Origin of the sequence: Holdemania massiliensis AP2, from assembly GCF_000327285.1 — a bacterium.
Taxonomy (GTDB): Bacteria; Bacillota_I; Bacilli_A; order Erysipelotrichales; family Erysipelotrichaceae; genus Holdemania; species Holdemania massiliensis.
Genome location: NZ_HE998571.1, coordinates 57,672 through 115,342, shown reverse-complemented (window position 1 = coordinate 115,342; position 57,671 = coordinate 57,672). Strand labels below are relative to the sequence as shown.

General features: G+C 44.3%; 52 protein-coding genes and 1 pseudogene (1 of these 53 only partly in view). 35 read left to right on the top strand and 18 right to left on the bottom strand.

What is annotated here, in order from left to right:
• Positions 1–78: 78 nt before the first annotated feature.
• Positions 79–474, bottom strand: a complete 396-nt coding sequence (locus BN162_RS16195; protein ID WP_020226179.1) for a hypothetical protein — start codon at positions 472–474, stop codon at positions 79–81.
• Between the two features lie 109 nt (positions 475–583).
• Entirely contained in the window at positions 584–916 is a 333-nt protein-coding gene (locus BN162_RS18690) for a hypothetical protein (RefSeq protein ID WP_147612210.1), read from the bottom strand.
• A gap of 285 nt (positions 917–1,201) precedes the next feature.
• Here BN162_RS18690 and BN162_RS16190 point away from each other — a divergent pair, with 285 nt between their 5' ends.
• The 5 genes from BN162_RS16190 to BN162_RS16170 all read left to right on the top strand — a co-directional run bounded on the left by BN162_RS16190 (position 1,202) and on the right by BN162_RS16170 (position 4,822).
• Entirely contained in the window at positions 1,202–1,441 is a 240-nt protein-coding gene (locus BN162_RS16190) for a helix-turn-helix domain-containing protein (protein ID WP_020226176.1), read from the top strand.
• Positions 1,442–1,443: 2 nt separating this feature from the next.
• Entirely contained in the window at positions 1,444–1,776 is a 333-nt protein-coding gene (locus BN162_RS16185) for a hypothetical protein (RefSeq protein WP_020226175.1), read from the top strand.
• Between the two features lie 292 nt (positions 1,777–2,068).
• Positions 2,069–2,383: a TIGR04076 family protein gene (locus tag BN162_RS16180; RefSeq protein WP_020226174.1), complete on the top strand. Its 315-nt coding sequence runs from the start codon at positions 2,069–2,071 to the stop codon at positions 2,381–2,383.
• Positions 2,384–2,412: 29 nt separating this feature from the next.
• Entirely contained in the window at positions 2,413–3,267 is an 855-nt protein-coding gene (locus BN162_RS16175) for a MerR family transcriptional regulator (protein ID WP_167540031.1), read from the top strand.
• Positions 3,268–3,355: 88 nt separating this feature from the next.
• Positions 3,356–4,822: an FAD-dependent oxidoreductase gene (locus BN162_RS16170; RefSeq protein WP_020226172.1), complete on the top strand. Its 1,467-nt coding sequence runs from the start codon at positions 3,356–3,358 to the stop codon at positions 4,820–4,822.
• A gap of 79 nt (positions 4,823–4,901) precedes the next feature.
• On the opposite strand, the gene BN162_RS16165 is transcribed toward BN162_RS16170, so the two are convergent.
• The gene (locus BN162_RS16165) at positions 4,902–5,675 is read right to left on the bottom strand and encodes an AraC family transcriptional regulator (RefSeq protein ID WP_020226171.1); all 774 of its coding nucleotides are present in this window, start codon (positions 5,673–5,675) and stop codon (positions 4,902–4,904) included.
• Between the two features lie 109 nt (positions 5,676–5,784).
• On the opposite strand from BN162_RS16165, the gene BN162_RS16160 reads away from it, so the two are divergent.
• On the top strand, positions 5,785–6,957 hold the full coding sequence (locus BN162_RS16160; protein ID WP_020226170.1) for a glycoside hydrolase family 88 protein: 1,173 nt from the start codon (positions 5,785–5,787) through the stop codon (positions 6,955–6,957).
• 10 nt (positions 6,958–6,967) lie between these two features.
• The gene (locus BN162_RS16155; protein ID WP_020226169.1) at positions 6,968–8,995 is read left to right on the top strand and encodes an alginate lyase family protein; all 2,028 of its coding nucleotides are present in this window, start codon (positions 6,968–6,970) and stop codon (positions 8,993–8,995) included.
• A gap of 93 nt (positions 8,996–9,088) precedes the next feature.
• Here the strand turns inward: BN162_RS16155 and BN162_RS16150 are convergent, their stop codons facing one another.
• Complete coding sequence (locus BN162_RS16150) at positions 9,089–9,667, bottom strand: hypothetical protein (protein WP_020226168.1); 579 nt, start codon at positions 9,665–9,667, stop codon at positions 9,089–9,091.
• A 350-nt stretch (positions 9,668–10,017) separates the two neighbouring features.
• On the opposite strand from BN162_RS16150, the gene BN162_RS16145 reads away from it, so the two are divergent.
• Positions 10,018–11,217, top strand: a complete 1,200-nt coding sequence (locus tag BN162_RS16145; RefSeq protein ID WP_020226167.1) for an ATP-binding protein — start codon at positions 10,018–10,020, stop codon at positions 11,215–11,217.
• 197 nt (positions 11,218–11,414) lie between these two features.
• Here BN162_RS16145 and BN162_RS16140 read toward each other — a convergent pair whose 3' ends face one another.
• Genes BN162_RS16140 through BN162_RS16125 form a run of 4 tightly spaced genes read right to left on the bottom strand, consistent with a single transcriptional unit; the run spans position 11,415 to position 14,769 of the window.
• Complete coding sequence (locus tag BN162_RS16140) at positions 11,415–12,857, bottom strand: glycoside hydrolase family 1 protein (RefSeq protein ID WP_020226166.1); 1,443 nt, start codon at positions 12,855–12,857, stop codon at positions 11,415–11,417.
• Positions 12,850–13,173, bottom strand: a complete 324-nt coding sequence (locus BN162_RS16135) for a PTS sugar transporter subunit IIA (RefSeq protein WP_020226165.1) — start codon at positions 13,171–13,173, stop codon at positions 12,850–12,852. The genes BN162_RS16140 and BN162_RS16135 overlap by 8 nt, the downstream gene beginning before the upstream one ends.
• Positions 13,160–14,443 carry a PTS sugar transporter subunit IIC gene (locus tag BN162_RS16130; RefSeq protein WP_020226164.1) on the bottom strand — a complete coding sequence of 428 codons (1,284 nt, stop codon included), beginning with the start codon at positions 14,441–14,443 and terminating at the stop codon, positions 13,160–13,162. Before BN162_RS16130 ends, BN162_RS16135 begins: the two co-directional genes overlap by 14 nt.
• Positions 14,440–14,769 carry a PTS sugar transporter subunit IIB gene (locus BN162_RS16125; protein WP_020226163.1) on the bottom strand — a complete coding sequence of 110 codons (330 nt, stop codon included), beginning with the start codon at positions 14,767–14,769 and terminating at the stop codon, positions 14,440–14,442. The genes BN162_RS16130 and BN162_RS16125 overlap by 4 nt, the downstream gene beginning before the upstream one ends.
• Before the next feature lie 226 nt (positions 14,770–14,995).
• Between BN162_RS16125 and BN162_RS16120 the strand changes: the two genes are divergently transcribed.
• The 3 genes from BN162_RS16120 (at position 14,996) to BN162_RS16110 (ending at position 18,936) form a co-directional block, all read left to right on the top strand.
• Entirely contained in the window at positions 14,996–16,918 is a 1,923-nt protein-coding gene (locus BN162_RS16120; protein WP_020226162.1) for a BglG family transcription antiterminator, read from the top strand.
• A gap of 340 nt (positions 16,919–17,258) precedes the next feature.
• Positions 17,259–18,356 (top strand): ATP-binding protein, encoded by a 1,098-nt coding sequence (locus BN162_RS16115; protein WP_020226161.1) that lies wholly within the window; start codon positions 17,259–17,261, stop codon positions 18,354–18,356.
• Entirely contained in the window at positions 18,349–18,936 is a 588-nt protein-coding gene (locus tag BN162_RS16110; RefSeq protein WP_208854772.1) for a hypothetical protein, read from the top strand. Before BN162_RS16115 ends, BN162_RS16110 begins: the two co-directional genes overlap by 8 nt.
• 219 nt (positions 18,937–19,155) lie before the next feature.
• On the opposite strand, the gene BN162_RS16105 is transcribed toward BN162_RS16110, so the two are convergent.
• The gene (locus tag BN162_RS16105) at positions 19,156–19,614 is read right to left on the bottom strand and encodes a hypothetical protein (RefSeq protein WP_020226160.1); all 459 of its coding nucleotides are present in this window, start codon (positions 19,612–19,614) and stop codon (positions 19,156–19,158) included.
• Between the two features lie 310 nt (positions 19,615–19,924).
• Between BN162_RS16105 and BN162_RS16095 the strand changes: the two genes are divergently transcribed.
• Positions 19,925–20,329 carry a hypothetical protein gene (locus tag BN162_RS16095; protein ID WP_020226158.1) on the top strand — a complete coding sequence of 135 codons (405 nt, stop codon included), beginning with the start codon at positions 19,925–19,927 and terminating at the stop codon, positions 20,327–20,329.
• A 133-nt stretch (positions 20,330–20,462) separates the two neighbouring features.
• Positions 20,463–21,743 carry a hypothetical protein gene (locus BN162_RS16090; RefSeq protein ID WP_020226157.1) on the top strand — a complete coding sequence of 427 codons (1,281 nt, stop codon included), beginning with the start codon at positions 20,463–20,465 and terminating at the stop codon, positions 21,741–21,743.
• Between the two features lie 171 nt (positions 21,744–21,914).
• Here BN162_RS16090 and BN162_RS16085 read toward each other — a convergent pair whose 3' ends face one another.
• Together BN162_RS16085 and BN162_RS16080 are read right to left on the bottom strand one after the other, a co-directional pair.
• Positions 21,915–22,529 carry a hypothetical protein gene (locus BN162_RS16085; protein ID WP_020226156.1) on the bottom strand — a complete coding sequence of 205 codons (615 nt, stop codon included), beginning with the start codon at positions 22,527–22,529 and terminating at the stop codon, positions 21,915–21,917.
• A 155-nt stretch (positions 22,530–22,684) separates the two neighbouring features.
• On the bottom strand, positions 22,685–23,560 hold the full coding sequence (locus tag BN162_RS16080) for a Cof-type HAD-IIB family hydrolase (protein WP_020226155.1): 876 nt from the start codon (positions 23,558–23,560) through the stop codon (positions 22,685–22,687).
• Positions 23,561–23,596: 36 nt separating this feature from the next.
• On the opposite strand from BN162_RS16080, the gene BN162_RS16075 reads away from it, so the two are divergent.
• The 8 genes from BN162_RS16075 to BN162_RS16040 all read left to right on the top strand — a co-directional run bounded on the left by BN162_RS16075 (position 23,597) and on the right by BN162_RS16040 (position 32,047).
• Positions 23,597–23,788 (top strand): hypothetical protein, encoded by a 192-nt coding sequence (locus BN162_RS16075; RefSeq protein WP_020226154.1) that lies wholly within the window; start codon positions 23,597–23,599, stop codon positions 23,786–23,788.
• Between the two features lie 45 nt (positions 23,789–23,833).
• Complete coding sequence (rsmG, locus tag BN162_RS16070; RefSeq protein ID WP_020226153.1) at positions 23,834–24,535, top strand: 16S rRNA (guanine(527)-N(7))-methyltransferase RsmG; 702 nt, start codon at positions 23,834–23,836, stop codon at positions 24,533–24,535.
• Positions 24,536–24,547: 12 nt separating this feature from the next.
• Positions 24,548–25,321, top strand: coding sequence for a nucleoid occlusion protein (gene noc / locus BN162_RS16065; protein ID WP_020226152.1), 774 nt, complete (start codon positions 24,548–24,550; stop codon positions 25,319–25,321).
• Between the two features lie 14 nt (positions 25,322–25,335).
• The gene (locus tag BN162_RS16060) at positions 25,336–26,130 is read left to right on the top strand and encodes a ParA family protein (protein ID WP_020226151.1); all 795 of its coding nucleotides are present in this window, start codon (positions 25,336–25,338) and stop codon (positions 26,128–26,130) included.
• Positions 26,117–26,992 carry a ParB/RepB/Spo0J family partition protein gene (locus tag BN162_RS16055; protein ID WP_020226150.1) on the top strand — a complete coding sequence of 292 codons (876 nt, stop codon included), beginning with the start codon at positions 26,117–26,119 and terminating at the stop codon, positions 26,990–26,992. Before BN162_RS16060 ends, BN162_RS16055 begins: the two co-directional genes overlap by 14 nt.
• Positions 26,993–27,374: 382 nt before the next feature.
• Positions 27,375–29,849, top strand: a complete 2,475-nt coding sequence (locus BN162_RS16050) for an RHS repeat protein (protein WP_147612209.1) — start codon at positions 27,375–27,377, stop codon at positions 29,847–29,849.
• Entirely contained in the window at positions 29,846–30,868 is a 1,023-nt protein-coding gene (locus BN162_RS16045; RefSeq protein WP_020226148.1) for a hypothetical protein, read from the top strand. The genes BN162_RS16050 and BN162_RS16045 overlap by 4 nt, the downstream gene beginning before the upstream one ends.
• 75 nt (positions 30,869–30,943) lie before the next feature.
• Entirely contained in the window at positions 30,944–32,047 is a 1,104-nt protein-coding gene (locus tag BN162_RS16040; protein ID WP_020226147.1) for a hypothetical protein, read from the top strand.
• A gap of 406 nt (positions 32,048–32,453) precedes the next feature.
• Here the strand turns inward: BN162_RS16040 and BN162_RS18165 are convergent, their stop codons facing one another.
• Complete coding sequence (locus tag BN162_RS18165) at positions 32,454–33,929, bottom strand: polysaccharide deacetylase family protein (RefSeq protein WP_020226145.1); 1,476 nt, start codon at positions 33,927–33,929, stop codon at positions 32,454–32,456.
• A 242-nt stretch (positions 33,930–34,171) separates the two neighbouring features.
• On the opposite strand from BN162_RS18165, the gene tdh reads away from it, so the two are divergent.
• From tdh to BN162_RS15980, 10 genes are all read left to right on the top strand, one after another.
• A complete protein-coding gene (gene tdh, locus BN162_RS16025) occupies positions 34,172–35,236 on the top strand; it encodes an L-threonine 3-dehydrogenase (RefSeq protein ID WP_020226143.1) in 1,065 nt (354 codons plus the stop codon).
• Entirely contained in the window at positions 35,237–36,430 is a 1,194-nt protein-coding gene (locus BN162_RS16020; RefSeq protein ID WP_020226142.1) for a glycine C-acetyltransferase, read from the top strand. It begins immediately after the preceding gene.
• 226 nt (positions 36,431–36,656) lie between these two features.
• Entirely contained in the window at positions 36,657–38,381 is a 1,725-nt protein-coding gene (locus BN162_RS16015) for an FAD-binding protein (RefSeq protein ID WP_020226141.1), read from the top strand.
• Between the two features lie 676 nt (positions 38,382–39,057).
• Positions 39,058–39,561, top strand: coding sequence for a GNAT family N-acetyltransferase (locus BN162_RS16010; RefSeq protein ID WP_020226140.1), 504 nt, complete (start codon positions 39,058–39,060; stop codon positions 39,559–39,561).
• Positions 39,562–39,623: 62 nt separating this feature from the next.
• Positions 39,624–40,295, top strand: a complete 672-nt coding sequence (locus tag BN162_RS16005; RefSeq protein ID WP_020226139.1) for a LytR/AlgR family response regulator transcription factor — start codon at positions 39,624–39,626, stop codon at positions 40,293–40,295.
• The gene (locus BN162_RS16000) at positions 40,292–41,278 is read left to right on the top strand and encodes a sensor histidine kinase (protein WP_020226138.1); all 987 of its coding nucleotides are present in this window, start codon (positions 40,292–40,294) and stop codon (positions 41,276–41,278) included. Before BN162_RS16005 ends, BN162_RS16000 begins: the two co-directional genes overlap by 4 nt.
• Before the next feature lie 104 nt (positions 41,279–41,382).
• The gene (locus BN162_RS15995; RefSeq protein WP_020226137.1) at positions 41,383–43,206 is read left to right on the top strand and encodes an ABC transporter ATP-binding protein; all 1,824 of its coding nucleotides are present in this window, start codon (positions 41,383–41,385) and stop codon (positions 43,204–43,206) included.
• Entirely contained in the window at positions 43,166–45,010 is a 1,845-nt protein-coding gene (locus BN162_RS15990) for an ABC transporter ATP-binding protein (RefSeq protein WP_167540030.1), read from the top strand. The genes BN162_RS15995 and BN162_RS15990 overlap by 41 nt, the downstream gene beginning before the upstream one ends.
• 194 nt (positions 45,011–45,204) lie before the next feature.
• Positions 45,205–46,401, top strand: a complete 1,197-nt coding sequence (locus tag BN162_RS15985; protein ID WP_020226135.1) for a hypothetical protein — start codon at positions 45,205–45,207, stop codon at positions 46,399–46,401.
• Between the two features lie 102 nt (positions 46,402–46,503).
• Positions 46,504–47,583: a hypothetical protein gene (locus BN162_RS15980; protein ID WP_147612208.1), complete on the top strand. Its 1,080-nt coding sequence runs from the start codon at positions 46,504–46,506 to the stop codon at positions 47,581–47,583.
• 158 nt (positions 47,584–47,741) lie between these two features.
• Here the strand turns inward: BN162_RS15980 and BN162_RS15975 are convergent, their stop codons facing one another.
• The gene (locus BN162_RS15975; RefSeq protein WP_020226133.1) at positions 47,742–48,620 is read right to left on the bottom strand and encodes a VIT1/CCC1 transporter family protein; all 879 of its coding nucleotides are present in this window, start codon (positions 48,618–48,620) and stop codon (positions 47,742–47,744) included.
• Between the two features lie 169 nt (positions 48,621–48,789).
• The gene (locus BN162_RS15970) at positions 48,790–49,611 is read right to left on the bottom strand and encodes a histidinol-phosphatase (protein ID WP_020226132.1); all 822 of its coding nucleotides are present in this window, start codon (positions 49,609–49,611) and stop codon (positions 48,790–48,792) included.
• A gap of 324 nt (positions 49,612–49,935) precedes the next feature.
• Between BN162_RS15970 and BN162_RS15965 the strand changes: the two are divergent.
• Positions 49,936–51,392 (top strand): annotated as a pseudogene (locus tag BN162_RS15965) (sodium-dependent transporter).
• A 142-nt stretch (positions 51,393–51,534) separates the two neighbouring features.
• Here BN162_RS15965 and BN162_RS15960 read toward each other — a convergent pair.
• The 4 genes from BN162_RS15960 to BN162_RS15945 form a co-directional block, all read right to left on the bottom strand.
• Complete coding sequence (locus tag BN162_RS15960; RefSeq protein WP_020226129.1) at positions 51,535–51,840, bottom strand: RpnC/YadD family protein; 306 nt, start codon at positions 51,838–51,840, stop codon at positions 51,535–51,537.
• Positions 51,827–52,180 (bottom strand): hypothetical protein, encoded by a 354-nt coding sequence (locus tag BN162_RS15955; protein ID WP_020226128.1) that lies wholly within the window; start codon positions 52,178–52,180, stop codon positions 51,827–51,829. The genes BN162_RS15960 and BN162_RS15955 overlap by 14 nt, the downstream gene beginning before the upstream one ends.
• The gene (locus BN162_RS15950) at positions 52,167–53,171 is read right to left on the bottom strand and encodes an Rpn family recombination-promoting nuclease/putative transposase (protein ID WP_020226127.1); all 1,005 of its coding nucleotides are present in this window, start codon (positions 53,169–53,171) and stop codon (positions 52,167–52,169) included. Before BN162_RS15950 ends, BN162_RS15955 begins: the two co-directional genes overlap by 14 nt.
• A 184-nt stretch (positions 53,172–53,355) precedes the next feature.
• Complete coding sequence (locus BN162_RS15945; protein ID WP_020226126.1) at positions 53,356–54,780, bottom strand: DEAD/DEAH box helicase; 1,425 nt, start codon at positions 54,778–54,780, stop codon at positions 53,356–53,358.
• A gap of 289 nt (positions 54,781–55,069) precedes the next feature.
• Here BN162_RS15945 and BN162_RS15940 point away from each other — a divergent pair, with 289 nt between their 5' ends.
• The 3 genes from BN162_RS15940 to BN162_RS15930 form a co-directional block, all read left to right on the top strand.
• Complete coding sequence (locus BN162_RS15940; RefSeq protein WP_020226125.1) at positions 55,070–55,684, top strand: hypothetical protein; 615 nt, start codon at positions 55,070–55,072, stop codon at positions 55,682–55,684.
• A 95-nt stretch (positions 55,685–55,779) separates the two neighbouring features.
• Positions 55,780–56,586, top strand: a complete 807-nt coding sequence (locus BN162_RS15935) for a MerR family transcriptional regulator (protein WP_020226124.1) — start codon at positions 55,780–55,782, stop codon at positions 56,584–56,586.
• Between the two features lie 71 nt (positions 56,587–56,657).
• Positions 56,658–57,671 carry the 5' portion of an FAD-dependent oxidoreductase gene (locus tag BN162_RS15930; RefSeq protein ID WP_020226123.1) on the top strand. The gene runs 636 nt beyond the window's last position, so 1,014 of the gene's 1,650 nt are visible here — the first part of the coding sequence; its start codon is at positions 56,658–56,660; its stop codon lies beyond the right edge, outside the window.

Genomic DNA, 57,671 nt, shown 5'->3' with positions numbered 1-57,671 from the left:
CCATTAAAAAAGCGAACTGCATCGTTCGCCTGTTGAAACAGAAGCTTCTTCGTCAAATGGAGTGGATCAAAGATCGGTTTATGCCTGTTGGCGGTAAATCATCCGGATGATCGGCGCATTGTTTTTCAGAGATTTTAGCATCGCCAGGAAAGTTTCAATCGGATCTTTGAGCTGTTCGCTGGTTAATTGATCGGCCACTTCAATCGAAGTTTCAATTCCCGCTTCGCTTTCTTCCTGAATCATCGCTTCGAGAATTTCCTGAACCTGATCGTTGATTTCCTGAAGCAGATCGAAGGCCAAGATAAACATCCCCGGGCAGGGTTTTTGATTTTTGAAAAACGCATGTAGCAGGCTGTTTTCCGTTCCCGCCCAGGCTTCATCAATGCGCCGCTGCAAATCTTCTATGACATCATCAACTGTAACCTGATTGTCCTGAGCCAGTTGTTCCAGTAAGGCTTGAGTTCTTTCCATCATCCTGATCTCTCTTTCTAGGGTATTGACTTATTTTCTCCGATCTAATAAATTCCGATAATAGACCGCTTTGGAATCATTATTCCGGCGGCTGAAAAAATCATATATCAATTCAGTAATGAACTTGGCGGATAAATAAACCTCGCATTGAATTGCGTTCTTTTCTAAAAGATAGCGTGTTTCTCGAATTTTCATCTGTTTTTTTACTTAAAACAGGATAGATGAAAGCGGCAAGCAGATATTGAAATATTAGCTCGGATTCCATGATCACCGTTTCCAACTCTGACAAAACTGAGAAGAGCCGCCCTGCCTGTTTCTTATCAATAGAAATAAGTTTTGCCAAAATGTGAATCAGGAGTTTCCTGCCGTTTAAAAAGACAATCTTTCCTTTTTCATTCCTCCTGCTGACCCTGCTGAAGGGCTTCAACAATTTGATCCCAGTCAAATCCCAAAGCTGTTAAGAGGATGAAGTAGTCGGAAACCAGACAATCTTGCCCCTGTTCCAAAGCAATTAATTCATTAACCGAGATTTCAGTGACCGTAGAAAGCATTTCTAACGATATGTTTTTTTTGTACGAACCTGGTGAATGAATGAACCTACGTTAAGCATTCCTTTATTTACCATAATTAGAACATAACCCCCAATTTCAATTCTATCACGCGTCTGGGTATAATAAAAGCGGAATTGGATGTTATTGACTATTTTGTGTTGATACAAAGGATACATTAAATGAAATTGAATGAAGCGGTTTTTAAACGGATTGACGAGCTATGCAAAAAAAGAAACTGGTCCATATACAAGCTGTCCAAGATCAGTGGCGTCAACAAGAATGTGTTCTACAATTATAAACGAGAGCCGGACAAGTACCTGACGCTGCACACCTGCTGTAAGATCCTTGCTGCGTTTGATATGTCGTTCGCCGAATTCTTTGATAGTGATCTGTTTGATGATTTAGACAAAGGAGTATAGAGATGAAATGTAGCGAAGCCCTGCGCAAGCGGATTGATGAACTGTGTAAGAAGTATAATTTGACCTATAGCTCATTAAGCAATAAAGCCTGCGGCAACAGCACAATTTCTTCCTTTATGTCTAAACCGCAGGAAACGTTATACCTTCCGACGATCTATTGTATCTGTCTGACATTGGATATTTCAATCAAGGAATTCTTTGATTCACCCTGTTTTGATCAAATCGATGAAATCCTAGAGACACGGCGAAAAATTTTAATGGATGAGAATCAGGAAAAATCAAGAAAAAAGAAGAAAGGAAAGGGGAAAAAAGAAGATCCCGATTCAAAAGAATAAGCAAAAGAATCCAACTTGAATCAATGAAATGAGAAGCGAACTGGCCCCTCGAAGTAAAGGTCAGTTTTTTTTGGACTGCATATTTAGAAAAAGAGATCTTTTTCCAATTGATATGGGAAAGTGAACAGATCACACGGGCCCGGAAATGAAGGCAAAAGCTTAAGAACTTAAAATTGTTTAAAAAAGGAACAAGGAGGAAACAGAAAAGGGGACCGGCATCCGGCCGAAAAGATTTCGCAGGAAGGACTTGGCCGCTTTATGCTAAAATAAAGACAAGAAGCAGGAGGGTGCTATGAAAAAATGTCGAATTACTGTGATGAAGATCACGCAGCATCGGGATTTAATGGAGCGTTTTGAAAATCCGATGGAAAACGCCTGCGGAATGAAAGAAGGGCAGGTGTTCATCACGAATGGCTGGGAGAAACCGGAAGGATTTTGTGACAGTGCCTGGGGCAGCCTTTCCGCCTTTGTCATGGCGCTGGCCTGCGGTGGGGAAGATCTTTACAAAGGATGGATGAAAAATCCCAAATCCGCTATGATTTCCTGTAATGACGGATTCCGGCCGGTCAGCTTCTATATTGAAGCCCTGTCGGAAGAGGCGGAATGAACATGGATGAACAGAGGAAAGAAATCTCAATGAAAAACAGAATTCGGGCAGATCAGGAAAAGACACGCAATTTTCATCAGTATACTGTCGGGGAAATGGCATCCCTTTTGTCCATGAGTGCGCCGACGATTCGTTTTTACGACAGTCAGGGAGCAGTGGTGCCGCATCGGGATCAGGAAAATCAATACCGCAGATATACCGTTGTGGATGGCAATTATCTGATCAAAATGAAGGAATTGAAGAATATCGGCGCTTCGTTGCAGGAGTCTGTCCAGCTTTTGAATAACGTGGATTTCAAGGAGTATTGCGAAGGCTTCCGAAAGCTTGAAGAAGCCGAGGAAAAACGCCTGGAACGCCAGCGTCTTCTGTTGAATGGTTTTCGGCAGAAAATCCAGCTGCTGGAAAGCCTAGATAGTGAATTGAACAGGATCACCATTCAGCGCCGTCCAGCAGTGTGGCGGATGGATCATCAGATCGAGGATCATTTTCTGACTGGTGAAAAAACAAAGGCGGCACGAACGGAGTGGACCGATTGGATGCCGGCTGCCGATCTGTCATTTTTATTCTCTAAAGACGACTCTGACCATCATCTGCATTGGGGCTTTGCGATGGAAGCCGAAATGGCGGAAAGCTTAGGCCTGGACCGTCAGGACAGCGTCTATTATCCGGCCGCATCCTGTGTTCACATGATCTTCCGGATTGAGGATCAAGTCTTTTTGCATTACGAAAACCTTCAACCCGCTTTCAGCTATTTAAAAAAACACGCTTTTGTTTTGGCCGGAGATATTTTAGGCCGAAGCATAGCGCGGGTTATGGGCGAAAATAACACAATCAATCATTACTATGACGTCTGGATTCCTATTCAGGATGAGGAAATGGAATAGAAATAAGACTTGACCTTCAAGCTTGTATAACGCTTATACTTTGTCCAACGATACACAAGTTAATCGTATCGAAGGGAGGAAATGTGTTATGCGTTTTGGAAAAAAGAGTTTTATCCTGCTTCTGAGTGCGCTGTTGATGGCATCCACCGGCTGCTCAACCGCACCGCAGAATCAGGACGCCCAGCCAACGGCGGAACCGACCGCAAAGACAGAAGTGAAAACAACGGCTGATGTTTTGGTTATCGGTGCTGGATTGTCCGGACTTTCAGCTTCAGTCCGTGCTGCCCAACAGGGGGCAGAGGTCATTGTCCTTGAAAAGATGGCGTATGCTGGAGGCAACTGTATTCTTTCCACCGGAATTTTACAAGCTGCCGGTTCACGGCTGCAGGCCCAGGCAGGAATTGAAGATTCCCCAGAGCAATATGCCAAGGATATGGCGCAGGGAGCCAGTGCGGATCGGGATCCGATTCAAATGAACCTGGTCAGCCAGCTTTCCGGGCAAACCCTGGATTGGCTGATGGACAACGGCGTTGAATTTTCAGAGAAGGTGACCCAGGGGGTGGGCAGTACAGCCTACCGGGCGCACCAGTCCATGCCGGATGCAAACGAGCTGGTTTCCGGTTTGGTGGAAGCGGCTGAAAAGCAGGGTGTAGAGATTCAATATGAAAGTCCGGTGCAGTCGCTGCGGACGAATGATCAGGGCGAAGTGATTGGCGTGGTTGTTGATCAAAAGGGCACGCCAGTCGAATATACGGCGAAGTCAGTGATCATTGCCAGCGGCGGATTCGGCGGCAGTCCGGAAATGCTTTCCCGGTATTGGGGCGATGAATATGCCAAAATGAGCTATGCCGGCAGTCCGGGAACAACCGGCGAGATGATTGAGGAAGCCGCGCGGTTGGGAGCGAAGCTGACAGATATGGACAAAGCAGCGTATGGTTCTGCCACGGTGGATGTCAAAAAGAACATGCTGATCACGGCGATGGTCCTTTCCGGCGGAGCGATCCTGACCGATTCCACAGGTCATCGTTTCTGCAATGAAACCGGCGATCCTTTTGATACGTCAAGAAGTGTTGTGGAAACCGGAGAACCGTTTGTCTATGAAATTTTTGATCAAACCGTGGCAGAGAATGTCTATAAAGTTTCTGTTTATCAAAGCATGGGGATTGTAGAACAAGCCGATACCCTGGAAGAATTGGCAGAAAAGGTTGGACTGCCGACGGAAGCGCTGACGGCCACCGTTGAAAAATACAATGCCGCGGTGGAAAGCCAGGAAGATGAACTGGGACGGACGATTTTCACTAACAAGATGGAAACCGCGCCTTATTACTGCATTCAGGTTGCAGCCGGCGGGGTTATGACCTTCGGTGGTCTGACACTCGATGAACAGTGCCGTGTATTAAAAGAAGACGGGACGGCGATTGCCGGACTATACAGTGCCGGGGAAGCCACCGGCGGATACCGCGCTTATGGTTATGTCTGCGGCGATGCTAATGCGCATGCCGCGGTAACCGGAAAAGTAGCCGGAGAATCGGCCGCGGCGTACGTGAAACAGTAAGTCATCGTTTTCAAGCGTTCATGAATTAAAAAAGATCCGCAGGACTTTCTAATCCAGAAAGGGAGGGGCGGATCTTTTCTTATTGCGAAGAATGCTGACCGGCATGCCGGCGCTGATAAGCTTTAGGCGACAAACCCTGAATTTCTTTGAACAATTTGGAAAAGTAAAATAAATCGTCAAATCCGGCCTGCCAGGCAGCTTCACTGACGGAAATATCGGGCTCGCTCAACAGCTGCGCCGCTTTGCGGATCTGCAGCGTGCGCCAGTAGCGCAGTGCGCTCATGCCCGTTTCCTGTTTGAACAACGCACCGCAGTACACGACGTTCAGGCCGCTGACCCAGGCTAGATCCTCCATGGTGATGGATTGGGTCAGGTGCGATTCAATGTAGTTTTTCATCTGCCGGACATGCGGATTCTCCTGCTGCGCCCAGGCAGTCTGATACAGCTCATCTAAAATCTGATAAAATACCGACTTGCAATGCAAGCGCGATAACGGTTTATCCGTCAGCCAATGACGATTAAAATCCTGAAATAACGGCAGATAGAAATCCAGCCGATCCAGGGTCAGGACACGCTGAGGCAAAGCCGGCAGCGGCTGATCGCTGTAAAAATCAAAAGACTGCAGTGTGAGCGGGACTTCCGGCAGCCGATGCGCTTCCCGCAGACTTCCGGCAGGAATTAAAAGGACCTGGTTCTCCCTTAAAAGCAACTCCTGATCATCAATTTTATAGCAGGCTTTTCCCTTTAATATGAACACAAGGTTGTTGTAGTCGATGCGATCGCGCTTCACTCCCCATTCTAAAGTACATTCACGCTGAATCGCATAACGGAATGCGACGCTGAAATCTTCCATTTTCCGTTCCTCTTTCTTTAATTTATACAAAAAAACCTTAACCTTCCTATTTATCATAGCGAAAAATGATGATAAACTCAAGGAAGAAGAGAAAGAGAGGATCTCGGACATGGATCGTATTCAATTTTTAGAGAAACCCCAGGCGACACACGAAGAAATGATCGCCGCGCTGGACCGTGCCTGCACCCAGGTAGAAAAGAACCTGCCGGAATTTACCTATCAATATCAATCCGCAAGCAGTACGGATTTATTCTATCAGCCGATTATCAACAAGGACTGGACTAACGGCTTCTGGACAGGTGAAATCTGGCTGGCCTATGAACATACAAAGAAAAATATCTTTAAGTATGCCGCGCTGATTCAGGTTGAGGATTTCTACAAGCGGATTCATGAGGAATTCAGTGTTGATCATCATGACCTCGGTTTTCTGTATTCACTCTCCTGCGTCGCCGGCTGGAAATTAACCGGGGATGAAACCGCAAAGCAGGCGGCAATTCTGGCGGCAGAAAAACTGATCACCCGATTTCAGGAAAAAGGCGAATTCATTCAGGCTTGGGGAGAGATGGGGGACAAGGGCAGCTATCGGCTGATTATCGACTGTTTGCTGAACCTGCCGTTATTATATTGGGCCAGTGAAGTCACCGGCGATCCGAAATTTGCGGACATCGCACATCGGCATATCCGCACGGCGATGAAATGTGTTGTGCGTGAAGATTATTCAACGATCCACACCTACTTCTTTGATCCGGAAACGGGTTTGCCGCTTAAAGGTGTGACTCATCAGGGTAATCGGGATAATTCAGCCTGGGCGCGCGGACAGGCCTGGGGCGTTTATGGAACGATTCTGAGCTATCAATATACCCAGGATCCGGAATATCTTGAATTGTTCCGGCACATCAGTGATTACTACCTGCGGCATCTGCCGGAAGATCTGATTCCATTCTGGGATTTTGATTTTACTGACGGAAGCAGTGAACCGCGCGATTCTTCTTCGGCAGCGATTGTGATCTGCGGCTTCTTGGAAGCGGCCAAGGTACTGGAGCCGGAAGAGGCGCAATACTATACAAAGCTGGCCCGTCAGATGATGAAATCGCTGATCGACAATTACGAGGTCAAGGACTGGAATTCATCCAACGGCATTCTGCTTCACAGCACGTATAACCGGCATACGCCGACCAATACCTGCCGCAATAAAGGCGTGGATGAATGCTGCAGCTGGGGCGACTATTATTATATGGAAGCTCTGACACGAATGGTCACGGACTGGAACCGGTACTGGTAAGGAGCAAGCCATGAAAAAAAACGAATTTTTTGCCCAGAACAAGCATTTCTTTGTTGAGGACGTTGAAGCGGTAAAGCAGTATGTGCTGACTCATTGCCCGCAGTCGGAGATTGCCAAAATCGTCGAACGCGCGGATGAAGCCTGCGCCCAGAGCTTCCGTTTTGATCTGCGCTGGGATATGGAATACACGGAAATTCCAGTTGTCTTTGACAAGGAAATCAACTGGCTGCATCAGCCTGCGGATGATCCGGAATGGATCTTTGCGTTTAACCGTCATCATTTCTGGATTACCCTGGGTCAGGCCTATGTCCTGACGGGCGATGAAAAGTATGCCGAAGCGTTTGTCAGACAGTGCAAGAGCTGGATCTGTCAGATCAATCTGCGGGATCCGGATTGTGCCAACGCCTGCCGGACATTGGAAACCGGAATTCGGATGAATCTGTGGATTAAGGCTTTCTGTCTGTTCCGCAATAGTCCGACGCTGACCGACAGCTTCTGCAGCCTGTTTGAAGAATCAATGATTGAGCAGGAAAAGTTCATCGCCGAAGTCTGGAACAGCACAAAAATCATTTCCAACTGGGGTGTTTTGGAAAACCATGGTTTATTCACGGCAGCATTGTTGATGCCGGAGCATCCGTTCAGCGCAGCGATGCTTCAGGAGTCGCTGCATCGGTTGGATCTGCAGCTGCAGCGCCAGGTTTACCCGGACGGCGTACATTGGGAGCAGTCGACAATGTATCACAATGAAGTGGCGCAGGACTTCCTGGAAGTAAAGATCCTGGCAGATCGCAATCACATCGAATTGCCTGAGGGATACAATGAACGGCTGGCGAAGATGATCGAATTCTGCGTTGAACACAAAAAGCCGGATGGGATTGAAATGGCGATGGGCGACAGCGATGACATAGATGTCCGCGATATTATTACCAAAGCGGCGTACAGCTTTAACAATCCGCAGTGGAAAGCGGCTGGTTATACGGAATTTGATTTTGACTGTGTGTTTGATTTAGGGGCAGAAGCCGCTGCGGCTTATGCGGCGATGTCGGCTCTTCCTTCTGGCCGGCGGATTGTCGTTTTCCCGGACAGCGGTCATATTTTCTGGCACAGCAGCGATACCGAAGATCAAACCTGGCTGCATTTCACCAATGGAGTTCATGGCGGCGGACATGCGCATGAAGACAAACTGCATGTCGATCTGTTCTATCGCGGTGAAGATATCGTGCGCGACAGCGGCCGGCTGACCTATGTGGACAAGCCGGAACGATTTGAGTTTAAAGGTCCGAAGGCGCACAATGTCATCGAGCTGGATGATCAGCCTTCGATTCTATGCAAGCGTTCGTGGGGATATCACAAGCTTTCTTGGTCTCTCAATACGCAGGCCAGTGAAAGCTGCGGCTTCCGTCTGGCCCAGGGAGCCGCGCTTGGCTATATGGATCTGGAAACCGGAAGTGCAGTGCTCAGCCGAAAAGTCGTCTGGCTGCGCGAAGACCTGATTTTAGTCCATGATGAAATTTATGCCAATCCGAAAGACACGCATAAAATTGTGCAGCGCTGGCATTTTTCGCCTGCTGCGGAAGTGACATTGAAAGGACAGACTACGGCATTGAGTCTGAATCACAGCGATTGTGAAGTTCTGACTTTGGCGGACAACGCGCAAGTACGGCTGACAGATACCCGGCTGTCGCTGCATTACAATACGACGACGCCGTCGAAAATGCTGGAAACAGAGCTGAATGCATCGGGCTTCGCTTCGATCACAACGATTTTCTCACTCAATCCTAAAGGAGAAAAAGCGCCGTGTTTTGCGGTCAATGCGCCGGTCAGCTTAGTCAGCCGGCAGGATCGTCCTTTTGCGAAAAAGGTTGCGGAAGGCTGGGTTATCCAAAAAGGGGCAGATCAGTTTACGGTTATGATCGCTCATGAAGATTATATGGGACCTTCTGACGCTGTGCTGGTCAACGAACGACAGGGAATGGGCCATGTCATCGTCTGGTCAGGAATGGATAAGGAACAGTGGGGGACAACTCTGGCATTCTAAACAAAAAAGCTCTTCATGTCTGGGATTCAATTTCCGCATGAGGAGCTTTTTATGTTGTAACGAATGAAGCAATGAACGTTTCCCGGGAAATAATCAGGAAGCCAGCTGCGCGAACGTCTTTTCCGCGGCAGGCAAAATGGAGTCGGTTAAACTGTCCGCAAACTCGATGGTTATCTCAACTTCGCTGCTGCGCATCTGCCAGACGCGCTGAACGGATGAATTGGATGAGTCAGGATCGGAAACCGATTGAACAAACTGAACCCAGACGGCGGTTTCAGTTTCTCGGAGGGTTTCACCTTCCTGCATATAAAAGAAGGATAATCCGCAGTGATTGTTGATCGGATGCTCATTGACATAAAAACGGGCAGTTTCGCCCGACTCCGTCGGCAGCTGATAGCTTGTATAGCTGGCTGTGATTTTGGAAGGTGTCGTTATGATGGGAATCATTTTTTCTGTCCAAAATTGCGTTTCAAGGATCTTCATGGAAGCATCAGATTGAAACTGACGATGAAGATCCAGAAAAAGAAACGGCGATGAATCGGTCTTCAGCCAAAGACAGGCTGGTTTTTCCTGACTGTCAACAAGTTGGATATGCCAGCGGCGATATCCCAGATAACCAGAAAGAAGAAGCAGAAGTGAAAGGATAAGATATAAAATTTTGTGTTTTCGCATAAAAGTTCTCTCTTTCAAGTTCAGTGAACTTTATAAATAAGTTTAAATTGCAGAAGGGAAACTCGATGGCTCAAGCAGTCTGACCCGTTCCAGAAGCCAGGATGTTGCTTATTACTACATTCATCTTATCAGTGAACAGGCAAATAAGGAAGAACGGAATAGATCAGATCTTATCAGTTTTCTCTAATCTCTGTTGAAATCATTAGACTCTAAAGCGATTAAAATTAACTAAAATAAGGGAAGCCAATATGGTGAAAAACTCAGTATTGAAAAAGTATTTAAGGTTAGACCTGAAAAAATGTTATAAATCTAGGAGTATTTTGGTATTATATTAGAAAGGAAGTGATACTGTGATAGACAGACCTGAATATATCAATGCAGTCAAACCCTTTATGGGTAAACCATTAGTTAAAATTCTGGCAGGAATCCGCCGCTCGGGGAAATCGACAATATTTGAAATGCTTAAATTGGAAATGTTAAAGCGAAAGATTCCAGAAGATGCGATTATCCATAAACGATATACGGAAATGGATATTCCGCAAAATATTACGGCAAAACAAATGTTTGAGGAACTCAAAGCAGCTATGGAGGGGAAAGATCATTGTGTTCTTCTGTTGGATGAAATTCAGGAGGTTCGGGATTGGGAGAAAGCGGTTAACGCTTTATTAGAAGGAACCGACGCTGATATTTATGTGACAGGGTCCAATTCAAAACTCATGTCCAGTGAGATATCAACTTATCTGACAGGACGCTATGTATTGATTCCAGTCTATCCTTTATCTTTTAAGGAATACCTTACATTTAAAAATAAAAGTACTTTATCTCAGAATGAATTGTTGGGAGAATATATCCGCTTTGGTGGTTTTCCAATTGTGGCTTTAGGTGACTATGAAGCTTCTTCAGCCTATCAGATCGTAGAAGACATATATCATACAGTTATTTCTCGGGATATTGTAAAGCGGCACCGTATTAATAAACAAGATCTTTTTGATCGAGTTGTAAAATTCATCATTGAAAATATGGGGAAAACATTCTCAGCCAACTCGATTTCCCAGTTTTTAAAAAGCGAGCATCGTAAAGTTTCAGTGGAGTCAATCTATAATTATATTCGATGGCTGGAACAAGCTTTTATCATCTATCCTTGTCAACGCTATGATCTTCAAGGAAAAAGCGTTTTGAAAACGCAAGAAAAATATTATCTTGCGGATTGTTCCTTAAAATATGCACTGCTTGGATATAATCGCAAAATGCTGGATGGCGTCTTAGAAAATATTGTTTTCTTGGAGCTTAAACGAAGAGGCTATGATGTGTTTGTTGGTAAAAATGGAACAAAAGAAATTGATTTTATTGCGCTCCGCCGCGATGAAAAAGTTTATGTTCAGGTCTGCGTACAACTTCCGGAAAATTCTGATCGTGAAATAGGAAATTTAATGGAGATACGGGATCACTATCCGAAATTTGTAGTCACCATGAATCCTTTGGATACAGGGATCGAAAATGGAATTCGAATTGTTCATTTGAAAGATTTTTTATTAGAAGACATAAAGTAGAGAACAGAGAATCAAGCGGCATTTCGATGGAATACCCATTGATCAGTTAAGGAAATGAAATCGAGCTGAAATAAAGCTTTTTCTCTGCGCATACAAAGAATTAAAAATCGCTTAAATTTTGAAAAAAGAAGATCGGAATTCGATCTTCTTTTAACTATATCTGCTTATGATAAGTGTTGCAGTCTTTCAATTGGAAGTTAAAGATTTTTCCCATTCTCTTTTATGATTTGGGCATACCACTGTGCAGATTTTTTAGGACAGCGGCGAAGTGTACCTTTTCCTTCATCATCCTGATCAACGTAAATTAAACCGTAGCGTTTACGCATTTCTCCGGTTGTAGCTGAAATTACATCAAAACAAGACCACAGACAATAGCCGATACAGTGAACTTGATCTTCAATCAGGGCTTGTTTTAATGCTTGGAGATGAGCTTTTAAGTAGGCAATTCGCTGATCATCTTCAATGGGTTCAATGCCAGAAAGTTTCTCTTCTAATCCAATCCCATTTTCGGTGATCAGAATTGGCAGCTGGTAACGGCGATCGAAGAGATTCAGGGCGTATCGGAGTCCTGTGGGATCAATCTGCCAACCCCATTTGGTTTCCGGAAGCTTTGGATTTTTACCACCTTTAAAATGATTCCCTTGAGGATACTGACTTTCATCTAACATACAGACTGTGGATGAATAATAATTGAAGGCTACGAAATCTAATTTGCCTTGTTGGAAAGCGCATTCATCTTCCGGCTGAATATCCAAAGTCAAGCCTCGCTTTGCAAGCTGTCTTCGTTTATAATCAGGGAATTTTCCGCGGCATAAAGTATCTGCAATATATAGATCACTCTCAAGGCACTGCAGACTCTTTAATGCTGTTTCCGGCTGACAATCGAAAGCATAGCTGGGATGCAGAGCCAGTACACAGCCCACTTGATTCTGCGGATCAATATCATGGGCCAGCTTCACCACTTTAGCCGTAGCCAACATCATATAATAAGAACTCTGTGCGGCAATCTGAGAAATATTCTCTTCACGATCATACCGGATACCAGAAACACGGTAGGCAGAGGCCATTGCGGCCTCAGACGTATTCTCGTTATGATTGATTTCATTGAAGGTTAACCAGCGGGTGACCTGACCTTTGAATTCGGTAAATAAAGTTTGGCAGTAATGCAGGTAGAAGTCAATCATCTCCCGGTTTTTCCAGGCTCCGTAATTCTGAGCCAGAAACAGAGGAATCTCAAAATGACTGATTGTAACTATCGGCTCAATGTGATGAGCAAGCAGCGCATTGATTAATGCATGATAATATTTTAATCCTTCTGGGTTCGGTATGGCTTCAATTCCCTTTGGATAAATACGCGTCCAATCCATCGAAAGCCGCAGACATTTCAACCCCATTTCAGCAAGGAGCTTCACATCCTGCGGCCATTGGTGATAAAAATCAATTCCCAGATGAGATGGATAATGAACATGCGGCAAAACAGAATCATCAAGCTGCCGGGCTTTGCCAATCCCGCCAAGACGCGCAACATCCGCGGTGCTGATGCCTTTTCCCCCTTCATTCCAAGCGCCTTCACATTGATGCGCAGCTAAAGCACATCCCCATAAAAAGTCATCAGGAAACTGAGAATAAAAATCATTCATATTTTTTCCCCTGCAGAAAATCTTTTAATTTTAACAGATTGACGGTGGTGTGGTATTCACTGTAAATACTCATCAACGTGTCCTGTGCATGGGAGAAAAGCAAGGTTGAGGCAAAGTTTTCTTCATGGATTGTCCTCTGCAGCACCTCAGTCTGTAATTTATGAGCTTCGGTAATTTCTTTTTTTGCTTCTTTTAATAAACTTTCAGCATCTCCATCAAGCTGATCAAAAATGGAATTCAAAATGGTTCTGCCATTGCCTGCGTGCAGAATGATCTGCATGGCTGTGGTATTAAGCTCTTCGTTACTGTATTTCATGGGCTAACCTCTCCTTTTCAATCACTTCTGTTTTGCATTCCAGGTTTTGATTTTCTTCTTCGCAGCATTGTCGATCATAGATTTTAAAGAAAGGATAATAAACAATCCAGGAAATGCCGAAGTTAACAAGCGTAAGAAGAGCACCGGCGATGGATTTCGTCGCAAAGAAGGCGACAATGGGCTGCGGCATAAAGCCGAAATCCCAAGGCGCAGCCGGAATCGGCACCCAGCCTGCCTGCAGCGTGAGGTAGACAACGATCGGGCAGATCAGCTGACAGATCCACATCGGAATCATAAGAATCGGATTAAAGGCAACCGGAATCCCAAAGATCAGAGGCTCATTGATGTTGCACAACGAGGGTAGAAATGTCGATTTTCCGATCAGGCGCAAACGTTTTGACTTGGCAAGAAATGCGATCATAATGGCTAGAGATAAGGTTACGCCAGATCCACCCACCATGAATAGCCGCACCGTTTCCTTTAAGAAAATATTGGTTGGAGCTGCACCAGCGGCCACCAGTGCCATGTTGTCGCCCATGCCTTTCAGCATGATGGTTTGCGTTATCGGCGCCAGAACCCAGGCGGAAATGCCAAAGGAATAAAGAAAACCATAAGCGATGAAGCTGAGGAAAACAAATCCCCAGAAAGATTGACCAATCGCTACGAAAGGCTGAAAGAGCGAAGCGATCGTCTCAAAGATATCAATCTGAAGCTGAAAGGTAAACAACCAGCCAACCATCAGAATCAAAGCAATCGGAATCAGAGTATCGAACCAGACTGTAATAAAATCAGGAATCGGGGTGTCCTCTGAAAAGAACGAATGTGAGGCAAACAGATTCATGACAGCCCCAGTAAACAAACCGGAAATCAGCGCTGCGATCATGCCGCTGGAACCCAGTTTGGCGAAGGTTAGGGTCATATTTCCTTCTTCAAACAAAGGATTTACAACCATGAGGAAGAAAGCAATGCCGGCTAAACCTGCTTGTTTTGCGGTTTTGGAATGATGCTTTTTGATCATGACGGTATTGGGAATCAGATAAGCTAAAAATAAGGAAAGAAGCCCAAAAGAAAAACTGGACAATAAGGTGAAATCCGGGAATCCCGGAATGAAGGACTGAAAAATGGTTAAGATGGTGACTAGGGAACCGATTAAAATCACCGGCATTGTTGTTAGGATCGAATCCTGAATCGAAGCAATCCATGGATTTTTGGCGATCTTGTTCATTCGTGGGGCAAAGCTCTCGGTCATCCATTGCATAAAATGATTCATGAGTTGACTCCTTTCTTTTCTTCTTTGAGGCAGTCTAAAGCAAAATGGAGTACAGCTTTACCATCCAGCGCTCCATAAGCTCGATCATCGATGATCCGAACAGGGACATGGTAAGGGGCAGCGATCTGATTCAGGTCATTCAACATATAACGTAAATGCGGACCGACGAGCAAAAGGTCAATCGAGTCAATATATTCCTCGATTTCAGAATCACTTCGAGCCTTGACGTTGATTTCCAGATTTTCTTCTTTGGCTGCTTTGCGGATATTTTTGGCCATAAATCCACTGGACGCTCCTGTACCACAAACCAATAAAAGATTAAACATCATTTTCCTCCTTCATCTTTTCAAGTTTAGATTTTGTTTTCAGGCAATCGGCCGATTGCAGAATGAAACTTGAGAAGCTTGGATTCTTTTCAAGTTCAAGCATACTTTAAATTATTTTGTAAAAGATTACAAATAGCTTAAGTTCCTGGGATTAGGAACTACTTTTGTTTTATTTATTGAACGGTTTTATTTATACTTAAAGGCAGAGGAAGGTGGGAAAGCGACAATGAAGGAATCACGGTCATCCCAGATGTTGGAATTACTGAAAAGCAAATCAGATAGTTGGGTTTCAGCAGCAACTTTGGCTGGTTTATTGGGCGTATCCACGCGTCAAATCCGCAAATATGTTGCGGCAGTCAATGACGGCTTGTCTGTTCCAGTCATTCTTTCCAGCGATAAGGGGTATCAGCTTTGTCAAAAAGCTTATCGAAACTATCAGCTAACAAAACGTCAGCGGGTAGATACACCCTCTGCCCGCCAGAATTATTTGCTTCAGGAATTGCTGATCAATGAAGAGCTTCTTATTTATGATGTAGCGGATACACTTTATGTCAGCATGACAACGATTGAAAATGATCTGAGGCTGCTTAAAGAGAAGCTGAAAGTGATTTCTTTGGATCTGGTTCGTTCCCAAAATACAGTGCGGATATACGGAGAAGAAACAGATAAGCGCAAATTAATGAGTCAGCTGATCAGTCAAGCAATAGGTAATCATTTTGTCTTTAACGAGGAAATTGACTTGCTGACATTTCATTATCAAATCTGGGGATTCCGATCAGCAATTCGTAATATTTTTGATGAATGTGGCATCTTTACCAATGATTATGCTTTAAATGTGATAACCTTGCATCTTATCATTATGATTGATCGTGTCCGCAGTGGACATCCATTGCAAGAGCATGTTGATTTAAAAAAGGTTGAAACGCAGCCGGGATATCAGGCGGCAGTAGCGATTGCTGCCTATCTGTTTCGGGAGTTTAATAAAGAGCTCAATGCCGCAGAGCTGTATCATCTGACATTGGTTATTACCAACAATACGACACAGATTGATCATGAAAAAATCAATGCCCAAAACATTCAGAATTTCATTGAGCAACGTTATATTGAACAAGCACAGAAGGCAGTAAAACAGGTTGAGGATCATTATTGCTTAGAACCCTTTTCTGAGGACTTCATTGCCAAGTTTGCGATTCATATTCAAAACTTGTTTTTTCGTGCGGAACATCACTATCAGATTAATAATCCGCTGACAGATGAAATCAAGCTCTCCTATCCGCTGATCTATGACATTTCAGTCAGTATTGCGCAGTATTTAAGCAAGACCGCTCAGCTTGAAATCAATGAACATGAAATTGCTTATATTGCTTTGCACATTGGTTCTTACTTTGAAAGCAATGGAAAAGGCAAAATGAAAGTCAGCTGCTGTTTTGTCTATGCTGACTATTATGCTCAATATATCCAGATTATCAATAAAATACGCAGTCAGTTTGATGATCAGCTGATCATTCAATCTGCGGTATCAATTAATGATTTTGATCCCAGCCGTCATCCTGCAGAATTAACACTTTCGATGACTGAATTGCCAGGGGTTCCTGATGCCTTGGTTTTGCATCCTTTTTTAACTGCAGGAGATATGATAGCGCTAAGTGATAGGCTGGATAAAATGATTAAGCAGAAACAGGGAGAGTTGTTAAAAAGTCAGCTGATGGAATTCTTTGATGCACGATTATTTTATAATGCAGTTCCCAAAATGCCAAAAGCTGAACTATTGAAACGAATGTGCAAAGATTTAGAACACCTTGGTTATGGTTCCAGTCATTTTTATACCGAGGTAATGGCCCGCGAAAAGATGTCGAGTACTGCTTATAATTTAGTAGCGATTCCTCACACCCTTTCCAAGGATATTCAGCATAATTTTATTTTTATTGCCATCAACGAAGCAGGAATGAAGTGGGATTCAAAAACAGTTTATATTGTGGCCTTGCTAGGAATTAGCGAAAAATCCCGACGATTGTTTTCTGAAATTTTTGATCAGCTTGTGGAGATTTTCAGCGAATCGCAGGCGGTCATGGATTTAGCAGCCTCCAAGGATTTCAAGCAGTTTATCCATAAACTTTGTTTAAAAATGAATCATGGTATGGAGGAATAGAATTACAACTAGGTTGAAGGCAGGGAAGACAGAAGCTATATCTAATTTGTTAAAATTAAAAAAAAGGTTGAACTTTTGGGGAAACTTTATTATTAAACAAGAAAGAAAAAACAATCAGATTCCCTTAACGTTTTAGTGAAATCTAACGTTTATAGTTTTTTGAACAATTGAATAGGAAGAACTCTTCCGATATATTATTAAATAATTCAATTTTCTGACGGTATGTCCTCATGCTTTGTTGTGACGTAATTTAATTACAGAACATCCGTAATTAAATTACGGGAATTGTTGATTCGATTCTCCAACATGAGTATAATACTAGTGAAGGAAGGTGAACACAATGTTAAAGCTGTTCGAGGTCACAGGTTTTAAAAACTTTGATAATACCATTCAGTTGGATTTTTCTGACATCCGTGATTACAAATTCAACAATTCTTGTGTTGCCAAGGGTTTGCTCAGCAAGTTGATCATTTATGGTAAAAACTCTGTTGGTAAGTCCAATTTAGGTCTGGCTCTTTTTGATATTGTTTCTCACCTTACAACAAACAATGTAACACCAGGCTTGTATGATTATTATTTGAATGTCAACAACAAGGCTGGTTACGCTGAGTTTCATTATGTTTTTACATTTGACAGCGGTGAGGTGGATTATCGATACCGTAAGAATGACAAGCAGACGCTTGTTTACGAATCCGTTGCCATTGATAACAAGCGGATTTTCACTTACGATTACGAAGATATGCGCGGCGATTTGTCTGGCCTTGAGGCTTTGACCACGACGTTGAATCTCTCCTTTCGCGGTACAGATTCTATTCTGAAATATGTCATTGCCAATACGGCTTTGGCTCAGAATCATCCGCTTTATCAGATGCAGGGATTTGTATCGCATATGCTCTGGTTCCGCAGTTTGGATGAGAATTGCTACATTGGTTATAAGTCAAATAGCAAAGATTATTTTGATTTTATCTTTGAAGGGAATCGGGTGAAAGAGCTGGAGTCTTTTCTGCACAAAGCGGGACTTCAGGAAAATTTGATCGCTAAAAAGGATACTGACGGAATAAAACGTTTATATTTTGATACGAATAAACCATTGCCGTTTTTTAAGGCGGCATCCAGTGGCACAAGAGCCCTTTACACATTTTTTTATTGGAACAAGACTGCTACAGATGTCTCCTTGATGTTTATTGATGAATTTGATGCTTTTTATCATTATGAACTGGCTGAAATACTGGTTCAACTTTTAGAGCAACAGCCTGATTTTCAGGTTGTGCTCACTTCCCACAATACAAACCTGCTTTCTAATCGCATTATGCGTCCAGACTGCTACTTCATTCTGACTAGGGATGGACTTACATCCTTTGCCAATGCTACGGATCGGGAGCTTCGTGAAGGTCACAATCTGGAGAAACTCTATATGAGTGGTGAATTTAATGGCTGAAAAGAAGCGAAAAATTCTGGTGTTAGTGGAAGGAGCAAAGACAGACGTTGCTTTAATGGAACGCTTGTTCTCTATTTACCAGATTGATTTCAAATATGAGATTGTTTCTTACTGTACGAATATCTACACGTTGTATAAAGAGATGTTTGAGGACAACGATCCCGATGATATGGACTTGCTTCAGCTGCTCAAATCACGTGAACCTGATCTGGTGAAAAAGACATTGTTTGACGAATCCTATTCTGATATTCTTTTGATTTTTGATCTTGATCCGCATGATTTTGGATTTACCCCAGAGAAGATCCGTCACATGGCGAAGTACTTTGTGGAATCGTCTGATGTCGGAAAGCTTTACATCAATTACCCGATGGTGGAAGCCTTTTATCACATGACTTCCATTCCGGATCTGAACTTTAACACTTACAATGCTACACTGAATGAACTAAGTGCAGGAACGTATAAGGCGCGTGTAAACAGGGAAAACCGAAATCATGATTATCGTAAATTTGCCGCAACAAAAAGAAGATTGCAATATTGTTATCAGGCAAAATATAAGCAAGGCATGGCTTGTCGTGGGTGATCCTGAGGATGATATGCCTCCCTCACAGGCAGAGATACTCAATACCCAATTAAATTCCATTCAAAACGAAAACCGCGTTGCCGTGCTCAGCACTTGCGCATTTTTTATTCCAGAGTATAATTTAAAATTAATACGTTAATTTGTGTATTAATCTAATATTAATTGTATTTTAAATGCCTGAATAGGCAGAGTTCTATAAAATAAATGGATTTTCTAACTTTATTTTGCCAAGCGATTAAACGTAGCTTCCACAGCAGGTAGAACAAGCTCAAGCATAAAATCAGGACAACGGACTGCGATTTCCAAAGTGTCTGTCTGTAATGTCCAGATACGATAGAATTGAATTTTTGAGGATGGATTGTTAGCCAGTTCATCTTGTTGAAACCAGCGGACATTGTTATTTTGCCGGATTAACTCTTTTTCATGTTCATCGGACACGAATGCGAACTGGCAGCTAGGAACGATGTCACGCTGCTGCTCCAGCACACTAAAATAATACGAAAATCCATGATCATCAAGGTTGACCCAATAATCAGAAATCTGACTGATCGGCTCAGAAAAAATTGCTAATCCTGGAAGATAAGATTTCACTTGCAACTGAGAGTTTAAAATTTTATATTCACTGTCAAAGACAAACTGTCGGTTAAGATTCAGGAACAGCAGCGGTTTTTCATCCACGCTTAATCAGGTACAAGGATGTTGAGAGGAGGAAAGTTGAACGCGCTTTATGTATATGCTGCGATACACTAAGAAAAATAGGCAGAGAACAAGTAGTGCAAGAATTCCTATTTTTCTTTTCGTCATGATCTTCACCTGCCTGAAAGGATTGGACTTTCCTTCATTTTATCAGCACCTGTGGAAAAGGGGTAGCGTTGATATCGAAATAGAACACAAAAATACTGTTCTTGTTCAGGTTTAGTAAACTCGGAAACTTAGTGTTGAGCTTTTGGAGAAGGCTATCTATACTGAACATGAGAGGTGATCATGCATGATTGAAACATTTCGGATTAAGACGAGTTTGGATGAATTTGAACGGATCGTATTGCTCTACAAAGATGAAACCAACAATGTTTTTATCGGACATTCCTTTTATTATGGCGGACGTGACGGTTCAGAATATTTGTTGTTTCTATACAAGGAACCGCTGCCGAAGAAAGATCTGTTAGCCGGATGGAATGCGCTTGATGAAACATCCTGTTACATTACCATTGTCGGAGTTCATGATCATCGTATCGCAGTTGAGGATTTCCTGGTTTGTCACAACCCGCAGCTGACATGGGAAGATGTTATCTATATTCCAACAGAGGATTTTATGGAAATGAATCAGATTTATTCGCAGCTGGATCTGAAAGCAGGCTGCGCCTATGCTTTTGTTATCGGAAAAAACGCGTAATTGAAGAAAATAAAGAAGAGAGAATCGAACGTCTTCAACAGAGTACGGAGGGAGAAGACTGCGGTTCTCTTTTGTTTTGGCAGACTGTAGGGCATTAGGAATATGCTATAATGAGAAAAAGGAGGTGCCGGTCATGAGTATCCGATTAGCATTTGAGACTCATATCCAGGATCTGAATGAAGCAAAAGAAGAAATCCAGGAATTAGCGGAACAGAGAAATTTTCAGGCCTTTCCCGACGAACAGGGAATCAGCGTTATGTTTTGCCCGCTTGGAATAATGGAAATTCAGTTTGAGCAGGAAGACGGACCTCAATGGAAAATGGAAGGGGAGTGCATAACGACCCCTGCAGGCCCAGGGCTGCATAAAGCGGCAGCGGATTTTGTTGAAACACTGGCGGATCGGCTTGATCTGGAACTTGTGTTTGAAGATGAAGCTGAATATATGGTTTATCACGATTATAAGAAAATGCTGGAGGATCACTTTTATGCCTGGCTGGAAATGTTAACAGAGATCCCTGTTCATCAGCTGGAAGAAGAGGAATACACGAGTTTGTGTCTGTGCTGGGATTTAAATAATTATATGCCGAGAGAAATTCCCGGCACGGTTATTACGCATATGGGACGTTTTTCGATGCGGCAGCTGGCCGAGATGTTGGAGGATGAAGCTGTTGAAGCTTTCGCAGAGGATTTCTTCATCTGGAAAAATCCGCTCAAGGACGCCCTGTATCATCGAAACTGTGCATTGAATGAACTGTGGGAACAATGTTATTTTGTCCCGTCTTCGCGCAGCGAGCTAGACCGGCAGACCAACAGTTTTATTTTCTCGCATTTGGAACAAGCGCTGATGATGGACAGGTCGCTTCCTTTTCCAATCGAGGCTTATTATAAACTCTGTCAGCTGGATGGCCGTGATCCGCTGGATCTAACAGGCGTACCTGAATTAAAATACGATACGCTGGTCGGATATCGCCGGGATCAGATTACCCAAGATTTTGGGAATGTAAAACTGACATTGCCTGGGAAATACAAATATGAATATGAAAAATTAGAGAACGGCGGACTCAATCTTTGGACAGATGATAGTGATCCGCATTGTCCCGTCTGGCAGGTCGGCGGTTATTCCTGTAAAGAGGGAAAAGCCGTCTATTTTGAAAAGGGCTTTGAAGAGGTCTGTGAGCTTCATCAATTTGAAGCGGGAGAAGGTCAATGTCGCTATGGATGGAAAAAGCGGGAGGCCGATGAACCTGCGGCATTAATTGCCCAGGTTGTCTGCGGAGATCAGCTTACTTTAATCACGATTACCTTCCCTGATGATTGTCAGCGCGAGGCTGCGGTTGAACTGCTTCACCAAATTAAAGCTTATTCACCGAAGGAGGAGTATCGCCAGCAGCGAACTTATACTACGTCAAAATAAAACTCAGCGAAAGCTGAGTTTTATTGTGTAAATTAAAGGACTGATTTCGAACAAAAATAGAACTGGTTTATCGATACTTAATAGAAATTCCTTTAATTAAAGGAAAATACGAATTTGCTCTGTCTGCGTGGAAGAAATAAAAAACTATAAATTAAAGATAAAATAATGCCTTTATTTGAATGTGACCGTGATCAATACCGCTCGATCTGCATCCACCTGTTCTGGATGATCCAGCACAAGCGCCAGATCGTTGACCGACATGGAGGTGCTGCCTTCAGCACCCGCATCTTTTTCCAGAATTAAAAGCAGGGGAATCGGCTGATTGAGGGCAACTTCGATTTTCTCTTCCAAACGATCTTGGCCGCGCATTCCCCATTCAGGTTTAAAATAAGCGTCTTCCTGGCTGTCATTTCCAATCGCTGTTGTTGAGGAAACGCCGTCGCAGGACCAAGAGAAGCTGGACTGATCCGGCAAAAGCTGAATCATCAAGAGTTTATCGGTGTGATCGAGAATCCCGTTCATGCCATTGCCGCCATTATCCTGCCACTGATGATTTTCATCCAAGATCCAGTTCTGCACAGAAATTCCATCTATTGAATCATCGATATGCAGATCAAAGAAATAAGTGGAGGAACCCTGCGGCATCAGCTGAAGCAGCTTTTCCGTATCGGCAGATACAGAATGCGGTGCGACAGCTAAAGTCTTTGCGGCAGCAGGAGTGGATTGACAGCCCGCAAGCAGCAGCGCTAAAGCCAGAAAAGCAAATCGGTGTGTTTTCTTTTTCATGGGTAGACCTTTGATATCAGTCCATGAGGAAAGTTTCAGTCATGGAGCGATATATCCTTTCTTTTTCAATCCTTTAAAAAACGGAAAACGATATTTGAGAAAATCCTGAAGAATTCCCAAGCCCTAGCTATGATGATTAGACAAACGGATGCGGTTCAGCGATAACGATACGCCGCAGGGAAGTTCATTTTATCCAAACTGGATTTTGAAAAACAAGCGGCATTATAAGCCAGGCAGGCATCAATCAAATCGGAAACGGAGTCCATCGTATAAGGAACCTGTTCCTTGATCGCCGGACGAGCTGAACTCATCACAAAACCATAGGGAATGCTTTGCAGCATGTCCAGATCATTTTGTTCATCTCCAATGGCCGCCGCTTGATCTGCATCCAAACCTAAGCGATCTAGGATGGTCAAAAGAGCCCGGCCTTTACTGCAGCCTTCGCAGCTCATTTCGACAAGATCCAGACCACTGCTGGTCACGGCCAGCCGGCCTTTAAAATGCTGGCTAAGATAATCTAGGAAAAAGGCCTGACGTGCCGAATCTTTGAGTACCATGAAGATTTTGTTTGGATAATCAGTCTGACCGGAGGCCAGATAGTCACGAACCTGCTGAAGATAGAGATCGTCAGGAAAACGCTGCTGAATCAAACTGTTCGCTTGAAAAGTGATGCGCTCCTCAATATCGATATCCAGGACGAAATCCAATTCATCGCGAAACGGTTCGCACAGATCGCAAAGCTCGCTGAGCTCCGGCGGCATGATTTCACGATTCCACAACACTTCTTTATCCACAATAACTTTTGCGCCATTGCAGGCAAGGATATCGCAGTCAATCTGATAGTTTTTGAAGATTTCCTGTTTTGTGCAGGCCCGTCTTCCAGTAGCGATTAAAAAACGGTTGCCCGCTTCGGTCCAGCGGCGGATAGCGGCTTGATTCATTGCGGAAATTTGGCCTGGATGCTGAAGATCGTCATACAACGTGCCGTCCAGGTCGCTGGCAAGCAATCGGATTGGTTTGCAGTCTGTCATAGCCATACCTCATTCTTTATCAAAAGTATAGCATAGATGCACGGGAAACAAATCAGAAAAAGTGAAGAAGCGCTGGGCCAAGACGAGCATAAAATTGAATACCGGGTAAAAGAATTATCAAAGACTGCAAAAAGCAGATGTAAAAACGTGACTTGTGTTTCAAAAGAAAGCGAAAACAAGACGATGAAAAACAATGAAACATCAATTTCCTGGGAAGAAGTGCTTTAGAACAGATGAGAATTTTGCTATAATAACCCATGCGGAGGATGCAGTATGAAATGGGAAGAATTTGTTGAAGCCTGTCGCCAGAAAGAAATCGAATGTTCCCCCAAACAACAGGAACAATTTGTACGCTATGCGCAGCTGCTTCAAGAGTGGAATGAAAAAATGAATCTTACTGCGATCACGGAATGGGAGGAAGTGCTGGAAAAGCATTTCTATGATTCCTTAGTGCCTTTTGCCGGTATTATGTTGGATGGGGCTCATCTGTGCGATGTCGGCGCCGGGGCCGGATTTCCTTCCCTGCCGTTAAAAATTATGAATCCTCAACTGAAGATCACAATTTTGGAACCGCTGAATAAGCGGGTTGTTTTTCTCAAGGAAGTATGTCAGCAGCTTCAGCTCAATCAGGTTGAATGCCTGAATGTACGTGCTGAAGATTATGCCAGAGAACACCGTGAGGCGTTTGATTTGGTCACTGCGCGGGCAGTGGCTAATCTGCGTGTGTTGTCAGAGCTGTGTTTGCCTTTGGTAAAAAAGAACGGAAAATTTATCGCAATGAAGGGGGCGGCTGGATTTGAGGAACAGGTCCAGGCAGAAAAAGCGACGAAAATTCTGGGAGCGGAATTGGAAAAGGCCGAGGAAGTCCATCTACAGGATGGCTCTACACGGGTCAATCTGACCTATCGGAAGGTGAAAGCCACGCCGTCGCAGTATCCGCGTGCCTATGCGAAAATCAAGAAGAATCCGTTGTAAAGGAGTGTTTTTATGAGAGAAGTCCGGGAAATATCGATTGAACAGATTCATCCCAACCGCCATCAGCCGCGGCTGGAATTTAACGAAGAAGCTTTGATGGAACTGGCACAGTCCATTCGTGAGAATGGATTGATCCAGCCGATTACCGTGCGTGAGGATGAGGAAGGCTACGAAATCATTGCGGGAGAGCGCCGGTATAAAGCCTGTATTTTAGCGGGCTACAGCGAAGTGCCGTGCAATGTCATGAGTGCAGATGAACAGAAGCTGGCTGAGCTGGCCTTAGTCGAGAACATTCAGCGAGAAAACCTGACTTCGATCGAGGAAGCCAAGGCATATATTCAGATTATGCGCTCTGCGGGCATGACGCAGGAAGAGCTGGCTTCCAAAATGGGAAAATCTCAGTCAACGATTGCCAACAAGGTTCGATTATTGAATCTGCCGGATGAAATCCAGGAAGGCATTTCTTCCCGTAAGATCACTGAGCGACATGCGCGGGCACTGCTTTCGGTGGAACCGGAGAAACAGCAGGAAGTTTATGAAAAAATTGTAAAAAAGGGGATGAATGTCCGCCAGGCTGAACAGCTGATCACCAGTCTGAAAGAAGAACCTCAGGCGAAGCCGGAAGCCAAGAAACCTGTTTTCAAAGGCTTTGCCCGGAATATTAAAATCGCAGTGAACACCATCTACCAGGCTGTGGAGATGGTACGCCGAACTGGAATCGCCATTGAAACCGAGGAAGCGGAAACGGACAAGGACGTCCGGATTATCATTAAATTTCCAAGATAAAAGGATGTGAAGAAATGGGAAAAATCATTGCCATAGCCAATCAGAAAGGCGGCGTCGGAAAAACGACGACGAGCATTAATCTTTCCGCCGGACTGGCGTATCTCGGCAAGAAAATATTACTGGTCGATTTTGATCCGCAGGGTAATGCAACACAGGGCGTCGGGGCAACCCGCCAGAGCTTTGTGAAAAGTATTTACGATGTCATTATGAATGATGTTGAAGTCAAAGCCGCTGTAAAAACGATGAAGATTCCGCCGCTGGATATTTTGCCGGCGACAATTGATCTGGCAGGCGCGGATTTGGAAATGGTCGAATATAAATATGGCCGTGAAAAGCTGTTGAAAAACAAGCTGGTCGCTGTAAAAGAGGATTATGATTACATCATTATCGACTGTCCGCCTTCATTGGGATTATTAAATACGAATGCGCTGACTGCGGCAGATTCAGTGATCATCCCGGTGCAATGCGAATACTACGCCTTGGAAGGGCTGACGCAGCTGTTGTCCACAATTCGTCTGGTTCAGCGTCTTTTCAACAATAAATTGATGATTGAAGGTGTATTATTGACCATGTTTGATGCGCGGACCAAGCTGAGCGTCGAAGTCCAGCAGGAAGTCCGGCGGTATTTCAAGGAGCGGGTATATAAGACCTATATTCCCCGCAATGTTAAGCTGTCGGAAGCGCCTTCCCGCGGCGCCACGATTTTTGAATATGATGTCAAATCGGAAGGAGCCAAGGCCTACGCATCGTTAGCTAAGGAAGTCATTTCCTATAACGCAAAGGAGGCAAAAGCCAATGAAAAAGGATGAAGCCCGGCTGGGTAAAGGGTTAGGCGCCATTTTCGGAGAGGATTTAAGCAACGTTATCGAAGAAATTCAGCAGGGAGATGAAACTCGGCAGAGCGAAATTAAGCTGTCCGAGATTCGTCCGAATCCTTATCAGCCGCGTAAGATTTTTGATGACGCGAAGATTGGTGAACTGGCGCAGTCGATTAAGGAACATGGCGTATTCACACCGGTTCTGCTGCGTAAATCCGTCAAGGGTTACGAACTGATCGCAGGCGAGCGCCGGGTTCGTGCAAGCAAGCAGGCTGGGTTAAAAACGATTCCAGCCATTGTCATGGAGTTCACTGAAGAACAGATGATGGAAATCTCATTGCTGGAGAACATTCAGCGTGAGGATCTCAACGCGATTGAAGAAGCGCAGGCTTATCAGCGTTTAATCGAACGTCTGGACTACACACAGGAAAAACTGGCTCAGCGTGTCGGCAAGTCGCGTGAACACATTACGAATACGCTGCGCTTGCTGAAACTGCCGAAGTCGGTTCAGCAGCTGGTTACGGAGAATAAACTGTCGATGGGGCATGTTCGTCCGTTAGTAACGATCGAAGATGAGGGGGAAGCCTATGATATGGCAATGAAGATTGCTGAAGAAGGCTTGTCTGTTCGGGAAGTCGAACGGTTGGTCAAGGAACGTCAGGAAAAACCGAAACCGAAAGCGGTCAAAAAGCAGGAAGACCCGAATTTGTTATATGTTGAGGAAGTCATGCAGAATAAGCTGCAGACACGGGTTAAAGTGGACAAAAAGCAGATTGTCATTCAGTATTCCGGGACTCAGGATCTGAATCGTATTCTGGAATTGATTCACTGTCTGGAAGAAACAGAATCGTAGTTGAAAGTAAATTTGCACGGTACTCTTTGAGGATACCGTGTTTTTATACATAAAAAAGAAAAGATTATCTGACGAATATTTGAAGAAACGCATGTATTCTTTTTTTAGGTTAAAAATTTTATTTTAAGTATTAACTGTTTTTTTTGAAGAATTGTGAAATAAATTTCATAATTTGTTGTTTAAACGCTTAAATATTTACATTTCTAATTCTATCCAATCATATTCTTATTTATATATACTCCGTTAATTATTACATTTTATATATTCCTTATATTTTTTTGAAATTTTATTTGACAAAAGTTTCCCTTTATAATAATTTGCCAGAGTAAGGGCTTACAGGTAGAATAACAATGCAAACAATCTTATTAAAAAAAGTTATAGCGTGACGCAGGAAGCGACGTATGCCTATAACCTAATGGGACAAATGGTCTCTTCTCATGATGAGTACGGGATTAATTTAAGCATGCAATATGATTTGCTGGGCAATAAAACGAAGCTCATTAAAGCGGATAAGAAAGAGATTAATTATGAATATGATTCACTTGGCAATCTTACAAAAGAATTCTGCGGCAATCTAATTCATACATTTACTTATGATGCTCATGGAAATCGTTTGACAAGTTCAGATTATAGTACAGAAACAAGATCTTATGACATTTATGATCGGTTAATCAGAGTAAAAGATGTTAACGGGAATGTCGTTGAATATGAATATGATGTGTTTGATAATCAGACGAAAATTATTGTTACTGACAATAGTGGCCCAAGTTATTACGCTGATGAGCCTACAGGTCCAAAAGTTAACATTCAATTAAAAAAATACAATGATTGGAATCAACTTATTGAAGTTTATAGTGATGATGCCGGATCGTTAACAACACCCAAAGCCATATATACTTATGACGATAATGGTCATGTTAATCAGATTTCTGAACTTGGATTAACTGTAACTATAAATTATGATGTTTATGGGCAGTTGATTTCCAAAACAACAAAGAGCCAAGCGAAGACGATCCACGATTTACAGTATACATATGACGGAGAAGGAAATGTTTTAACCGAGAAAGTTAAATCAAAATACGATATAAATTCTGGAGTATGTAAAGAAGAATACACTAACGTTTATACTTATGACAAAATGAATCAATTGAAATCCAGTACAAAAAAGGATATTCAGGGAAACATGACAACAACGAATTATTTTTATAATTATAAAGGGGATCGGGTTGCTCAAACTCCAGAAGGAAATGAAGTCTACATTTATAATGATCATAATCTGTTGGAAAGAATAGAAACTGCACAAGGCGTACAACGATTCTATTATTCAGCAAATGGAGAAGTAACCCAAATTACTTCTACCAATTCCTCAACTTATAATTTCTCTTATAATTTGTTTGGGAACTTAACCTATGTAGATCATGGTGATTCAAGTCTTTACTATAATTATAGTTATGATGCCAACAATAATATGACAGGATTAAAAGAAACATATGAGGTAAATTATAATAATTATAATGAGGTTATTCCCTATGCAGATGGACCGGAAATTGTAGAAACATATAACTATTTTGTTAATGACGTTTCATTGGCGAATACAGAACAGTTAGAAACTATCTCTAAGAGTTGGCGTTACGGTGGATCGAATACATTCTACTATTATGGCTTAGAACGATTAGGTTCTGGAAACACATTGTATCATACTTCACTCAATGGAACAGTGGCATTGACAACAAATTCAGACACGTTGGGAAACATTTATTCCATATCGGATAATTATTATTATGAAGATTATGGTGTATCCAATAAATATGGATTCAGTTTAAATGGCGAGTATAAAGATTCTAGTGGTATAATACATTTAAGAAACAGAGCCTATTTACCAAAATACGCGATGTTCTTACAGCTGGATGATTACACAGGGACTTTAGAAAACATAACAAGTCAAAATCGAAGAACGTTTGCCAACAACAATCCATATCGATTTTATGACAAAACTGGTAATAACGCGGAAGAGGTGAGAACGACCGCCCAAGCGAATCAGAATCAGTCTGGCTATGATATTGATTATGTTCAACCCGTGTTTACAGCACAGGAAGAACCTGAAGGTACAGGTGAACCAATATCTACTTATTCAGGAGAATTGGAACTTGGAGGCGATAAAATAACTTTAGCAGCATTGCTTACTTTAATCTTCTTAGGGATTATGAGTTTACAACAAGCTTTAGATAATCTTGTTGCTGGCTTATTGGACGTAATTTGTCCCGCTGGCTATGAGCTTAAGCAGAGTACATACGATACACAACAAGAGCATGAGGCAACTATTCCACAAGTAAGTGTAGGTTCTAATGCAGGGACAATAGATACTCCTTCAAACAATTATAACAAAGGGTTGGATGAGGCTTTAAGGGATCTTGGAAATCGACTAGCCGGATCAACGCCTACTTTAGGCTTTAGTATAGTTATAAAAATGATCTTATCTAAAGTAACGGAAAAATATAAATCATATCCTAACGAAAAAAGAAGACACCATGTTGTACCTAGAAAAGATGGTGATGCTAGGCCAAGATTAGTATTAGAAAAATCAGGTATTGATCATCAAACTTATGAAAGATCAAAAACCGTTAATATTGCCCTGATTTATATGTGGTTTCATAATACAATTCATAATGTTACCCCTATTAGAAATGCATATAATGAAGCAATTAAAAACGCATTTTCTGAATATTATGATTTACTCTACTTAAAAAATTTTGATTTTATAACTGCAGGCAGAGTTAAAGCTAAATTAACAAGTATGAGAGATTTTCTAGAACGAGCAAGTGATGAGTTATATGCAGTCTTTGTGAGGTATTTATGAAAAAACTAGTTACTTTTGGAAATAATAGAATTATGCCTCATCTTTTAGCATATAGTGAAAAATACCATTACATGTTTTTTAATAGTGGAAATCGTTTCGTTGTATATTCAACTAAAGACCAAAAAATCGTTTTGAAAATAAAGGATCTTGGATATGTAGAAACTGCAGTTTTAACTGAAAATCAAGAATATATAATAATTTTTGCCTATAAGAATACAAGTAATCGTTATGCAGCATTATATTATTTAAAATTAGACTCACTAGAATCTGATTTCTCTGTTAAGTATATTGCAAAAGGAATTGGCTCACAATTATCATCAACTCCATTATCACGCTTCCCTAACGCAATAGCTGCATGTGATAAAAATAGGGTGTTCATCTATGATTGTGGTTTAAATCGAATACTATTTGAAGCAAGTCAGAAAAAATCATTTATCAAGTTAATAGCAATTTCAGAAGGTGAAGATTTTGATTATCTAGCGGTGTTCCAAAAAACTATGGAATATCATTATAATCTCAATAATTCTGAGTTTAAGCCTATTGCTAATATGAATGAACAGAAGGAATGGATTCGATATTATAATGCAAAGACAATTCGTTTGTCTGAATTTCAAAATAACAGTATTAGAATTGAAAATATGGATGACACTAAATGGCTAGAATTAAAATGGGAAAATACTACTATAACTAATGGGAGAGTAAATCAATCGGGAAAGTATTTTTCGGGTAATATTTGGTTTGGTAAACAAAAAGAAGGAAATACAACAGGGAGCTTATTGTTTATTAATCTGAAAACTAAAAAAATGAATCTATTTTTTGAGAGTGATAATCTATCTGCATTCTATTATGATGAAATGTTGAACAAAGCCATTATCAACGAAGGTTTTGATACTTTTACCATATCTGTTTATGATATGGAAGACGACGATTGGCTAACACTTGATCTCGATCAGATTTTGATTGAAAATCGTGTTGAAAGAAAGATTAAAGAAGTGAACTGTAAAAAAATGTTAATTTAGTGGCAGTCAAAATATAAAATTATAGAGTTTATTGTCAATACCTGCATTAGATATTTAGAAAAGAGGATATGATGTATGAGGAAGATCATTTCGTTTTCTGGAAGTCATGAGAAGTTTATTTTAGTTCATTTGTTGGGAATGAGTCAAAAATATGAACTCTTATTTTTACATTATATGGATATTTTAATTGTGTATTCACTTTGTGAAGAAAGAATTTTATATACTACAAAAAAACTAGGGTTTATTGAAAGAATGACGTTAACAACAAGCGAGGATTATATTGTTGCTATTTCCGAAAAAAACGCTTCTTCCATTACAAAATATGCTTATATCATTGATGTAAATCAGCTTAATAAAACGTTTGTTTATCATGAATTAGGAAAATTTCATTCTTCAATTTATAAATCTGTGATACCTTTGAATAAATTACCGAACTCAGTTGTTTTCATTGAAGATAGACAATTTCATATCTTTAATTGTGAAAAATTAGAATATTTGAAGACTGTTAAATTAAAAACCAGACTTAGTGGTATTGGCGTTTTAGAATTTCCAAAACGAGATGTTTTTGAGGTTTATTTTGAAAAAGACTATACTGAAGATGAAATAAAAGAGAATTACGTTGAAAAGCCTGATGTTTATTATTCTTTTAAAAACTTACAATTTGAAGAAATTGATTTCCAAGAAGAATATGTATTTAGTTATTGGTTCGACGATTTAAAAATTCAAGTCTTCAGTAAATTTAATCAGACTTTTTATTGGTCAGAAACGATGCAGAAGCCACAACTCTTAACTGATGAGAAAATTAAACCATATACATTCAAATTTGAGAATGATACAGATTGCCTTTCTATGTTTGCAGACGTATATACTTCTGATAACAAGTATTCAGGTTGTTATTTTATTCAAATGAAATTGAATTCAAATGAAATTGTTTTAGCAATACCTCTGAGTTCTGTCTTAACACAATATCATTCGACGAAGCACTTTATTATAATTAGCGATTTGGGCAATGATATGGGATGTGCAATTTATCAGATTGAGCCTGAAGATAAATTGAAATATTCTTATGATAATTTGATTAATCCAAGGTTTAGTTTGTTGAATGTCGATGATTCTAAGTGTAGAAATTATTCATTAAGACAAATTAGGAGACATTTAAAACTTTATGGTGAACTATAGTTTTCACAAGAATAAATTTACGAGAAAATAGAATATGAAGATGAGCAGCGTACCAATGAAATCAGCTTATTTTTTCTATTTGTAGATCAATTATGTGGTATTAGATAACACTTTTGAGATTTGGGAGGTTGATAAATATGAATTTGATGAAAAAACAGGGCTAATATTCCTAGAGGAGTCGTTAAAACAATACTGTGTATCAATACTTCAACTGGAGGAAAAAGATTATATCCATCAGAAGTTAAATCAACTGGATTTTAGAAAACTTCAACTGGCTCGTGAGGCAAAAGAACAGTTTTGCGAATCAATTTTATTTAAAGGATATTAAATCATTATAAATAAAAGCATATCTTACTTTCTTAAGCAGGATATGCTTTCTTCATATCTATTACCCCGGAAATGCTAATTATTTGTCTTGATTAGCACTGAAAATCTTCTGTCCGGGAAGCATTTCCAATCCTTTAGCTTCCATCAGTTCCTGAACTGTGACTAATTGAAATCCCATTTCAGTCAGTTTTGGAATGAGCGTTTCTGCAGCATCTGCAGATTCAGCATGGATATCATGCATCAGGATAATATCACCATCCTCAACCTGACTGAGAACAAGATCCACCGTTTTTTCCGCGCTGCGGGTTTTCCAGTCCAAGGTATCCAGGCTCCAGAGAATCAATGGCGTTGGGGAAGCCTCTTTCACTTGTTCGTTGACTGCGCCGTAAGGTGGACGTAGGGTTTGGATTTGAATTTGCTGATGAGTCAGATCATTGACCAGCTCACTGACACGATTTAACTGGACATTTAAACTGTCTGCGGAAAGCCGGGTTAAATTAGGATGATTGTAGGTATGCGAGGCAATTTCACTGCCGTTTTCCGCCACCTGCAAAACTACGTCAGGATAACGCTCTACATTGGTGCCGACCATGAAAAAAGTCGAAGCTCCGTCATATGTTTTTAAGGTTTCCAGAATGCGCGGCGTATTTCTGGGATGGGGACCATCATCAAAGGTCAGCGCTATCATTGGCCGCTGAGGATCGACAGTCCGCGGCGGAATAAATAAATTTTCTTCTTCCTCCCCCGGCTTCAACAGGAAATGAGAACCCAACCGATTCCGATCAACAGACCAACGCAACTCTTTTTCCATAGCAGACGTGGTTTTTAGGATGTTTTCTTCATTGCTGCCGACTTCTGAAAGACTTTCGACAGCGACATCGACGAAAAACGTCAGCTGATTTTCTTCTAAATAAAAAGAGGAAAAGTTCTCTGCGGCGGGAGCGCTGGCCGTAATAAAAGATAAGGTATAAGCTAAATCATGCGTTGCTTCTTGGTTCTTCATCGCATCCCGGAATAAAGCGGAAATCCGATCCAGTCCCGTTTGATCAAACGCCTGATCGGCCGTGATTAACTCACCTGTTTGCAGATCGAGAATATAGCCCCAATGATCTTCTTCAATCTGATCGCCGACTTTTTTCTGAATCAGATAAACAACGGACAGCGTATTCTGTTCCAGGATTTCCGTGTGATAATCTGCCTTAATTAAGACTGGTTCCGGGTTCTCCTGTTTGGCTGCAGGAAGCTCGGGCATTTCCGTATTTTTAGTGCTTAATGAAGTCATTAATTGCTCCGCCTGCTGTTTCGCTGTGCTCACAATCTCCTGAGGTTCCTGGGGATAAAAGACAACAATCTCAAAGTCATCCTGCTTTTGATGCAGTGCGTGATCTAACTGACGATCCTCCGCTTCAAGAAAGATTGGCTTTTTCGGTTTTTGTCCAATGGAAAGCGACCAGAAACCAAACAGACACAAAAGACCGCCGATGAAGAGAAAGAGAAACACACCTGGGACTCGGTTTGGATATCGGGGACTAGATTTTCTGGCGGCGAATTTCACACGCATCCCTCCTTCACTCTTCTTATTGTTGCCGCATTTTGTCGAATCATGAAAAATACAGAGGCGAATTCAAGATCTACTGTAATTTTCAAAGGATTTTCACAAATTTCAGAAAGCGGGACGGATAAATGAAGAAAGTGTCTTTGATATGCGGACAATTCTAAAAAAGTGTCTTGCATTTCGCGCGAAACTAAGGCACTATAAAGTTAAAGATACCGCTTACAAAGCAAAGGAGGAACAAGATGAGTGAAGTCAAAATGATGTGGGCTTTAGTGAAGGAAAAGGCCGATGTTGGCTTATGGCTGAAGCAGGTGCCGATTCCGGAATGTGGAAAAAATGATGTGAAGATTAAAATCCGCAAGACGTCAATCTGTGGCACCGATGTGCATATTTACAACTGGAATGAATGGGCGCAGCATACGATTCCCATCGGATTAACAGCTGGTCACGAATATGTTGGTGAAGTAGTTGAGGTGGGAGAGAATGTCGAAGGCTTTCAGGTCGGTGACCTCGTCAGCGGCGAGGGTCATATTACCTGCGGACATTGCCGTAACTGTCTGGCCGGACAGCCGCATTTATGCCGGAATACACAGGGCGTGGGGGTCAACCGCAACGGAGCCTTCGCTCAGTATCTGGTGATCCCGGCAAAGAATGCCTGGCACTGTGACCCATCCATCCGCGAAGAATTATATTCCTGCTTTGATCCGCTGGGCAACGCTGTCCATACCGCTCTGCAGTTTGATATGATCGGTGAGGATGTACTGATTACCGGGGCCGGGCCGATTGGATGCATGGCGGCTGCGATCTGCCGGCATGTTGGGGCAAGACATGTTGTCATTACCGATGTCAATGAATATCGGCTGAATTTGGCTAAGACACTGGGGGCAACCCGCACGGTCAACGTGGCCCAGGAGCAGCTGCCGGAGGTCATGCATGAGTTGGGAATGAAAGAAGGCTTTGACGTAGGTCTGGAAATGAGCGGAGCTCAGTCTGGTTTTAACGATATGGTCAACAACATGAAAAACGGCGGGAAAATTGCCTTGCTGGGGCTGCAGAAAGCAGAGGCCCGGATCAATTGGGAAAAGGTGATTTTCAACGGTTTAACGATCAAAGGAATCTACGGCCGGGAAATGTGGGAAACCTGGTATAAAATGTCCACAATGCTGCAAAGTGGCTTGAACATTGACGCCGTGATCACCCATCGGTTTGACATTCAGGATTATGAGAAAGGCTTTGCAGCAATGAATTCCGGACAATCCGGCAAAGTCGTACTGGATTGGAGTTCGCTGCAGAAGGAGGAAAAATAAATGAATAAATCAGAAGCACTGCAGTTTTACGCCAACGAAGTCGCGGAGATTAAAGAAGCCGGTCTGTTTAAAGGTGAAAGTCTAATTGTTACGCCGCAGTCGGCTCATGTCCGGCTGGAAGATGGCCGGGAAGTCATCAACATGTGCGCCAACAATTATCTTGGTTTAGGCAACAATCCACGCTTAATTCAGGCCGCTCAAAAATCGTATGAGGAAAAGGGCTATGGTCTGGCATCCGTCCGGTTTATCTGCGGGACACAGGACAGCCACAAACAGCTGGAAGCCGCAATTTCGCATTTTCTGGGGATGGATGACACGATTTTATATTCCTCCTGCTTTGATGCGAACGGCGGTCTGTTTGAAACGATCTTAGGTCCGGAGGATGCGATCATCAGCGATGAGCTGAATCATGCCAGCATCATTGACGGAGTACGTCTGTGCAAGGCCAAGCGTTTCCGCTATAAGAATAATGATATGAATGATCTGCGCCAGCAGCTGATCGCTGCGGATGCTAACGGCGCCCGGATCAAATTGATCGCTACGGACGGTGTTTTCTCGATGGATGGAATTATCGCCGATCTGAAATCAATCTGCGATTTGGCAGATGAATTTAACGCTCTGGTGATGGTGGACGACAGTCATTCTGCCGGCTTTGTCGGAAAGCATGGCCGGGGAACTGCGGAATACTGCGGCGTTGAAGGACGCGTTGATATCATCACCGGAACGTTAGGCAAGGCCCTGGGCGGAGCTTCGGGAGGCTTTACCGCTGCCCGTCAGGAAATCGTCGATCTGCTTCGTCAGCGCAGCCGGCCTTATCTGTTCTCCAATACGCTGGCTCCGGCGATTGTTGCCGCTTCTCTGGAAGTCTTTAAAATGCTTGAAGCAGATACCTCCCTGCGCGATCATTTGGAGGAAATCACAGCGTATTACCGTCAGAAAATGACGGATGCCGGATTTGATATTATCCCGGGCGTGCATCCGATTGTTCCGGTTATGCTGTATGATGAAAAGACCGCGGCGGAAATGGCCAGCCGAATGATGGAGAAGGGAATCTATGTTGTCGCATTCTCTTATCCAGTCGTTCCGAAGGGGAAAGCCCGCATTCGGACGCAGGTCAGCGCTGCCCACACCCATGAAGATATCGACACGATCGTCCGCTGCTTCTGTGAAGTTCGCGAAGAAATGAAAAAATAAGTGAAAAACAACCTGTTTTCGTCAAGAAAACAGGTTTCTTTTGAATTTCAAAAAGTTTTCATTTCTTGAAAATTATTCCAGAAATAACGATAAAACCCTTTTATCTCCGTCTTTATTGAGCTTAATTGTGTTCATATTGTGAAAATCATGTGAATTTTTTAACTTGACTATCGAATTGTTTTCGATACAATAGGGTTTGTAGAGGAGATCTACACAGGAGGCAAACATGAACAACAAATTTGTGAAGGTCGGTCTTGCGGGCTTATTAGCAGCAAGCTTGGCTGCTTGCTCAAATCAGGCTGCTCAGCAGACCCCATCCACAGCACCGGAAGCAGGGAACTCTGGTGTCTATGAGGTAAAGGGTACAGGCTACGGCGGCGAGATGAACTTAAAAGTCACAATCGCTGATCAGAAGATTACGGATATTGAGCTGGTTGACAGCCATGAAACCAATGTCGTTATCGATCGTGCTTTCCCGGTAATGAAGGAAAGAATCTTAGAAGCCAATTCACCGGTCGTTGACAATGTCAGCGCCGCAACATTCTCATCCTTCGGCGTGAAGAGCGCGGTTGCGGATGCGATGAAGCAGGCTGGCATGGATGTGGAAGAAATCACCATGACCACGCAGGGACCGGAAAAACCAGCATCTCAGCGTGAAGCTGAAACCTGCGATATCGTGATTGTCGGCGGCGGGCCTGCGGGCTTGGCGGCAGCGATCGGTGCGAAGCAGACCAATGCGAATGCCAACGTCATCGTCGTTGAAAAGCTGGATATCTTAAGCGGTAACGGTAAGTTTGATATGAACTTCTTCGATATTATCAATACTGAAGCTCAGAAGAAGGCTGGCAATGAAGAATGGACAGTCAATCAGGTTGAAAATTTCATCGAAAGCAAGAAGGACACCGGCGAATCCGCAGAACGGATTGAAGTGTGGGCCAACGAAGAAAACGAATTGGATGCCTGGTTAAGAGCGATGGGTGTTGAACTGAACTATAACTATGGCGGAACCAACCACATGGCAGAAGACAACCAGTATTCGGGTGAAGTTATCCAGGCCGGTTTGGAAAAGCAGGCTAAGGAACTGGGCGTCGATATCCGCACCGGCACGAAGGGCGAAGAACTGATCCTGGACGGCAAGGACGTCACAGGCGTCAAGGTCACGAACAATGACAATGAAAGCTATGACATTCAGGCTCAGGCGGTCATCATTGCGACGGGTGGTTTCTGCTCGAACAAGGAATTGTTAGCGGAATATGCTCCAGGTTATGAAATTATGAACACTTCCAACCAGATGGGAACAACTGGCGACTATGTTAAGATTTTTGAAGCTAACGGCTACAAGATGGAAAACATGGGCAAAATGAGCGTCTTTGCCAACATCATCGTTCCACGTCGGGATCTGACCGGCGGTGCGGATATGAATCTGTTGGTAAACAAAGAAGGCGAACTGTTGGCCAATGCTTCTGGACTGGATCGCGCAAAGATGATTCAGAGCCAGACCGATGGCGCGGCTTACTACATTACTGATAAGACAGGCTATGATTCCTTCTATCGTATCCGTAAGCATGTCGGCTTAGGTTATTATGCAGAAGGCAAGACGCTGGATGAACTGGCAGCCGCGCTGAGCATTGATGCAGCGGGTCTGAAAGCCAGTGTTGAACAGTACAATGCAGATGCTGAAGCCGGCGCTGAAAATCCTGTTCTGGGCAAAGTTCCTTCCCGTGCATTGGATGCCGAAGGCCCATTCTACGGCGTTCGTGTTGAAGCAGCCAACCATATGACTAAGGGCGGCGTTGCGGCTAACGAAAAAGCTCAGGTTCTGTTTGAAGACGGAAGCGTCGTCAACGGCCTGTATGCAGCCGGTGAAGTTACTTCGCAGACAGGCGGCTATTCACAGTCGGTTGTCTTCGGTAAGGTCGCGGGTGAAAACGCTGCGGCAGCTCTGAAATAAATCAAAACTGGAGAAGGAGCGTTCTGCTCCTTTTTTTTTGGAGTAAAGTTGAAAAAATGCTTATTTTACGAATTGATAGGTTGGAAAAATGTCATTTTTTAACTAAAAGTGATTTCCGTAAATGTCAATGGCCAGCGATGATAGGATTACTAATCTTTCGCTCTTTACTGAATTAAGGGTAAAATTCTGTAATAGTAAAATTTGGGATCGAAGAAGCCTTTTTCAGATATATTTTCAGCGATTCCTTACTTGCCGTTGAGTTAAAAAACATTGCCTCTGCTCCGGTTGGATATTTGAAAACAATGTATCCTACGAATTTTAAGGTTTCTTCGAATGTATAATTTTACAGACGCATTCAAGGACTCCTTGCGATAAGGTTTTTATTGACTGATCTGCTGGGAATGAAAATCCACAGCTGATGATACCTTGAAAACCAAACAGGAGATGGAAGAATCACGGACATGTAGCGCTGAGTGCAGAACTGACAGCCAGATTGACAAACTGGAATCGGATTCTTATAATGAAATAAAGAAATGACCGAAATGGCCTTTTGAGCGTACTCAATCAAGCCGGTCGCTTTCAGGATTCTGATTTCCGCTTTTGCGTACAAAAGCATTGAAGGAATCAGGCAAATCCAGAGAGGATCGGTTTTTTCTTTGGAAAAGGAAGTGTAATCATGAATTTAATGCTGAGACCGCTGACACCGCAAAACCGAAAAGCCTTACTTGCGCTGCGGGTGGCCAAACGACAGGAAAATTTTATTGAGTCAGTGGAACAATGTTTAACAGAAGCCAAGGCGGATGAGCGTTGGCAGCCGATCGGAATTTACGATGGAGATCAGCCGGTTGGGTTTGCGATGACAGGTTTTTTTGAGAAAGAGTATCCGACTCCGCTGCCGCCTCGGAAACTGAAGGAAGGTCTGACCTTTTGTCCCCAGCCTGGCCGCGTGTGGCTCGATCGTTTTTTGATCGACGCTCAGGTTCAGGGCCGGGGATATGGCAAAGCCGCGCTGGATTTACTGCTTAGAAAACTTCAGGCACAATATCCGGGCAGGGAAATCTATCTCAGTGTCTATCCTGAGAATACCGCAGCCATTCGCCTCTATCAGAAATTTGGATTTCAGTTTATAGAGAAAAAGGATATCCATGGAGAAACAGTAATGGTCTGTTATCCGCAATGAGCCGCTAAAGCCCTGGAAATTTAGGCTTGCCAGTGAAGCGCAGGGCAGGTTAAAATGAAGTCATGAACATTGCTTATTGTGAAGATGAGAAAATACAGAAGGAGATTCTGGAAGAACTCCTGTGCCGGTGGGGCAAAGTCAATCTGGTCTGGTATGAAAGTGCCGAACAGATGCTTTTTGAGTGCGATGGACGCTATCCATTCGATCTGATCATTCTGGATATCCAGATGCGGAATCAAAACGGAATGGAGCTGGCTCGGCAGATCCGGAGAGCCGATCCGCAGGTTCCGCTTTTGTTTTTGACCGCAACTAAAGAATACGTGTTCGAAGGATATGAGGTCAACGCTCTGCGCTATCTGATCAAACCGATCCAGCCATCGCAGCTCTTTGCGATCCTCGGTGAAATCCAGGCTTCCACCAAACGGTCAATCTTGCTCAATGGAAACCGGATTGATCTGAATGTCCTGGTCTATGTCGAAGCAGAAGCCCATTACTGCCATCTGGTTTTTGAAGATCACCGGCAAAAAGAGAAAATCGGCATTCGCGAATTAAAAACAATGCTGGATGATTCGTTTGTCATGATCCATCGTTCCTATCTGGTCAATATTGCCAAAGTTGATCAAATTCGTCGTGAAGAACTGTCAGCAGGCTCATTCACGCTGCCAGTAGCCCGATCCCAGCTAAAAACTGTCAGTGAAGCCTTTATCGAATACAATAAAGGAATCAGTCTATGATTGTGACGAATATGATCGAGTGCTTGCCGGGGATCGCCCTGATCGTGCTTTTGTGGCTGCGGTTTCAGCGTAAAAGTCTGATTCTGGATCTGGCAGTGCTGATCGGCGGAGCCTTGAGTTATGGACTGACCCGATCCTTTCTGCCGTTTTTCATCCTGACCTATCTGCTTTGTCTGATCCTAGAGCAGCAGCGCAGTCAGAGCCGTCCGCTCATTTTGGCAGTCATGGGACTGAGCATGATCTTCTTTGTTTTCTATGGGGTGCTGACCGACCAGCTTTTGCTTTTTCTGGGTCTTAGTCTTCTGCTTTATGGCGTAGGCAGTGCCAATCAGCGCTTTCTGCGGCGCAGCTATGAGGAACGGATGATGGAGTATCAGAACAAGATTCTCGTTCAGCAGATGGAAGAAGTCAATAACATTTATCAGATCATGCGCGGATGGCGGCATGATTATCACAATCACCTGCAGAACCTGAAAGCTCAGCTGCGGATGAATCAGATTCCTGAGGCTCAGGCTTATTTGAATGAGTTGGAACAGGATCTGGATGATATTTATGAACTGGTGGACAGCGGCAATCTGAACGTCGACGCCATCCTGAATTCCAAGCTTTCGATGGCGCTGAAAAAAGATATCGCTTTGGACTATAAAGCGACTGTGCCGCCGAAGCTGAAGGTGACCGATCTGGATTTGTGCGTCATTCTCGGCAATCTGATCGACAATGCGATGGAAGCCTGCGAAACGGTAGAATCCGGTCGTTTCATCCGTTTGTATATCGGTGTGTTCAAGCAGCAGCTTTACATTTCCCTCAGCAATGCCACTTCGGAAGTCGTACGCAAGCTGGATGAGGAATACATTACCCAGAAGCGCGGCAATCATGGTCATGGGCTGAAGCGCATCAATTTGGAAGTGGAGAAATACGGCGGGTATATCAACCGTAAAAATGAGCCAGGCATCTTTGTGACCGAAATCATGCTTCCGCTGTGACACGATTCGTGCATGAAAATCAACATTTCATGCACTTTTTTGTTCGTTGGCGAAGTTGTACTCTATAATCAAAATACCGAAATATCAAAGAGGGGGAGTCCTGAATGAAATACAGCGTCCGCAGTTCATATCATCTTGTTTATTCCAGGATGTGGAAATATGACCGGAAAATGATCGTTTATGGGATTGCCGAGGTGATTTTTTCCGCAGTAACACCGTTAATGGGGGTGCTGATGCCTTCGCTGATCATCGCCTGTCTGGAACAAAACGCCGGCGTTTCTGTCTTGGCCGCGGTCTGTCTTGGCTCATTTCTGATTTATGGTGTGATTCATGGAATTCAGGCCTTTCTGGAAAATCGTTCAGCGATGCAGTTTATCCTTTACCGCCTGAAAAACTTTTGGGAAGAACTTTTTCACAGCACGCTGACCCGCGATTATCAGAAGGTAGAAAGTCATGAAACCCAGACGCTGATGACCAAAGCGACCGAATCCCTGAGCAGCAACGATCATGGTTTGGAAGGATTCTGCCATCACAACATCAAGCTTGCGGTGAACATTGCGGGCCTGGTTCTCTATTCGCTGATCATCGGAGTCACCAACATCCAGCTGATCTGTCTTTTACTCGGCTTGTCCGTCATTCAGTATTTTGTTTATTTCTATGCCCGGAAAAAAGAAGAAGCGACCCTGGAAGAATCCAGTCAGATCATCCGTTCGACGTGGTACCTGCGCAAAGAAACCTATGATGTTGCCGCGGGCAAGGATATCCGGCTTTATGGTCTGCGGCCTTGGCTGGCAGACTACTACCGAAAGCTGAACCATCGATTGGAAACGATCTACGGGCAGGTTCGCAAAGCTTACTTCAGCTATGACTTAGCCGGGGTCATCATTCAGGTGATCCGAGATCTGGCAGCGTACAGCTGGCTGATATTCAGTCTGATGCAGGGAATGAGCATCGCTCAGTTTGTCTTCTTGTTAGGTATTATCGGCGGGTTTTCCACATGGTTTTCCACAATCAGCGAAATGCTGGCGTTGATCAGCAACGATCTGATGCGGTTTAGTTTCTACCGTGAATACATTGATTCCGGAAAATCAACGATTTCCCCGGAAGAGGTAAAAGATTCCGCGGCGACGTTGGCGTTCACGTTTGATCATGTTTCGTTCCGGTATGATCAGAAAGGGGAACCCGTCCTCGATGATTTCTGCCTTGAAATTCCTGCGGGTCAGAAGGTGGCGCTGGTCGGCATCAACGGTGCTGGCAAGACGACTCTGGTCAAGCTGTTATGCGGACTTTATACTCCCGACAGCGGACAGATTCGGCTGAATGGTCAGCCGCTTACCGAAAGAAATCGGGAAAGCTTTCAGGATCAGCTGGCCGTGGTCTTTCAGGATGCCATGGTTATGTCCGTGACGATTGCGGAAAATGTCTCCGGCAAGCCGTTGGACAAAACCGATCGGGAAAAAGTGTTCTTCGCGCTGAAACAGGCTAATTTATGGGATAAGATCAAAACCCTACCGAATCAGGAACTCACATTTATCGGCAAAGATTTGGATGAGAGCGGAATTCAGCTTTCCGGCGGGGAAGTTCAGCGCCTGATCCTGGCCCGGGCATTATATAAGGAAGCGAAGATGCTGATCCTGGATGAGCCGACGGCGGCGCTGGATGCCATCGCGGAAAATGAAATGTATCGAATGTACGGCGGTCTGGTCGAAAATCATACCTCGCTGTTTATCTCTCACCGCCTGTCTTCCACCCAGTTCTGCGACCGCATTCTGTTTCTGGAAAACGGCCGAATTGTGGAAGACGGCACGCATGAAGAACTGATGCGGCAAAAGGGACAATATGCGGCTATGTTTGAAGTGCAGAGTCATTATTATCAGGAAGGAGAGGATGAGTATGCGTTTGAAGGAAGCCTGGCAGGAAACCTGTAAGTTTATCCGCATGATGCAGGCAAGCGAACCCCATTTAATTCTCTATCTCTTTTTAACCGCTTTGATAACGGCGTCAGTGCCGTTCATCACGCTCTATTTCTCAGCCCGGATTCTCAATCTGTTGATGATCAGTCAGTTTGAGCCGGCGATGAACAATGTATTTTGGATGATCGGCCTCAGTGGTTTGCTTACACTGATCAGTAAGGCTTTAAATCAGCGGTTTATCAAAATCCGTGATATTTCGGAATATAAGATCCGTCAGCGTGTCATTGAAAAGTCATATCAGATCGAATACGAGGATCTGGAAAAGACCGAGACCCTGGATGAGATCCGCAAGGCGGACCAGGGCAGCAACGGCGGAGGCGGTACCGGCGAGCAGCTGCGCGATCTGCTTCAATTTCTGACCATGTTTTTTTCGATGCTGTTCTCCCTGCTTTTTGTCGCTCTTCTGTTAGTTCAGATCTTTCTGTCCGCCCAGGATAAAACCCTGCCGTTACTCAGTTTGGGGGCGCTGCTGCTTGTCTACAGCGCGGTGATTGGGATCGGTTCGCGGCTCAGTGCCAAGTCCGGCCAACTGCTTCAAAAGATGAAACGGGACAACGTGCATAACAATGCGATTTCCAACTATGTCGGCAATCTGGGCATGAGCATTAATCATGGCAAAGACATCCGGCTGTTTCAAATGCAGGAACTCATTCTTCAGTTGTTTGAAAAGACACTGATCGGTGCCCGGTTCTATATGGACTGGGGCACGACCAATGGCAGGATCAATGGCTTCATTCTGTTTCTGACCCAGCTGGCTTCCGGCATGACGTATCTGGTCATTGGGATCATCGCGATGCAGGGAACGATCGGCATCGGTGAAGTCATGTTGTATGCCAATGCCATTCTGCGTTTTACCACGTCGCTGGTGACTTTGGCGTCCAGCTACAACAACCTTGCTTATCGTTATGAGTACCTCAACAGTTATGAAGCGTTCATTCAGCGGCCGAATCTGGGCTACGAAGGCACGCTGCCGATCGAGAAGCGGGATGATCATGAATACCATCTGACCTTTGATCATGTTTCCTATTGTTATCCAGGCCAAAAGGTGTACGCTTTAAAAGACGTCAGCTTTGATCTGGAAATGAAAAAACACTTTGCGGTAGTGGGACGCAACGGCGCCGGCAAAACAACGTTCATCAAGCTGATGTGCCGGCTGGCTGAACCGACGAGCGGGCGGATTCTGTTAAACGGCATTGATATCCGCAAGTATGATATTGAGGAATACATGCAGATTTTCTCGGTTGTGTTCCAGGATTTTAAATTGATGGAAATGCCGCTGGGAGAGAACCTGGCTTCCGGCAGTCAGGTCGATGAGAAACGGGCATGTCAGGTTCTGGAGGAAGTAGGTCTAGGTCCGCGTCTACAGAAGATGAAGCAGGGCTTAAAAACCCAGCTGGGCAAAGAAAATGGCGACGGCGAACTGCTGAGCGGTGGGGAAGCGCAGAAAGCAGCGATTGCCCGGGCTTTATATAAGGATGCCCCGATCGTCATTTTGGATGAACCAACGGCGGCCTTGGATCCGATCTCGGAAGCGGAAATCTATGAGAATTTCAGCGAACTGGTCAAAGATAAGACGTCGATCTTCATTTCTCACCGGATGAGCAGCTGCAAGTTTTGTGATGAAATCATTGTGTTTGATCAAGGGCAGATTATTCAGCGGGGAACCCATGATCAGCTGGCCGCTCAGCCAGGTTTGTATCAGGAGTTATGGGAAGCTCAGGCACAGTATTACCGCCGTCCTGCGCTCAAGCTGATCTGAGGCAGTTTCAGTTCTGAAAAGTATCAATGGAGATTGAAAGTAGGGAATAAATCCTTCTTTCAGTCTTTTTCTTTTTTATACCAAACAATTAGAAATCGTGCAAAAAAGGGCAGGAAGCCAGCGAAGAAGTCCGGCAGATTGATTGTACTTTGGCCGCAGTAAGGTTACAATAAAATTAAGAAAGAAGGGTTATCATGAAGATTGGGATTGGCTATCTGCAAAGCATGAATGCAGATATGGAGGATCGGGATGTCTTGAATCGGAACTATCTGGAAGAACTGTCCCGGCGCTGCGGACACACGTTAGAAATTGTTCAGCCGGAAGCATTAAAAGAGGAAGCCATGACAGTGGTGTTTGTCGGCGGAGGCGGTACGGAAGGGCGCTTTCTGAAGCTGGAGCCGTATTTAAAAGAGCCAATTTTCCTTTTGACCTCTGGCGAAAACAACTCGCTGGCCGCATCGATGGAAATTCTGTCCTACCTGCGTCAGAAAGGCGTACAGGCGGAAATTCTGCATGGCGATCTGGACGATATGGCTGCGCGTTTAAGCGATCTGGTTCAGGTGTTCAAGGTTGAAAAGGAACTGCAGGGACTGCGTTTAGGCAGTGTCGGCGATCCGTCAGACTGGCTGATTTCCAGCCATGTCGATGCCGACCAAGTCCGTGAGAAGACCGGGATTGAGCTGGTTTCCATTTCGATGGAGGAGTTCTTTGCGGAAATCGAGAAACATCAGGTGGAAGAAAACGAATATACCCGCCTGCTGCGCAGCCAAGCTTGGCCGCAGGCGGAAATGCAGAAATCGTTGGAAATCTACGGTGCGCTCAAGCGCCTCTGTCAGAAATATCAGCTCAACGGCGTGACTGTGCGCTGCTTCGACCTGTTGGGCCCGGTGAAGAGTACCGGCTGTCTGGCGCTGGCGATTTTGAATGCCGAAGGAATCTACGGCGGCTGCGAAGGCGATATGCCGTCCTTGACCGCTATGACGCTGATCGGCAAACTGACAGATCAGCCGGTCTTTATGTGCAATCCTTCGCGGATTCTCTCGCAGCCGAAACAGATCATTTTCGCTCACTGCACCTTGCCGTTAACGATGCCGAGTGCTTTCCGGTTAATGACGCATTTTGAGTCGGATTTGGGCGTTGCGCTGGCCGGTCATTTGCGTGAGGGCGAAGCCACGGTGTTCAAATGTTCGGCGCTGATGGACCGCTACTTTGTTCAGGACGGTGAAATTGTTGAAAATCTGAACGAAAAACATCTGTGCCGCACGCAGATTCGCGTCTCATTGCCGCAGGGGTTGGAAACGCTGCTGAAAGAGCCGATTGGCAACCATCATCTGATTGTGCTGGGACACTACGCTTCACGCGTTCAGGAATTCTTCCGTTTCCATCATTAAAAAACCAGAATTAACCAGTCAATATTTTGGAAGTCGTAAGCAAAATTTAAGACATTCCTTAATAATATCCTTTATAATAAAGAGAGAAACGAGGTGCAGGAAATGAAAAAAACAATTGCAGCAGCTTTGGTTCTGATCTTGTTGATCAGCGGTTGTCAGAACAAGGAGAAGCCGCAGCCGACAGATGACGGCATGCTTCCGGCACCCCAGCAGCAAGTGATCAACAATGAACTGTCCGGAACGGACTTAGCGTCAGCCAAGCTGCAGATCACCCAAACCGCGCCGATTCGCATCGCGTCTGAAATCGTTCGGTTATCGATCAGTGAAGAAACCCTGGAGGGCTGCACAATGGAGGCCTGCGAAGAAGCCAAAAAAGCTGGACTGAAAGGAACGGTCATCTTGGCCGGAACCAAAATCAATCCGGGTTTGTCAATCTTCCAGTTGTTCACAGAGGAAGCGATGAAGTCTTATTCGCTGACCACAAGCCAGGGCAGCTGGAATGCGGAACAGCTGAAAGAACATCAAATCTGGACCAACGGCATCGTATCTTTGGTCAATATGAACAACCTGATCGGACGAACGGAAGGTGAAGATCAGCGGACGATTGCCGATCAGATGTCACGGTGGGTCTATGATGAAATGGCAGCGGTCGGGGAAGTGCTGCAGGACTATCGCGTACCGTCAGCGGATTTATTCACCGATCTCGATGCCAAAAGCAAGCAGATTGAAAACCTCAAGGTCACCGTGGCTTACTTGAAGCAAACATCCTTCCCGTCAGGGATTGAACGCACGTTTCAGACTGTGGACGGACTGACATTAAACGGCGACGGCTATGTCGTTTCACTGAGCTTCAACAAAAAAGGAAAAGAGACGGTATCGCTGCCGGTCTTCCTGGTTCAGCAGTACAACAAGGCGACGCTGAAACCCGAAAGCTATTTTAATCTTCAGGATCAGACGATCTTAATTTCCAAGCTGCCAAGCGAGGCTGTTCTGGAAGAAACGCCGGAGCGCAAAGTCGTGGATCTTGCCCCTTCCTTCTATGAAGGACAGGATTTGGCAGAACGTTTTGCCGCTGCGGTCGGCAGTAAGGAAAAGAAAAAAGATTATGCCTGGGCCAAAGATGTCGTAGCGCAAATGAGAACCCAGCTGGTTGAATTTTATGAAAATCAGATCGGGAAATAAGTGGAAGTTAAGAAAAGCTTAAAAAGGAACACATACGGAATAACAAGAAAAAGAGAAGTCTGCATGAACTGATTACGGTTCAAAGGGCTTCTCTTTACTTTTAGGTTCTTTCAAGAATCGCGTTGGTGAAAGAAAACCTGAAATCTGAAAGCAGCGGTTTAGATATCGATCCCTAGCCAGGCTTTAATGACCAGTCCGACCAGGAAAGAAATGACAGCAACGGATCCGGAGATCGTAAACATCTCCAGGAAGCGCTGTTTGAAATTGTAGTTCTTGGCAACTGAAATATAATAATTGAACACGAGAATGATCAACGTCACGGTGATCAGCAAGGCGATCAATGCTGGAATGTAGGCTTCCGCCGGAAGCAATAAATAAGGCAGGCTCATCAAAGCCACCGTGATCAGATACATCACGCCGGTATACAGACACGATTTCACGGCCTGCGGATCATTATCACTTTTTGCGGAAAGATAGGCCGAAGCCGTCATCGACAAGGTTGCGGAAACCCCTGTGATTAAACCGGACAAAGCCACCAGACGATTATCCTGCAAAGCGAAGGTCAGACCCGCCAAGGTTCCGGTCAGTTCGACTAACGCGTCATTCATGCCCAAAACCATTGAACCGACAAACTGCAGGCGCTCTTCATCGAGCATCACCAGCAAAGCCTGTTCATGACGTTCCTCATCCTCAGCGATTTTTTCAGCCTCAGGAATTTCCTGAATTAAGCGGGTGTATGCCTTATCGGCTTTATCCTCACCATTTTCCATCAGCTTTAAGGCAAAGGTATAACCAAAGATTTTGGCAAGCAGACTATACCAGAAAACTTTGCCCTTGTTGGGTTTTGGCTGCAGACCGGTATATTTGCCCCACAGTTTCCCATGCGAAGCTTCTTCCTGTGCAATTTGAAGCAGAATGTCGCGGTCCTTTTCCGATTTAACAGCTTCTGCGATTTTCTGATAAATATGATATTCGTCAATTTCGTTCTGCTGCATCCGAATCAGGGTTTTCAATGCAGCGCCAGAGCATTCATTCATCTGTTTTTTACCCCCTATTTCTATCTTTCATATTACACTATTTAATTCAAGAATTCAAAATGGATCGGTGAAGAAATGAGGATCTGGGAGATAAAATCGGATAAAAACAAAATGTCTGCAGGCAGACCAGCGTCAATCTGCTTGTAGGCTGCAGCGGAAAGATTGGACTTTACTGAATGGGAGCCTGATCGATGAAATTCAGCGGCAAGTCCTCCAGAATCTGTTTCGCGATTTCCAGACGGCTGAAATCCTGCAGCACCAGCGGGGCATGGGCATCCCATCCGTAGCATACCGGGCATTGCATCTGAGCCGCAATTTCCCAGAACGGACGGAACGGATAGGCATAACTGCTTATCTGCTGCGAGGGTGAAACGGAGCGGATTTGATAATTGTGTTTACCGTAATGGACACCGTTTAAATTGATTTCCAAAGGAATCTGCCTTTTGATGCTGACGGCGCAGATCCGTCGGGCGGCTTCTGCACAGGCCGGCGTAAAGGTGCGGCGGCCCAACATGAAATAGTCAGGATGCGCGATCATTGCGAACCATCCAGTTGCCGCCGCTTTTTCAATTTGGGCTGCATAAAACAAGACATCTTCATCATTGTTGTAGGCATCGTAATCATAGACAAGCTCATAAACGGGATTTGTTTCAATGGCTTTGAAATGCTGGCCGAGAATCAAATAGTCAACTTCACCGTGCAGCTGTTCGAGCAAGGCCTGCTGATCATCCAGATATTCCGCTTCATAGCCAAAGCGCAGCTGGATTAAATCCTGATATTTTATTTTTAGCGCCTGCATGGCGTCCGTGTATTCCTGACGCTGATCCCAGAACATTCGGCAGGTTGGCAGATGCAGCTGAGGATAGGGCATGTGATCACTGAAACCAAGTAGCTCAAAGCCCGCTTCTATGGCGCTGAGCACCATCTGATCATCCGTTCCGCTGGCATGACCGCAGCGGAAGGTGTGAGTGTGTAGATTAAATTTCTGCATGAGATTTTCTCCTTTTACCAATACGGCATCGGTTAATTTCAGTGTAATAGACATTCACTTAAAAAACAACAGAGAATTTCCGTTGTTTCGTTTCTTTGTTTTAGGAGGGGAAACGGAATCCTCAGGATGCTGGACATGATGAAATGCAGCAGTATCCAGGCAAGAAGGGGCTGAAGAAAGGGGAAATGGGAAAAAGGAATATCGCTGGAAAGGAAAAGAGGTCAGGATAAACAAAGCTGAACTTGGTCTTTTCGGCTTATTTTGGTTAAAGACAGAGCTATTTTTCTATGATACAATAGCTGGGAAAAAGGGGATTTTGTAAAAATGAAAGAAAGAGAAAATTTATCTTCCCGTCTGGGATTTATTTTAATATCGGCCGGCTGTGCGGTCGGTCTGGGCAACGTCTGGCGTTTTCCGTTCATTACCGGTCAGTATGGCGGAGGAGCCTTCGTTCTTATTTATTTGTTTTTTTAATCTTGCTGGGGCTGCCGATTATGGTCATGGAGTTTTCCGTGGGCCGGGCTTCGCGCAAATCCGCATCTCAGTCGTTTGATGTATTGCAGCCTAAAGGGACGTACTGGCATTGGTTTAAGGGCATGGCCGTCAGCGGCAATTACATTTTGATGATGTTTTACACGGTAGTCGGCGGCTGGATGATGAACTATGTTTTTAAAATGAGTTCAGGCGGATTAACGGGTTTGAGTGCGGCTGAGGTCAGCGGTGTTTTTGATGGAATGCTGAAATCCCCTGCTCAGCAGGTTGGCTATATGGTGCTGGCTGTGCTCTTGGGATTTCTGGTCTGCCGGTTAGGTTTAAAAAATGGCGTGGAACGGGTATCCAAAGTGATGATGTCTTGTCTGTTTCTGATTATGCTTGTGCTGTGTGTGCGTTCACTGACGCTGCCGAATGCGATGGAAGGTCTCAAATTCTATTTGATTCCTGACTTTAACCGAATTCTGGAAGCCGGGATCAGCAACGTTATCTTTGCGGCAATGAGTCAGGCGTTTTTTACTTTATCCATCGGCATGGGATCATTGGCGATCTTCGGCAGTTACATTGGGAAAGAACGCAGTCTTTTTGGTGAAAGCCTGAATATCATGGCCCTGGATACCCTAGTGGCGCTGCTTTCCGGTTTAATTATTTTTCCAGCCGCCGCTGCTTACAACATTCCGGTCGATTCCGGTCCGGGTTTAGTCTTCATCACGCTGCCGAATATTTTCAATTCCATGCCTGGAGGTCAGATCTGGGGTACCTTGTTCTTTATCTTTCTGTCGTTTGCCGCGCTGACGACAATCATTGCGGTCTTTGAAAACATTGTGGCGTTTGCGATGGATTTCGGCATGTCACGAAAGAAGTCTGTACTTATGAATATCCTTCTGCTTCTGGTTTTATCTCTGCCATGCGCGTTGGGCTTTAACCTTTGGAGCGCTGTTCAGCCCTTGGGGGCAGGCAGCACCATCCAGGATTTAGAAGACTTCATTGTATCCAGCAACATTCTGCCGTTAGGATCCTTAATTTATCTGATGTTTTGTACCCGTCAATGCGGCTGGGGCTGGGATCATTTTATTGAGGAAGCCAACGCCGGAAAAGGCCTGCGGTTCCCGGCCAAAATTCGCGGATATCTGCGCTGGGGTCTGCCGTGCATTGTCGTGTTTATTTTCTTCCAAGGATATTATGCCAAGTTTACGGGTTTTGCACAGTTCTGGCTGCCGCTGATCATTGTGGTCTGTGTCATGATGTTTCCGCTCAGTGCTTGGCTGAGTCAGCGTCGTTCACGATAAAAAAGAAAAACCTCATTCTGTCTAAAGGGCTGAAAAGCTTTTAAAGAGAATGAGTTTTTTTTAATGAACAGGTTTTTCCACAAAAAGGGATTCTAAGCCAATCAATAATCAATTTAAAAAATTTGATCTTTCGAAATATAGATCAGAAGTTGCATGTATTTATACTTTCCTGGATTAGGGAAGATGCAATCTGAGCTTTCAGGCTGTTTAGCTGGTCTGATCGTATACCGATATACTTCAAAATAAGCTCATCAGGAACGTGATCTTTAAGCATGGCCTGAGCATTTTGAAGCTGATTAAGCTGGATCCCTTCTTTTATACCAACTTGAATTCCTTCATGAATCCCCTCTTGAATCCCATCATATTTGATCTGGGCTTTATCTCGCAAATCACGTTCATGGGCAAAGGCCGCATTTTGGGCAGCCAGCGTGAACTTATTGAATCTCATCTGTTTCTGTTCCTTTTATTGTAGCCGCTGCAGAACTGTCTGGACTTGGGATATCGTAAGAAGCTTCACTTTCCTGGATTAAGGAAGATGCAATCTGAGCTTTCAGACTGTTTAGCTGGTCTGATCGTATACCGATATACTTCAAAATAAGCTCATCAGGAACGTGATCTTTGAGCATGGCCTGAGCATTTTGAAGCTGATTAAGCTGGATCCCTTCTTTTATACCAACTTGAATTCCTTCCTGAATCCCATCATATTTGATCTGAGCTTTATCTCGTAAGTCGCGTTCATGGGCAAAGGCCGCATTTTGGGCAGCCAGCGTGAAACTATTGACTCTCATCGGGTTCTGTTCCTTCTGTTGTATTCACTGCAGGACTGTCTGGACTTGAGATATCGTAAGAAGCTTCACTTTCCTGGATTAAGGAAGATGCAATCTGAGCTTTCAGGCTGTTTAGCTGGTCTGATCGTATACCGATATACTTCAAAATAAGCTCATCAGGAACGTGATCTTTGAGCATGGCCTGAGCATTTTGAAGCTGATTAAGCTGGATCCCTTCTTGAATCCCTTCTTGAATCCCATCATATTTGATCTGAGCTTTATCTCGTAAATCACGTTCATGGGCAAAGGCCGCATTGCGGATGGCGGGATCGGAACTAATAACTTTCATCACTTCGACTACCTCCTTAAATATGTCGTTACGCTGTATGATTTCCGCAACAATTGGATCGCTGATTTCTTCGTCATACTTTTCAAAGAACCAGCACCACTTTTCAAATCCGTCTAACTCCTGATAACTGTGATTCATCTGAATTATTTTCTTTAACTCAATGATATAAATGGTTATCAAATTTGTCAAGACGTCATGTTCATCCTTTTCCTGAAGTTGGTAAACATGGATCGCCTTGTCAGGCTGATCAGCCTTTGGCGGAAAGGGAAAATCAAGAAAGAAGACTTGGCTGACGGGAACTAATTCGGAATAGGCCGCCCCTTTGTTTGCGGGCTGTGTCAGCAACATCGCCGCGTAATATGCGGAACGGTTACAGATGTTCATTTCGCTGGCATAGCCCTGCATTTCGTAATTGATTAATCGCATAGGGATAGTCTGTACACTGATATCCAAACGTACATCTTTCCCGCTGGATGAGGGTGAAAGTTTTTCGGTGGGACTGAGGGACAGCGCTTCAAAATGAGTTTTCATCAATTCCTCCGAGATGTTTTTGAGAAATTTCTGACCTAAAGCAGGAAAATAGGTTAACAGCGTTTTAAAGACAAAATCGTTGGTACAACGAAGCTTGGGCGGATGTTGGATCTCTTCTTGGATTACCGGCATAAAATCCCTCCTCCTCTTACCTATTGCGGAAAAATCAAAAAAGCCCCGCAAAAACTCTGAAATAAGTCTATTTTTCATCTTTTTATCACATTTCCAACGAATCCTTTCACAAGCAGAAAAAAAGAAAGCAAAATTCAGGAGTTTCCCGATCGCTTTCTACTCTGTCATTTTCACGTGCTCTGCGTTATTGTTGATGAGCCAGTTCCATTCGGCGGGCTTTTCCCTTGATCATGATTTCTCCCTTATTTATAAGAGCTTCGGAATCAGCCTGAATTAAGGTGACAAAAGTAACCCGTTCCTGGACTTCAATTGTACCAATCTGTTCCGCGGAAAAGCCCAGGCTGCAAAATGCACCGACGATATCGCCAGGCCGCAGTTTGTGCTGACGGCCGGCGCGGATGAGAAGGGTCGTCTTGTTCTGTTTCAATGCCGCCGCTTTTTCCGGCTGAGCCTGCGTTTTCGTTTTCCAATGAGCTAAGCCGGAATGATCGTCAAACAAATCTATTTCCAAAGTTTCACTGTTCACCGCCATGGTCTGCAAAAAGGCCGAGTAACGTGTCTGTTGTCCCGAGGTCAGAAGGACTGCGGAAGTACCAGGCTGATCAATCCGTCCGCAGCGCCCGCAGCGATGGATAAACGATTCTAAACTCAGCGGCAGATCCCAGTGGATGATCAGCGACAGGCCATCAATATCCAAGCCCCGGGCAGCGACATCGGTTGCGCATAAGATTCGCAGCTGACCCTGACGGAATTGTCTGAGTACGGCAAACCGCTGGTCCTGTTCCATCCCACCGTGCATCGCTTCGGCGCACAATCCGCGTTTTTTAAGCTGATCGGCCACTTCCTGCGCACTGCTTTGACGTTCGCAGAAGACAATGGCCGAGGGAGCTTGAAATCGGGATAACAGGTTCAGCAGGCCTGTCATTTTTTCTGATTCCTGAACCGTCAGGGAGGTCAGATGAACATTCTGGTTGGTTTGGCGGGGCGAGTCGATCTGAATCATCAGCGGATCATGAACCGTGATTTCCGCCAGCTGCAGAATTTCGGGACTCAGCGTCGCCGAAAACAGACAGGTCTGAATGGGGGAAGGCAGCTGTTTCAGAATCTGATGAACCGTTTCCGTCAATCCCAGCGAGAACATCTGATCAGCTTCATCCAGAACGATCATCCTTAAAGCGGAAAGATCCAGAGTTCCCTGCTCAATATGATCCCAGATTCGGCCAGGTGTGCCGCAGATAATCTGAACACGCTGTTTCAGCTGAAACTTCTGACTTTTCATCGGCTGACGGCCAACCAGGCGGACACAGGTCAATCTGCGAAACAAACTGAAATTTTGAATTTCCTGGGTGATCTGATCTGCTAATTCGCGGGTTGGCGCAAGGATCAAAGCCTGCGGCTGACGCTCCTCAAAATGACAAAGCTGGCAAACGGGCAGGGCAAAAGCCGCGGTTTTTCCGGATCCAGTCTGGGCCTGAACCAGGCAATCCTTTCCTTCCAGAAAGGCGGGGATCACATGTTGCTGAACAGGCGTGGGCTGGGTGTAATGCAGCGCTTCTATGGCTTGGCGCAGATCCTCTTCCAGCAAATCAAAAGCTGAGTTGAATTTCATGATAAAACCTCCTGTTGGGTTTCTATTATATAAGGATAAATAAAAGCATCCGGGTCTCAGCATACCAGCAGAAGCAGAAAAACACAAGGATTATATCCAAAGCGAGATTGTCATTGGATCGTAAAAATTCTTCAATCTTCTCTATGGTACAATAAGAAAACAAACAGAAACTGAAGAATGAAGTTCAATAAGACTTTAAATTTCACGGAACGCGGCTGTTGAAATCCTGTATCACCATTATAAAAAGGATGGAGAGACGAAGCAAAGCGATTAAAGAGGAGATGGAAGCATGAACACACGATGGGAAAATGAGCTGTACCGGCTTGGCAGCTGGCTGCTTATCGATATGGCAATCGCGTTAGGCTATTGGCAAATGGGAGGCTGGAAAAATTTTACCCATGAGCTTTTCAATGGATCTTGGATTATTCCAGGCAGTGCTTCTTTGATCGCAATCACACTGGGGATGATGATCATCGGTGTTTATCTGCGCCTTCTTTGTGATGAACCCGTGCGCCTTTTCCGCTTTGTCATAGGTCTCATTGTCTTGATGCTTCTGCTGCGTTTGATGGAACTGGAAACCCTGAGCTGGATATTTCTAATGATCGGCAGTTTTGTGCCGCAGTTTTTCCTATCGCTGCTTCCGATTGGCGATTTAGTTCGAGGACTGATGCCCATCCTGATCCTCTTCTCCGTGATTTTCCAGATCGTTTTGACTGGCTTTTATTTGTGGAAAAGCAAGGAGATCCGTTGGGGATTGATGGCAGTCAAGCTGGCGTTCTTCACCTTGTTTCTGCTTACCTGTCTGTATCCGGATACGCTTGTAAACGTCGGGATCTGTTTCCTGGATTGGATCAATGGCTTTTGGTTTGCTGAATTTGCGCTTGTTCACTGGGGACATTTTTAATCAGAGCGGGAAGTGGGAACAAGGAAAATCAAATGCGATATTCCCGTTCATTTTTTAGGCTGTGACCATGATACAATAAAAGCGGGGTGATCGCGATGAAGGACGGTTGGTTTACGATCAAGGAAGTCTCTGATTTATTTGATAATACGCGCGGAGCGATCCGTTTTTATGAAGAAAAAGGTCTGATCCATCCGCGGCGGGATGAACATGGCTTCCGCTGGTACAGTATTGATGATATTTTTCAGCTGTTTTATCTGAAACGCTATGCGTCGATGTCTTTTTCTTTAGATGAAACTTTGCATACCTTCATCAAGGAAGCGCATTTAACCTTGCCGGAAATTCAGGAACAAATCTGTAAGCGGGAAGCAGAACTGGATGATCAAATTGAACGCTTAATGCAGCAGCGAAAAAGTTTGCAGAACTATCGCAGATTGCTTTTGGAATGCCAAAATCCTCTTCTGCGCTATGAGGCCTGTCCCGATTATGTAAGTCTCTGCGCCGAAGCTTTTAACTCAATGAGTGAAGCAGATCTGCGGTTATTAAAATCGTGGATCGCCGCAATGCCTTTGACAAGTGTGCATGGCGATCTGATCGAGGATGAAACCGGTCTGCATTTTGTTTCCAGCTTGGGCATTCCGGAAGTCTATGCTGAGAGGATGGGCTTAGGATCACATCCAAGGATGCGTCGCTTGCCCCGCTCTTTGGCAGCCGTACGCTGTGTCCGTTGTGAATGGGAAAGGATGCCGGATCAGCTGATCGAACAGGCGCTGGCCTTGCGCAAAGAAGTGGAAGAAACAGGGAAAACCGTGCACTCCTTTGTCAGCACCAGCCTGATTCTTGTTCATACCGTGGAAGGAAAAACCATCGAATACCATAAATGTTATGTTCCGGTGCAGGATTGATAAAATAATCACTTGCCTGTACAGTACCTGTATACCCTACAATAACCTCAGAAATGAGGAGGAATATTTCTATGGAACTATCAAGAAGAGCCTTTTTAAAAAGCTCCCTGGCGGCGGCCGGGGTAAGTGCTCTGGGGTTGTTGAGCGGCTGCAGTACGGATCAGCCTTCAGCGCAGACAACCCCTCTAACGCAGCCGGATGATGCCTCTCAGACATCCTCTCTGGATGCGCCTTATGCGGCGCTGGATGCCAGTGCGATCACGGAAAAAACGGTCGACTTCGTCGTTGTTGGAGCCGGGCCTGCGGGCTTGTGCGCCGCGGTCAGAGCCGCGGAGAACGGCGTTTCTGTCGCGGTGATTGAGAAAACCGGGGCAACCGGCGGCTGCGCAAAATTCGGCATGGGGATCTTAGCGATCGGCACCGAGCTGCAGAAAGCGCAGGGGGATGTGCTCAATCTGGATGAAATGTATAACATGTTCACTGAGTATACGCATTACCGCACTGACTGCGTGCTGATGCGGCGCTACTTTGAAGAATCCAAAGAGACACTGGAATGGATTGAAGGCATGGGCGTTGAATTTGAGGAAGCCGCGCGCTACTTTGAAAAATCCTATCCAACCTGGCATATCGTTAAATCTGAGGAAGGCGTGATCGGCGGCGGACAAGCCAAAACGATGACCGATCATCTGGAAGCTCGGGCCCGGGAGCTGGGCGTTGAATTCTACATGGAAACTTCCGCCTGCCGCTTAGAAACCGAAGCGGGACAAGTCAAGGGCGTTTGTGCTTACAATGCAGATCAAACGCAGGGCTACCATTTCCAATGCCATGCGGCCTTGATCGCCACTGGCGGCTTTGGCAACAATCCGGAGTGGGTAAAAGAACAGTTCCATCTCAGCCTGAATGAAGATTTCTTCGGGATGCGGTTTCCGGGCCATGAAGGCGACGGCATTCAAATGGCTTGGGATGCCGGCGTGAAGGAATCAGCGATGATCGAGGAGATGATTTTCGATATTTTCCGGCCGAATTCTTCCGGTTCATATACCAATGACATCAAGCTGATTATGCAGCAGCCCAATTTGATGGTG

Coding starts and splice junctions, on each gene's coding strand:
- BN162_RS16175 (WP_167540031.1), top strand. CDS start 2,413: ATGAAAAACAGAATTCGGGCAGATCAGGAAAAGACACGCAATTTTCAT.
- BN162_RS16075 (WP_020226154.1), top strand. CDS start 23,597: ATGCACGGGAAACAAATCAGAAAAAGTGAAGAAGCGCTGGGCCAAGAC.
- BN162_RS16115 (WP_020226161.1), top strand. CDS start 17,259: ATGTTAAAGCTGTTCGAGGTCACAGGTTTTAAAAACTTTGATAATACC.
- BN162_RS15970 (WP_020226132.1), bottom strand. CDS start 49,611: ATGCAGAAATTTAATCTACACACTCACACCTTCCGCTGCGGTCATGCC.
- BN162_RS16020 (WP_020226142.1), top strand. CDS start 35,237: ATGAATAAATCAGAAGCACTGCAGTTTTACGCCAACGAAGTCGCGGAG.
- BN162_RS16010 (WP_020226140.1), top strand. CDS start 39,058: ATGAATTTAATGCTGAGACCGCTGACACCGCAAAACCGAAAAGCCTTA.
- BN162_RS15950 (WP_020226127.1), bottom strand. CDS start 53,171: ATGCCGGTAATCCAAGAAGAGATCCAACATCCGCCCAAGCTTCGTTGT.
- BN162_RS16090 (WP_020226157.1), top strand. CDS start 20,463: ATGAGTATCCGATTAGCATTTGAGACTCATATCCAGGATCTGAATGAA.
- BN162_RS16195 (WP_020226179.1), bottom strand. CDS start 474: ATGATGGAAAGAACTCAAGCCTTACTGGAACAACTGGCTCAGGACAAT.
- BN162_RS15995 (WP_020226137.1), top strand. CDS start 41,383: ATGAAATACAGCGTCCGCAGTTCATATCATCTTGTTTATTCCAGGATG.
- BN162_RS16130 (WP_020226164.1), bottom strand. CDS start 14,443: ATGAATCATTTTATGCAATGGATGACCGAGAGCTTTGCCCCACGAATG.
- BN162_RS16140 (WP_020226166.1), bottom strand. CDS start 12,857: ATGAATGATTTTTATTCTCAGTTTCCTGATGACTTTTTATGGGGATGT.
- BN162_RS15935 (WP_020226124.1), top strand. CDS start 55,780: ATGAAGGACGGTTGGTTTACGATCAAGGAAGTCTCTGATTTATTTGAT.
- rsmG (WP_020226153.1), top strand. CDS start 23,834: ATGAAATGGGAAGAATTTGTTGAAGCCTGTCGCCAGAAAGAAATCGAA.
- BN162_RS16060 (WP_020226151.1), top strand. CDS start 25,336: ATGGGAAAAATCATTGCCATAGCCAATCAGAAAGGCGGCGTCGGAAAA.
- BN162_RS16085 (WP_020226156.1), bottom strand. CDS start 22,529: ATGAAAAAGAAAACACACCGATTTGCTTTTCTGGCTTTAGCGCTGCTG.
- BN162_RS15990 (WP_167540030.1), top strand. CDS start 43,166: ATGAGTATGCGTTTGAAGGAAGCCTGGCAGGAAACCTGTAAGTTTATC.
- BN162_RS15955 (WP_020226128.1), bottom strand. CDS start 52,180: ATGAGAGTCAATAGTTTCACGCTGGCTGCCCAAAATGCGGCCTTTGCC.
- BN162_RS16095 (WP_020226158.1), top strand. CDS start 19,925: ATGATTGAAACATTTCGGATTAAGACGAGTTTGGATGAATTTGAACGG.
- BN162_RS16045 (WP_020226148.1), top strand. CDS start 29,846: ATGAAAAAACTAGTTACTTTTGGAAATAATAGAATTATGCCTCATCTT.
- BN162_RS16110 (WP_208854772.1), top strand. CDS start 18,349: ATGGCTGAAAAGAAGCGAAAAATTCTGGTGTTAGTGGAAGGAGCAAAG.
- BN162_RS16005 (WP_020226139.1), top strand. CDS start 39,624: ATGAACATTGCTTATTGTGAAGATGAGAAAATACAGAAGGAGATTCTG.
- BN162_RS15960 (WP_020226129.1), bottom strand. CDS start 51,840: ATGAGATTCAATAAGTTCACGCTGGCTGCCCAAAATGCGGCCTTTGCC.
- BN162_RS16000 (WP_020226138.1), top strand. CDS start 40,292: ATGATTGTGACGAATATGATCGAGTGCTTGCCGGGGATCGCCCTGATC.
- BN162_RS16150 (WP_020226168.1), bottom strand. CDS start 9,667: ATGCGAAAACACAAAATTTTATATCTTATCCTTTCACTTCTGCTTCTT.
- BN162_RS16125 (WP_020226163.1), bottom strand. CDS start 14,769: ATGTTTAATCTTTTATTGGTTTGTGGTACAGGAGCGTCCAGTGGATTT.
- BN162_RS16190 (WP_020226176.1), top strand. CDS start 1,202: ATGAAATTGAATGAAGCGGTTTTTAAACGGATTGACGAGCTATGCAAA.
- BN162_RS15945 (WP_020226126.1), bottom strand. CDS start 54,780: ATGAAATTCAACTCAGCTTTTGATTTGCTGGAAGAGGATCTGCGCCAA.
- BN162_RS16165 (WP_020226171.1), bottom strand. CDS start 5,675: ATGGAAGATTTCAGCGTCGCATTCCGTTATGCGATTCAGCGTGAATGT.
- BN162_RS16080 (WP_020226155.1), bottom strand. CDS start 23,560: ATGACAGACTGCAAACCAATCCGATTGCTTGCCAGCGACCTGGACGGC.
- noc (WP_020226152.1), top strand. CDS start 24,548: ATGAGAGAAGTCCGGGAAATATCGATTGAACAGATTCATCCCAACCGC.
- BN162_RS16120 (WP_020226162.1), top strand. CDS start 14,996: ATGAAGGAATCACGGTCATCCCAGATGTTGGAATTACTGAAAAGCAAA.
- BN162_RS16135 (WP_020226165.1), bottom strand. CDS start 13,173: ATGAAATACAGTAACGAAGAGCTTAATACCACAGCCATGCAGATCATT.
- BN162_RS16015 (WP_020226141.1), top strand. CDS start 36,657: ATGAACAACAAATTTGTGAAGGTCGGTCTTGCGGGCTTATTAGCAGCA.
- BN162_RS16040 (WP_020226147.1), top strand. CDS start 30,944: ATGAGGAAGATCATTTCGTTTTCTGGAAGTCATGAGAAGTTTATTTTA.
- BN162_RS16170 (WP_020226172.1), top strand. CDS start 3,356: ATGCGTTTTGGAAAAAAGAGTTTTATCCTGCTTCTGAGTGCGCTGTTG.
- BN162_RS15985 (WP_020226135.1), top strand. CDS start 45,205: ATGAAGATTGGGATTGGCTATCTGCAAAGCATGAATGCAGATATGGAG.
- BN162_RS16155 (WP_020226169.1), top strand. CDS start 6,968: ATGAAAAAAAACGAATTTTTTGCCCAGAACAAGCATTTCTTTGTTGAG.
- BN162_RS15940 (WP_020226125.1), top strand. CDS start 55,070: ATGAACACACGATGGGAAAATGAGCTGTACCGGCTTGGCAGCTGGCTG.
- BN162_RS15980 (WP_147612208.1), top strand. CDS start 46,504: ATGAAAAAAACAATTGCAGCAGCTTTGGTTCTGATCTTGTTGATCAGC.
- tdh (WP_020226143.1), top strand. CDS start 34,172: ATGAGTGAAGTCAAAATGATGTGGGCTTTAGTGAAGGAAAAGGCCGAT.
- BN162_RS16160 (WP_020226170.1), top strand. CDS start 5,785: ATGGATCGTATTCAATTTTTAGAGAAACCCCAGGCGACACACGAAGAA.
- BN162_RS16055 (WP_020226150.1), top strand. CDS start 26,117: ATGAAAAAGGATGAAGCCCGGCTGGGTAAAGGGTTAGGCGCCATTTTC.
- BN162_RS16185 (WP_020226175.1), top strand. CDS start 1,444: ATGAAATGTAGCGAAGCCCTGCGCAAGCGGATTGATGAACTGTGTAAG.
- BN162_RS15975 (WP_020226133.1), bottom strand. CDS start 48,620: ATGAATGAATGCTCTGGCGCTGCATTGAAAACCCTGATTCGGATGCAG.
- BN162_RS16180 (WP_020226174.1), top strand. CDS start 2,069: ATGAAAAAATGTCGAATTACTGTGATGAAGATCACGCAGCATCGGGAT.